Source organism: Microcoleus sp. CAWBG640, from assembly GCF_020883015.1.
Lineage (GTDB): Bacteria > Cyanobacteriota > Cyanobacteriia > Cyanobacteriales > Microcoleaceae > Microcoleus > Microcoleus anatoxicus.
On the sequence record NZ_JAHRFC010000036.1, the window covers coordinates 1 to 57,671 of the forward strand.

The 57,671-nt window shown below is 46.0% G+C and carries 50 protein-coding genes and 2 pseudogenes (1 of these 52 running past the window's edge); 27 read left to right on the forward strand and 25 right to left on the reverse strand.

Annotation, left to right across the window (positions count from 1 at the left end; all coding sequences use genetic code 11):
- Positions 1-663, reverse strand: a 663-nt coding sequence (locus tag AAFP11_RS18040) for a ferrochelatase (RefSeq protein ID WP_341738331.1), incomplete at its 3' end; no start/stop codon positions are given.
- Positions 664-1,088: 425 nt separating this feature from the next.
- Between AAFP11_RS18040 and AAFP11_RS18045 the strand changes: the two genes are divergently transcribed.
- From AAFP11_RS18045 to AAFP11_RS18060, 4 genes are all read left to right on the forward strand, one after another.
- On the forward strand, positions 1,089-1,673 hold the full coding sequence (locus AAFP11_RS18045) for a hypothetical protein (RefSeq protein ID WP_341738332.1): 585 nt from the start codon (positions 1,089-1,091) through the stop codon (positions 1,671-1,673).
- Positions 1,666-2,394 (forward strand): DUF3120 domain-containing protein, encoded by a 729-nt coding sequence (locus AAFP11_RS18050; protein ID WP_340551159.1) that lies wholly within the window; start codon positions 1,666-1,668, stop codon positions 2,392-2,394. Before AAFP11_RS18045 ends, AAFP11_RS18050 begins: the two co-directional genes overlap by 8 nt.
- Before the next feature lie 280 nt (positions 2,395-2,674).
- The gene (locus AAFP11_RS18055) at positions 2,675-3,523 is read left to right on the forward strand and encodes an alpha/beta hydrolase (protein WP_341738333.1); all 849 of its coding nucleotides are present in this window, start codon (positions 2,675-2,677) and stop codon (positions 3,521-3,523) included.
- A gap of 108 nt (positions 3,524-3,631) precedes the next feature.
- The gene (locus AAFP11_RS18060; RefSeq protein ID WP_341738334.1) at positions 3,632-4,552 is read left to right on the forward strand and encodes a pentapeptide repeat-containing protein; all 921 of its coding nucleotides are present in this window, start codon (positions 3,632-3,634) and stop codon (positions 4,550-4,552) included.
- Between the two features lie 117 nt (positions 4,553-4,669).
- Here AAFP11_RS18060 and AAFP11_RS18065 read toward each other — a convergent pair whose 3' ends face one another.
- Both AAFP11_RS18065 and ggt read right to left on the reverse strand, forming a co-directional pair.
- Entirely contained in the window at positions 4,670-5,539 is an 870-nt protein-coding gene (locus AAFP11_RS18065) for a choice-of-anchor L domain-containing protein (RefSeq protein WP_341738335.1), read from the reverse strand.
- A gap of 247 nt (positions 5,540-5,786) precedes the next feature.
- Positions 5,787-7,460, reverse strand: coding sequence for a gamma-glutamyltransferase (ggt, locus tag AAFP11_RS18070; protein ID WP_340525072.1), 1,674 nt, complete (start codon positions 7,458-7,460; stop codon positions 5,787-5,789).
- 251 nt (positions 7,461-7,711) lie between these two features.
- Between ggt and AAFP11_RS18075 the strand changes: the two genes are divergently transcribed.
- Both AAFP11_RS18075 and AAFP11_RS18080 read left to right on the forward strand, forming a co-directional pair.
- Positions 7,712-8,677 carry a glycosyltransferase family A protein gene (locus AAFP11_RS18075; RefSeq protein ID WP_341738336.1) on the forward strand — a complete coding sequence of 322 codons (966 nt, stop codon included), beginning with the start codon at positions 7,712-7,714 and terminating at the stop codon, positions 8,675-8,677.
- A 12-nt stretch (positions 8,678-8,689) separates the two neighbouring features.
- Positions 8,690-9,460, forward strand: a complete 771-nt coding sequence (locus tag AAFP11_RS18080; RefSeq protein WP_341738337.1) for a DUF1350 family protein — start codon at positions 8,690-8,692, stop codon at positions 9,458-9,460.
- Between the two features lie 317 nt (positions 9,461-9,777).
- Here AAFP11_RS18080 and AAFP11_RS18085 read toward each other — a convergent pair whose 3' ends face one another.
- The 3 genes and pseudogenes from AAFP11_RS18085 to AAFP11_RS18095 form a co-directional block, all read right to left on the reverse strand.
- Positions 9,778-11,070, reverse strand: a complete 1,293-nt coding sequence (locus tag AAFP11_RS18085) for a pentapeptide repeat-containing protein (RefSeq protein WP_341738338.1) — start codon at positions 11,068-11,070, stop codon at positions 9,778-9,780.
- 389 nt (positions 11,071-11,459) lie between these two features.
- Positions 11,460-12,428, reverse strand: a pseudogene (locus AAFP11_RS18090) (RNA-guided endonuclease TnpB family protein); the annotation flags it as partial.
- Positions 12,429-12,572: 144 nt separating this feature from the next.
- On the reverse strand, positions 12,573-12,854 hold the full coding sequence (locus tag AAFP11_RS18095; RefSeq protein WP_341738339.1) for a DUF1648 domain-containing protein: 282 nt from the start codon (positions 12,852-12,854) through the stop codon (positions 12,573-12,575).
- Between the two features lie 76 nt (positions 12,855-12,930).
- Between AAFP11_RS18095 and def the strand changes: the two genes are divergently transcribed.
- The gene (gene def, locus AAFP11_RS18100) at positions 12,931-13,491 is read left to right on the forward strand and encodes a peptide deformylase (protein WP_340523748.1); all 561 of its coding nucleotides are present in this window, start codon (positions 12,931-12,933) and stop codon (positions 13,489-13,491) included.
- Positions 13,491-13,691 carry a hypothetical protein gene (locus AAFP11_RS18105; protein WP_340523764.1) on the forward strand — a complete coding sequence of 67 codons (201 nt, stop codon included), beginning with the start codon at positions 13,491-13,493 and terminating at the stop codon, positions 13,689-13,691. Before def ends, AAFP11_RS18105 begins: the two co-directional genes overlap by 1 nt.
- 152 nt (positions 13,692-13,843) lie before the next feature.
- On the opposite strand, the pseudogene AAFP11_RS18110 reads toward AAFP11_RS18105, so the two are convergent.
- Positions 13,844-13,906: pseudogene (locus AAFP11_RS18110) on the reverse strand (D-galactonate transporter); the annotation flags it as partial.
- Here AAFP11_RS18110 and AAFP11_RS18115 point away from each other — a divergent pair.
- The 3 genes from AAFP11_RS18115 (at position 13,905) to AAFP11_RS18125 (ending at position 17,510) form a co-directional block, all read left to right on the forward strand.
- Positions 13,905-15,230 (forward strand): PrsW family glutamic-type intramembrane protease, encoded by a 1,326-nt coding sequence (locus AAFP11_RS18115; protein ID WP_341738340.1) that lies wholly within the window; start codon positions 13,905-13,907, stop codon positions 15,228-15,230. The pseudogene AAFP11_RS18110 and the gene AAFP11_RS18115 sit on opposite strands and share 2 nt — an antisense overlap.
- Positions 15,231-15,336: 106 nt before the next feature.
- Positions 15,337-16,188 carry a hypothetical protein gene (locus tag AAFP11_RS18120; protein WP_341738341.1) on the forward strand — a complete coding sequence of 284 codons (852 nt, stop codon included), beginning with the start codon at positions 15,337-15,339 and terminating at the stop codon, positions 16,186-16,188.
- 269 nt (positions 16,189-16,457) lie between these two features.
- Entirely contained in the window at positions 16,458-17,510 is a 1,053-nt protein-coding gene (locus tag AAFP11_RS18125; RefSeq protein ID WP_341738342.1) for a Gfo/Idh/MocA family oxidoreductase, read from the forward strand.
- A 172-nt stretch (positions 17,511-17,682) separates the two neighbouring features.
- Here AAFP11_RS18125 and AAFP11_RS18130 read toward each other — a convergent pair whose 3' ends face one another.
- On the reverse strand, positions 17,683-18,672 hold the full coding sequence (locus AAFP11_RS18130; RefSeq protein WP_341738343.1) for an SGNH/GDSL hydrolase family protein: 990 nt from the start codon (positions 18,670-18,672) through the stop codon (positions 17,683-17,685).
- Between the two features lie 166 nt (positions 18,673-18,838).
- Here AAFP11_RS18130 and AAFP11_RS18135 point away from each other — a divergent pair, with 166 nt between their 5' ends.
- The 4 genes from AAFP11_RS18135 to AAFP11_RS18150 all read left to right on the forward strand — a co-directional run bounded on the left by AAFP11_RS18135 (position 18,839) and on the right by AAFP11_RS18150 (position 23,795).
- The gene (locus AAFP11_RS18135) at positions 18,839-19,717 is read left to right on the forward strand and encodes a BtpA/SgcQ family protein (protein ID WP_341738378.1); all 879 of its coding nucleotides are present in this window, start codon (positions 18,839-18,841) and stop codon (positions 19,715-19,717) included.
- Between the two features lie 162 nt (positions 19,718-19,879).
- On the forward strand, positions 19,880-20,809 hold the full coding sequence (locus AAFP11_RS18140; protein WP_341738344.1) for a vitamin K epoxide reductase family protein: 930 nt from the start codon (positions 19,880-19,882) through the stop codon (positions 20,807-20,809).
- A 98-nt stretch (positions 20,810-20,907) separates the two neighbouring features.
- Positions 20,908-23,010: a CHASE2 domain-containing protein gene (locus AAFP11_RS18145; protein WP_341738345.1), complete on the forward strand. Its 2,103-nt coding sequence runs from the start codon at positions 20,908-20,910 to the stop codon at positions 23,008-23,010.
- A gap of 557 nt (positions 23,011-23,567) precedes the next feature.
- Positions 23,568-23,795: a hypothetical protein gene (locus AAFP11_RS18150; RefSeq protein ID WP_341738346.1), complete on the forward strand. Its 228-nt coding sequence runs from the start codon at positions 23,568-23,570 to the stop codon at positions 23,793-23,795.
- A gap of 75 nt (positions 23,796-23,870) precedes the next feature.
- Here the strand turns inward: AAFP11_RS18150 and nadB are convergent, their stop codons facing one another.
- From nadB to AAFP11_RS18165, 3 genes are all read right to left on the reverse strand, one after another.
- The gene (nadB, locus tag AAFP11_RS18155) at positions 23,871-25,535 is read right to left on the reverse strand and encodes an L-aspartate oxidase (RefSeq protein WP_341738347.1); all 1,665 of its coding nucleotides are present in this window, start codon (positions 25,533-25,535) and stop codon (positions 23,871-23,873) included.
- Positions 25,536-26,058: 523 nt separating this feature from the next.
- Positions 26,059-26,493: a photosystem II complex extrinsic protein PsbU gene (gene psbU / locus AAFP11_RS18160; RefSeq protein WP_341738348.1), complete on the reverse strand. Its 435-nt coding sequence runs from the start codon at positions 26,491-26,493 to the stop codon at positions 26,059-26,061.
- Between the two features lie 107 nt (positions 26,494-26,600).
- The gene (locus AAFP11_RS18165) at positions 26,601-27,554 is read right to left on the reverse strand and encodes an adenylate/guanylate cyclase domain-containing protein (RefSeq protein ID WP_341738349.1); all 954 of its coding nucleotides are present in this window, start codon (positions 27,552-27,554) and stop codon (positions 26,601-26,603) included.
- 292 nt (positions 27,555-27,846) lie between these two features.
- Between AAFP11_RS18165 and hisF the strand changes: the two genes are divergently transcribed.
- Positions 27,847-28,614, forward strand: a complete 768-nt coding sequence (hisF, locus tag AAFP11_RS18170; RefSeq protein WP_341738350.1) for an imidazole glycerol phosphate synthase subunit HisF — start codon at positions 27,847-27,849, stop codon at positions 28,612-28,614.
- A gap of 729 nt (positions 28,615-29,343) precedes the next feature.
- Complete coding sequence (locus tag AAFP11_RS18175) at positions 29,344-29,685, forward strand: low temperature-induced protein (protein WP_341738351.1); 342 nt, start codon at positions 29,344-29,346, stop codon at positions 29,683-29,685.
- Between the two features lie 150 nt (positions 29,686-29,835).
- On the opposite strand, the gene AAFP11_RS18180 is transcribed toward AAFP11_RS18175, so the two are convergent.
- A complete protein-coding gene (locus AAFP11_RS18180) occupies positions 29,836-30,852 on the reverse strand; it encodes a sulfate/molybdate ABC transporter ATP-binding protein (protein ID WP_341738352.1) in 1,017 nt (338 codons plus the stop codon).
- A gap of 315 nt (positions 30,853-31,167) precedes the next feature.
- Here AAFP11_RS18180 and argC point away from each other — a divergent pair, with 315 nt between their 5' ends.
- Positions 31,168-32,226, forward strand: a complete 1,059-nt coding sequence (gene argC / locus AAFP11_RS18185) for an N-acetyl-gamma-glutamyl-phosphate reductase (RefSeq protein ID WP_341738353.1) — start codon at positions 31,168-31,170, stop codon at positions 32,224-32,226.
- Between the two features lie 185 nt (positions 32,227-32,411).
- Here argC and eno read toward each other — a convergent pair whose 3' ends face one another.
- Positions 32,412-33,692 (reverse strand): phosphopyruvate hydratase, encoded by a 1,281-nt coding sequence (gene eno / locus AAFP11_RS18190; RefSeq protein ID WP_341738354.1) that lies wholly within the window; start codon positions 33,690-33,692, stop codon positions 32,412-32,414.
- Between the two features lie 335 nt (positions 33,693-34,027).
- Between eno and AAFP11_RS18195 the strand changes: the two genes are divergently transcribed.
- Complete coding sequence (locus tag AAFP11_RS18195) at positions 34,028-34,150, forward strand: hypothetical protein (RefSeq protein WP_341738379.1); 123 nt, start codon at positions 34,028-34,030, stop codon at positions 34,148-34,150.
- 97 nt (positions 34,151-34,247) lie between these two features.
- Here the strand turns inward: AAFP11_RS18195 and AAFP11_RS18200 are convergent, their stop codons facing one another.
- A complete protein-coding gene (locus AAFP11_RS18200; RefSeq protein ID WP_341738355.1) occupies positions 34,248-35,153 on the reverse strand; it encodes an NF038130 family PEP-CTERM protein in 906 nt (301 codons plus the stop codon).
- Positions 35,154-35,436: 283 nt separating this feature from the next.
- Here AAFP11_RS18200 and AAFP11_RS18205 point away from each other — a divergent pair, with 283 nt between their 5' ends.
- From AAFP11_RS18205 to AAFP11_RS18215, 3 genes are all read left to right on the forward strand, one after another.
- Positions 35,437-36,354, forward strand: coding sequence for a calcium-binding protein (locus AAFP11_RS18205; RefSeq protein WP_341738356.1), 918 nt, complete (start codon positions 35,437-35,439; stop codon positions 36,352-36,354).
- A 314-nt stretch (positions 36,355-36,668) separates the two neighbouring features.
- Positions 36,669-37,088, forward strand: coding sequence for an element excision factor XisH family protein (locus tag AAFP11_RS18210; RefSeq protein ID WP_341738357.1), 420 nt, complete (start codon positions 36,669-36,671; stop codon positions 37,086-37,088).
- Positions 37,076-37,411 (forward strand): XisI protein, encoded by a 336-nt coding sequence (locus AAFP11_RS18215; protein WP_341738358.1) that lies wholly within the window; start codon positions 37,076-37,078, stop codon positions 37,409-37,411. Before AAFP11_RS18210 ends, AAFP11_RS18215 begins: the two co-directional genes overlap by 13 nt.
- Positions 37,412-37,575: 164 nt before the next feature.
- On the opposite strand, the gene AAFP11_RS18220 is transcribed toward AAFP11_RS18215, so the two are convergent.
- The 3 genes from AAFP11_RS18220 to AAFP11_RS18230 all read right to left on the reverse strand — a co-directional run bounded on the left by AAFP11_RS18220 (position 37,576) and on the right by AAFP11_RS18230 (position 39,244).
- Positions 37,576-38,220: a nucleoside triphosphate pyrophosphatase gene (locus tag AAFP11_RS18220; RefSeq protein ID WP_341738359.1), complete on the reverse strand. Its 645-nt coding sequence runs from the start codon at positions 38,218-38,220 to the stop codon at positions 37,576-37,578.
- 128 nt (positions 38,221-38,348) lie between these two features.
- Positions 38,349-38,888: a photosystem II reaction center PsbP gene (gene psbP / locus AAFP11_RS18225; RefSeq protein WP_341738360.1), complete on the reverse strand. Its 540-nt coding sequence runs from the start codon at positions 38,886-38,888 to the stop codon at positions 38,349-38,351.
- Between the two features lie 143 nt (positions 38,889-39,031).
- Positions 39,032-39,244 carry a chlorophyll a/b-binding protein gene (locus tag AAFP11_RS18230; RefSeq protein WP_341738361.1) on the reverse strand — a complete coding sequence of 71 codons (213 nt, stop codon included), beginning with the start codon at positions 39,242-39,244 and terminating at the stop codon, positions 39,032-39,034.
- A 222-nt stretch (positions 39,245-39,466) separates the two neighbouring features.
- On the opposite strand from AAFP11_RS18230, the gene AAFP11_RS18235 reads away from it, so the two are divergent.
- From AAFP11_RS18235 to AAFP11_RS18245, 3 genes are all read left to right on the forward strand, one after another.
- On the forward strand, positions 39,467-40,090 hold the full coding sequence (locus AAFP11_RS18235; RefSeq protein ID WP_341738362.1) for a hypothetical protein: 624 nt from the start codon (positions 39,467-39,469) through the stop codon (positions 40,088-40,090).
- A 463-nt stretch (positions 40,091-40,553) separates the two neighbouring features.
- On the forward strand, positions 40,554-41,375 hold the full coding sequence (locus tag AAFP11_RS18240) for a sulfotransferase (protein WP_341738363.1): 822 nt from the start codon (positions 40,554-40,556) through the stop codon (positions 41,373-41,375).
- Between the two features lie 403 nt (positions 41,376-41,778).
- A complete protein-coding gene (locus AAFP11_RS18245; protein ID WP_341738364.1) occupies positions 41,779-47,637 on the forward strand; it encodes a DUF4347 domain-containing protein in 5,859 nt (1,952 codons plus the stop codon).
- Between the two features lie 155 nt (positions 47,638-47,792).
- Here AAFP11_RS18245 and larB read toward each other — a convergent pair whose 3' ends face one another.
- The 7 genes from larB to trmD all read right to left on the reverse strand — a co-directional run bounded on the left by larB (position 47,793) and on the right by trmD (position 54,116).
- Entirely contained in the window at positions 47,793-48,566 is a 774-nt protein-coding gene (larB, locus tag AAFP11_RS18250) for a nickel pincer cofactor biosynthesis protein LarB (RefSeq protein WP_341738365.1), read from the reverse strand.
- A 256-nt stretch (positions 48,567-48,822) separates the two neighbouring features.
- Complete coding sequence (locus tag AAFP11_RS18255; RefSeq protein WP_341738366.1) at positions 48,823-50,583, reverse strand: ABC transporter substrate-binding protein; 1,761 nt, start codon at positions 50,581-50,583, stop codon at positions 48,823-48,825.
- A gap of 110 nt (positions 50,584-50,693) precedes the next feature.
- On the reverse strand, positions 50,694-51,284 hold the full coding sequence (locus AAFP11_RS18260; RefSeq protein WP_341738367.1) for a PIN domain-containing protein: 591 nt from the start codon (positions 51,282-51,284) through the stop codon (positions 50,694-50,696).
- Positions 51,262-51,807, reverse strand: coding sequence for a hypothetical protein (locus tag AAFP11_RS18265; RefSeq protein ID WP_341738368.1), 546 nt, complete (start codon positions 51,805-51,807; stop codon positions 51,262-51,264). The genes AAFP11_RS18260 and AAFP11_RS18265 overlap by 23 nt, the downstream gene beginning before the upstream one ends.
- Before the next feature lie 44 nt (positions 51,808-51,851).
- Positions 51,852-52,331 (reverse strand): 2-C-methyl-D-erythritol 2,4-cyclodiphosphate synthase, encoded by a 480-nt coding sequence (gene ispF, locus AAFP11_RS18270; RefSeq protein ID WP_341738369.1) that lies wholly within the window; start codon positions 52,329-52,331, stop codon positions 51,852-51,854.
- A gap of 301 nt (positions 52,332-52,632) precedes the next feature.
- On the reverse strand, positions 52,633-53,364 hold the full coding sequence (locus tag AAFP11_RS18275) for a Uma2 family endonuclease (RefSeq protein WP_341738370.1): 732 nt from the start codon (positions 53,362-53,364) through the stop codon (positions 52,633-52,635).
- 56 nt (positions 53,365-53,420) lie between these two features.
- Positions 53,421-54,116 (reverse strand): tRNA (guanosine(37)-N1)-methyltransferase TrmD, encoded by a 696-nt coding sequence (gene trmD, locus AAFP11_RS18280; RefSeq protein ID WP_341738371.1) that lies wholly within the window; start codon positions 54,114-54,116, stop codon positions 53,421-53,423.
- Between the two features lie 309 nt (positions 54,117-54,425).
- On the opposite strand from trmD, the gene AAFP11_RS18285 reads away from it, so the two are divergent.
- Positions 54,426-55,319 (forward strand): cyanophycinase, encoded by an 894-nt coding sequence (locus tag AAFP11_RS18285; RefSeq protein ID WP_341738372.1) that lies wholly within the window; start codon positions 54,426-54,428, stop codon positions 55,317-55,319.
- A gap of 317 nt (positions 55,320-55,636) precedes the next feature.
- Here the strand turns inward: AAFP11_RS18285 and AAFP11_RS18290 are convergent, their stop codons facing one another.
- Positions 55,637-55,927: a hypothetical protein gene (locus AAFP11_RS18290; RefSeq protein ID WP_341738373.1), complete on the reverse strand. Its 291-nt coding sequence runs from the start codon at positions 55,925-55,927 to the stop codon at positions 55,637-55,639.
- A gap of 202 nt (positions 55,928-56,129) precedes the next feature.
- Between AAFP11_RS18290 and cphA the strand changes: the two genes are divergently transcribed.
- A protein-coding gene (gene cphA / locus AAFP11_RS18295; RefSeq protein WP_341738374.1) for a cyanophycin synthetase crosses the window boundary here: on the forward strand, positions 56,130-57,671 show its 5' portion. The gene runs 1,176 nt beyond the window's last position; the window shows 1,542 of its 2,718 coding nt (coding positions 1-1,542); the start codon lies at positions 56,130-56,132; its stop codon lies off the right edge, out of view.

Here is a 57,671-nt window from a genome sequence, read left to right on the forward strand (position 1 = left end):
ATTCATCAGCACAATTCCAATCTGAGAAGGCAAATGTGCTACTGCTAAATCATTCTTAATTTCCTCTTCCACCAAATCTGCCATTAGCTGAATGTAAGCAGGTTCATCGTAAAAAGAAGGAATGTAACGCTGTCCTGTTACCCAATGTTCTTTACCATCAAAGGTTTGTGCTAAAGCATTGTTTACCTGTTCCACCGCAATCCCACTGGTGAAAACAGAATCAACAACCAACAGCGGATAAATCAGAATTTTATCAAATCCTTCAGCCTTAATTTGCGGAATTACTTGTTCCGGCAAAAAGGGCGCGCAAAAGTTAAAAGCTTTGAACACTTTTACTTTGTCGCCCCATTTTTCCTGCAAATTCTTTTCGATCCCAGCGCGCTGCTGTTCAAAAATTGCATTGTGCGGCGACACGAATTGACCGTGTTGATGACTCCACTCGTGCAAGTCGAAAATCGCTAAAATCTTCGCCAGCGGTGGATAGATCCAAGTCGGTACCGGTGCAAACTTTGCCGTAAGTAAGTTTAAAGCTTGCTCGTTGTAGTTGGCAAAATCATCGTAGCTTTCAACTTCGCCGTAACCCATCAGCAAGACAGCTACGCGATCGCTGTTTGCCGGTGCAGCAGATGTTTTGAACTCAATTTTTTCGGGAGAAGCAACCACTTTGTATTCCTCAATTAGAATGATTTTGATCGTCGCAGAAAGGATGAATAATAATTGCGAACAGAAACCCGGTTTTTAGACTCCCCGGAGATCCCCCTAAATCCCCCTTAAGAAGGGGGACTTTGAGACTCTTTCTCCCCCCTTCTTAAGGGGGGCTGGGGGGGATCGGAATCTGATGGGAAAGGTAAGAGAATACGCCGCAGGGTCTGAAGGATCGTTAAGTTTTATGTTTTCTTAAGACTTCCTGACTTTGCCTCTGCTTTCGGTGTCTCGGAGCGTTCCCAGCGTTTATTTTGGGGGGATACCCTTCAAACAAAACTCTGTTATCAGTTTAACATCCTATCCCCCTGCATGGCATATAATTAATTAAGCTATACAATAAAGTAAAGTTATGTTAAGCTCATAATTAATTTTCTTGAAGCAAGATGAGACTGGTAATTTGCCCCGGAATTCACGACCCAAAACTGACTGATGCTTTCCTGGCGGGAATTTCAGAGGTTTGGCGAGATGCACAACCCAGGCAAAATACCCAAACATTCTACCCTGTCAAGATTTTTCCGGCTCATAAACATCCACCTTTCTCGGCTATTGACATATTCCACTTTTTGTGCAGGGAGGAGTTAGCTGGAGAAAGTCTAGTATTTGTCAGCTTTTCGGCTGGGGTAGTTGGGGCGATCGGGGGGGCGTGGATGTGGCAACAAATCGGTGGCAAAGTCGCTGCCTTCATTGCTGTAGACGGTTGGGGAGTACCCCTGGGGGGCACTTTTCCCATCCACCGCATCAGCCACGATCGCTTTACACACTGGAGTTCGGCTATTCTCGGTGGCGGTGGAGATAGTTTTTATGCCGATCCACCCATCCCCCATTTAGATTTGTGGGGCCAACCCCAAACCGCCCTAGGCTGGCAAACCAGTCACACAGCCGAGGGTAGCGAAACTTTTAAACCCGCCACCGCAGCAACATTTTTAGTCCACTTATTGAAACGTTACGGAGTCCAATCAGTTGTTTAACTTTAATTTATTATCCTCAGCGATCGCGCCTATTTTCAATCTCACCGCCCTCGAAAATTCTGTATCTTCTTCAGACAGAAAAAACAGCCTCCAGCAGTGGTTGATATTTGGTGCCTCAGCTTTTTTAGTATCAATTCCAGTTTTTGTCCAAGCACCATTAGTGCGTTTGTATCCAACCATCAGTTTGCTCTCAACCATCCCGTGGTTCGTACTTAGTTTGATTTTTATTTTTCGCCCAAAAACCCAACTTTGGGGAGACTTATTGTTGGGATTTGCCGGATGTTGGCTGGCAGGCTCGATCTATTGGGGCTGGTTTAGGTGGGAACCAATTTTACATCTACCTATAGAAGCAATTGGCTTGCCGTTTGCGATTTGGTGCTTGGGCAAATCTTGGGGAAAAGTGGGAGCATATTTTTATTTAGGTTCGCTATTTGGCACTGCTATTACTGATTTATATTTTTACTTAACCGGTTTGATGCCTTACTGGCGGCAAGTCATGCACGCGGAACCGGAATTGGCGATGCCGATTTTTCAAAGTGCGATCGGACAAATTGAAACTCCTTGGGGCATAGGTTGGGCTCTGGTTTTAATTGCTGTGCTTTTAAGTGTGGGTTTGGTGAGTTTGCGCGATCGCACTTTGCACTGGCGGGCATTCAGTGGAGCAGTTTTGAGCACGCTTTTAGTAGATGGCTTATTTTGGCTAGCTGCATCCGCTGCTTAAGACTTATGATTTCTTTCCACTCGTTTCCAGGCAGAGCCTGGAAACGCCGATCGGTCGGCTCTGCCTCCATTTTTGTTCGGAAACCAGGCAGTTTTACTCGTTTCCAGGCAGAGCCTGGAAACGCCGATCGGTCGGCTCTGCCTCCAATTTTTGTTCGGAAACGAGGCAGTTTTTTCAGATTTTCGGCAACCACGCAGAGCCTCTAGATATTGTTTCCCAGGCAGAGCCTGGGAACCAGTTATGAGTTAAAATCTAATATCTAACATCTAACATCGAGATCATGGCTTTTATTTCAATTGGCGGTGTAGAACACTATTACGAGTGGATAACAGCAGACGGAAGCGCCCAACCCAGCGGCAAACCTGTGATGGTATTTTTGCACGGATGGGCAGGCTCGGCTCGCTACTGGGAAAGTACCGCGCGCGCTATTGCTGGTGAGTTTGATTGTCTGCTTTATGATATGAGAGGTTTTGGACGTTCTCCACTGCCAAAAAATCCTCCTGAGTCTAGCTACGAACTCGAAACCTATGCCCATGACTTAGCCGAATTACTAGCAGCTTTGAATTTAAGTCGCGTCTATCTAAATGCTCATTCCACAGGTGCATCAATTGCTACTTTATTCCTTAACCTTTATCCCGAAAAAGTAGAAAAAGCGATTCTGACTTGCAGTGGCATTTTTGAATACGAGGAAAAAGCCTTTACAACTTTTCACAAATTCGGTGGCTATGTGGTTAAATTCCGGCCACCTTGGTTGGCTTCTATTCCGTTTGTCGATCGCCTATTTATGGCACGGTTTTTGCACCGCTCCCTGCCGACAGAGGTCAGTTTGGCATTTCTAAAGGATTTCTTAATGGCAGATGAGGAAGCGGCTATAGGTACAATGGTGACAGCAGTCAGCAAAAAAGCTGCGGAGGAAATGCCCCAAGAATTTGCGCGCCTAAGTGTTCCCACACTGCTGGTAGCTGGAGAATTCGATCAAATTATTCCGGCAATCATGGGCAAACGAGCCGCTTCCCTCAGCGACAAAGTAGAATTTGTTATAATCCCAAATACATCTCACTTTCCGATGCTGGAAGATGCCACAACATATTTGCAGCGAATCCGGGATTTTTTGCCAGCAGTGGCATAACTGAGCTAATGTTCATCCAATGTACGATCGGGGAAGCCAGCTTTGAGAGCAGCCTTTACTCCGATCTTAGTTTTTAATTACTAATTTCTGAAAGCGAAAGGTGGTAACATGAACGACCTCGACCAATACTATAGAGTGCTGGAAATATTGCCGGGAGCAACTCCTGAAGAAATTACCCAAGCCTACAAGGATTTAGCGTTCATTTGGCACCCCGATCGCATTCCCAAAGATCGGCCCAGATTGCTAGAAAAAGCTGAAGCAAAGATTAAGGAAATTAATCAAGCTCGCGAAAAATTGCGATCGATTCAACCCAGGGATCAGAATCAACATAGTCAACACAAAAACACCCAGCACCACCAAAACACCCAGCACCACCAAAACACCCAGCACCACCAAAACACCCAGCACAGAAGCACCCAGCACCAAAGCTCTCAGTACCAAAGCTCTCAGTACCGAAACTCTCCATACCAAAACTCTCCATACCAAAATACTCAGCCACCACCGGCAAGCTCAAAAGAAACCCGTTATGCTTCAGAGGCTTATCGTGGAAAATATGCTGGAAACTCTTCTGCAAATCCTTCAGGGCCCTATTCAACTACCCCCCGTTACCAATCATCCTCATCCTCATCCTCATCTTCATCTTACCGCCCCGCTACCCCACAAAGTCCCGATTTGAGCGGTTCCAACTTCAAAGGAGCTTCCTTAAAAGAAAAGGATTTTGCCGGCAGAAACTTGAGCAATGCTAACTTGAGTCAAGCCGACTTAAGCGATGCTTTTCTACATAACGTTAACCTCACAGGCGCAAATTTGCATAAAGCCAATTTGTTCAGAGCTAACCTATTAGGAGCTTGTTTAATCAATGCCAACTTGAGAGAAACTAACTTAATCGGAGCTGATTTGAGTGGCGCTGACTTGAGTGGTGCAGATTTAACAGGAGCTAAAATCGGTTATGGCGATCGAGTAATGGTAAAACTTACCGGAGCCAGATTATCGGGAACTATCTTACCCGATGGTACTGTTCACAGTTAATCACTGTTGATTAGTTATATGTTATTTGTTATTTGTAATTTTTGGGTTGCAGGTGGTGGCATCAGGACTAATGCCCTAGGCCCTAGGCCCGATTCCCCATGCTCGTACAGGAGATTCCTAGAGTTTAGCGCGAAATTTTCTGCCTGTAGCCAGCATCGCAACTCCGGCTATCAAACCGCCCAGAGTCATAGGTTCGGGAACCGGTTCGGCTTTTTGGGTGCCCAAAGAACCGCCTTTAATAAATACAGCAGAATCTAAATTACCATCCCCCACATCTTTAATGCGGATGCTGAGAACATTCGTCTGATTTTTATTGAGCAAACCCTCAAAACCTAAAACTTTAGTAAAGCCATCCAGCTTAATAATATTAGCAGCCAGGCCTGTCACGACTGGATTATTGATATAGTCGGAGTGATCTTGAGAGCGATTATTTGGATCGGGAACCAGATTATTAATGGTAACAGCTTTGCCATCGCTCAACTTGGCCAAATTATTGCCATTCAACAGTAGTTCAAAATCGTCATTAAATGGAGAACCACCAAACTCAGGAAACTCCTCGGAACCAAATACATATTCAAAGAACAACTTTTCCGCGGTAGAGTCAGCAAAAAAACTGAGGTTGAGCTGAGTTAAATCTCCAGCTTCACCCTTGGGCCCAAAGTCAGTGTTTAAATCAGTGCCATTGAAGAAGAGATTATCTTTGTTATTCCTGCCGGCTATGTCAGCTACTCTACCAGTGCTGAGAACAACACCTGAGTGCAAACCGAAGGGGTCATTGCTAAAAGTACCAAAAGCAGCACTATTTCCAGTCACTGACACAGAGAAATTACTCAATCCCGCTGTCTGAGTTCCTAACAACTGGTTTTTTAAAGTTTCGGTATTATTGGTTGCACCTACAGAAAATGCCATCGCGGGTGCGGTCAACAAGCTGAAAGCAGCAGCGGTGAAGGTAGCAGTTAAGGCAGCAATTTTATGAGGGCTGAGCATATTTTTTTTGCTAAAATCACAGGTATAAATTCAATCTACAATTAGATCATGGCATTAAATATAGGTAATATATATTACCTTTATCAACTCTTTAATTCTAAGTATTTATACTGAAACATTTAGAGATTTAAACTCGGTAATTATGGGCTGTGACGCGATCGCAGCAGCCACAAGTCAGAAGCAAAAATCAGACATGATTATCCTATTCGATGGCTGGAAAATCAAATCCCATAGAGGGCGGGCTTGGTCAAAAACCCCTTGCTACTCCCTCAGAGCGTGGATCGGCCGCCCCCTCCAACCAATCATCGGGTGTTACGACGATCGCATTAGCATTTCCCCAACTTTCCCGTTGCTGAATCTGGTGTCCCCGCCGTCGCAACTGATCCAGCGTCGCACCATCAAAACCTCCCCGTTCCAGCATTAGGCGATCGGGCAGCCACTGATGGTGAATCCTCGGTGCGGATACAGCCTCACCGACATTCATGTCGTAAACCAACACATTAAGTAAAATTTGCAGCACAGTGGTAATAATCGTACTACCTCCGGGAGACCCCACCGCGAGGCGAAATTTGCCATTTTCTGTCACAATCACCGGCGTCATGCTGGATAAAGGAGTTTTGCCGCTGGCGATCGCATTTGCATCCCCACCCACCAAACCAAACAAATTCGGCACTCCCGGTGCCGCAGCAAAATCGTCCATCTCATTGTTGAGCAAAATTCCTGTACCCGCAGCCACAGCCCCAGCCCCAAAACCACCATTCACAGTAAACGTCAAACTGACCACATTGCGCTCTGTGTCAACTACCGTTAGGTGCGTAGTCTCCGGCGACTCCGACACCAAGCGACTCAAAGTTTGAGCATCCACAGCTTTTACTTCCCTCGAAGGTTTGGCTTGACTCTGGATTTGCGATCGCCTCCATCTGCCATAATTTTTGCTAGTCAGAGCTTTGACGGGGACACTCACAAAATCTGGATCGCCCAAATACTCAGCTCGATCGGCATAAGCAATCTTCATTGATTCGGCCAACAAGTGCAAAGTATCTGGATTTTTCCTTCCCATAGTCTTTAAATCTGTATCGCCAATCATATTCAAAATTTGCAGCAAATGAACGCCACCGGAAGCAGGAGGCGACATTGCGCAAATTCGGTAAGTCCGAAAGTTGCCACAAACTGGATTGCGCCAAATCGGTGTATAGTTTTTCAGGTCTTCGAGAGTAATCAACCCACCGTTTTTCGCCATGTCAGAGGCGATCGCCCTAGCAATTTTCCCTCGATAAAAACTTTGCGGCTCTGTCGCAATCTGGCGTAAAGTCCGCCCCAAATCCCGCTGCACCAGCAGTTCCCCTGGTTGGTATAAAACACCACTGCGGGTAAAAACTTCCCGTGCCGCCTGGTTGTTGTTAATCGCATTCTGTCGCAACTTCACAGCCTGGGTAAACCGCGAACTCACCGGAAAACCATTTTCTGCCAAGGCAATCGCCGGTGCCACCAAAGTAGCCCAAGGCAACTTCCCGTACTCGCGGTGCACCGTATAAAGTCCCCCCACAGTACCAGGAATCCCCGCGGCCAAATGCCCATCTAGACTTGCTCTGGGACGCACTTTTCCTTGCTTGTCCAAATACATATCCCGCGTCGCCCCTTTGGGAGCCCGTTCCCGAAAATCCAAGGCTTGCACAGTCCCTGCTTGGGCCCGTCGCAGCAGCAAAAAACCCCCACCGCCGATACCCGCCGCAAAAGGCTCCACCACCGAAATTGCCAAAGCCGTAGCCACGGCTGCATCCACTGCATTGCCTCCCTGTTGCAGCACCCACAGCCCCGCATCGCTGGCCAGGGGGTGAGCAGACACTGCTATGCCTTGTTTGCTATGCTGTTGCTGAAACTTGGGTGGTTGCTGTAGCTGCTGCTGGCAACCACATACCATAACTGTTAGAAATAAAGTATAAATTGGTACTTTTTTAGATAAACTTAAAAACATGGTTGACAGAAGACTAAACTTGTTTAATTCTAAATTACATGACATCCTCCTTCAGACATAAATCTAATGTTGATTATCAAAAATATCACTGCCCACCATATACCTCAAGTAGATGATTTAAAATACCAACAGCTTATCGCTCTAAGCTCCTGCTTATCAAATCTCCATCACACCTGAGCTACTGTAATAGTCTATTTATGAACAGCACAAAAGTCAGTGTCATCATTCCTGCCTTCAATGCAGCCGAAACCCTGGTGGCGGCAGTTTCTTCCGCACTCAATGGCAGCCACCAGCATCTAGAAATCTTAATTGTTGATGACTGCTCTACTGATGATACTAGGAAAATAGCAGCTCAACTTGCGGAGTCTAATCCGCGAATTCAGTTATTTGTAAATCCCGAAAATTATGGGGTTTCTAAGTCGAGAAATTTAATGATCGAGCGCGCCACAGGTGAGTATGTAGCGTTTCTCGACAGCGACGATACTTGGGAACCAAACAAGCTGGAATTTTGTTTGCAAATGCTGGCAGAACATTCAGAAGTTAAAGCTGTTGCTCACGCTTTGCGGTACTTAGATAAAAGTGGTAACAAGTTGAGTTATATTCCTACCTATCCTACAACTAAAGCCGAAATGCAGGGGATTAAGTTGACAGGGGATAGTCCTTGGGTTTTTCCGTCTTCTGTGGTAATTGAGCGAGAAATTCTCCTCAAAGAAGGTGGCTTCGCTGAAGATTGGTTGGTAGGGGAAGATACAGAGTTATTTACCAGAATTTCTCACAAGTACGGCTTGTTGGCGACGAAACAGCCTTTGGGCAATTACCGGATTAGAGGGAATTCTCTCACAGATAAGCACTGGTTGAAAAAACGCATAGCTTCTGATTGTATCAAGGAAAATCAACGGCGACGTCTGCGGGGAGAGCCGGAGTTATCTTTAAGTCATTACGAACAGTTATGTTTTCAGAATTTGCCACTTTGGCAAAAGCTCAACAAATTTAGACAATTTTTGGCACTGCACTACATGAGAAAGCTAGGACAAAGTTGGTTGAACCGGGAGTTTTTGCAGACTCTTGTTTACGGGATTGCTACTACAGTTCTCAATCCTCAAGCTAGTTTAAATAAGTTGAAATGGATGAAGTATCATGAAGAAAGGTTTGACACTCCCTAGTTGATTGAATTTATGGACTGGCAGGAAATTTCTGGGAATTGGGTATTGATTCCTTCAACTAGACCGATCGCGATCGTACATTTTCTCGGTGGTGCCTTTGTGGCGACAGCACCACACTTGACCTATCGCTGGCTATTGGAGGCCTTGGGAAATCAAGGATATGTTGTAGTAGCGACACCTTTTGTCAATACTTTGGATCATATTGCGATCGCCCGTGATGTCCTCAATAAATTTGAAAATGCTCTGGGACGATTGCAGGCGATGAAGTTGCTGCGATCGCGATATCTCCCCATCTACGGAATGGGACACAGCATGGGGTGCAAACTCCATCTGCTGATTGGTGCTGTCTTTGACGTAGAAAGGTCAGGCAATATTCTGATCTCTTTCAACAATTATGCAGCTTCTGAAGCAATCCCGATCGTCGAGCAAATTTCCCCTGTCTTTAACGTCGAATTTACTCCTTCTCCCCAGGATACCAATCGCTTGGTGAAAGATAACTATCAAATTCGGCGCAATCTGTTAATTAAATTTAAGGATGACAACATCGACCAAACTTTGCTGTTAACAGACTTGCTAAAAGTGAAATATTCCGACATGATTACTGTTCAGATCCTGGCCGGCAACCATCAAACACCCTTGGGTCAAGATGTTAGCTGGCCGATGGGTCAAATTTTTACACCCTTCGATGCGATCGGACAGTGGGTGAAACAAGAAGTGTATCGGGAATTAAATCAATTAAAAAAGACTGTTTTGCTGTGGCTCAATCCTGTTTCAAAAATTTAAACTTTCCATCCAGATATGTCACATGATCGGAATTTTTCCGTGTTTTTTTGTGCACCCGCTATACCTGGTACTCCAGGTTAGCGGTGATATCGTTTACGGTTGGATCGGAATGATTTAACCGCAGAGAGCGCAGAGGGCACAGAGGAGAAGAAGAAAGATGAATACAGGACGGTGCTACCGGATTTGAGAGGAGTATTTGAAATACTCACCGTCGTGAACGAGCGGTGATTCTTGACACTTCATCGGATGAAGCTACCGGAGTAGTCTTACTCTTCCTCTGTGTCCGTTTAGAGTCGTGGCGATTCCCCATCCCGACGTCAACGCCCTAGTTTATTAGGAATACCTTCGCAGCCACCGGGAATAGTCTCTCTCGATTTCGAGCCACACCAAGCGCAGCAGTATTGACGTTGCTCCTCTGACATTCGCTTGACACCAGTGAAATCAGCACGTTCAACCACAGCCCCGGTATATTCCCCCGTGGTGTAGTTAGGAAATTCAGTCCGACTGCGAGGGGAAGCGCTTTCGCCCGAACCATAAAATAATGTCGTACCCCTGATATCAGCGCGGGTGAGATTGGCATCATACAACACAGCGCGGGAGAGGTTGGCTTTCACTAAATCGCACTTGCTGAGATTGGCCCGGACGAGATTAGCTTCACTTAAATCTGTCCACCGCAAATCAGTGTTCGCCAAGTCGGCCCCTGCTAACATGACATTGAGATCGATGACGCGGATACCGTGGTCTCTGTCTTCCGCGTAGCCACCATCACCGTCTAGAATGGGGCGGCCTAAGAGTCGATCGCGCTTCAGAGGAGTAACCAACCTTGACTGCGACAAAAACCGGAGAATTTTAGCTTTACCTTCGGCATCTACACTGCTCATAATCGCAGCAGTGCGACCTTCGGCGATCGCCCTTTCCTGCGGCCAATCTTCCAAAAATCCTTGTTCATCCAGGGCCAAATCCGAAACCCCTTGAAAATAAGCATCGATGGTTTGCTGCTGAGTAATTCGATTTTGCTGAATAGTCAAATCTTTTGAAATCACGTACTGTCGCCAAGCCACGTAAACACCCAAAATTGCGATCAAAATTTGACCCAAAGCGCCAATTAACTCACCCAGAGCTCCGACAGCATCCCAGTTAATTTGAATATTGCGGGTTCCCGGTTCAGTGTTAGAGCCGCTTAGCATCAGCAAGCCAGCGATTCCTGCCAAAAGTCCAAAGCTAGCCACGATTAGGGTGCGCCAAGTGGGGGGGATGACTTGCATCCAGATTTTGCCCCAGTTGGGCCACATCAGTCGCAGAGCAATCCCGATCGCTCCGATCGCACCCAACAAGCCAATCCACACATTATCGATCGCCAGTCCGATAATCATCCCAGCGATCGACCCCAAAATCAGCACCGAACCCGACATTTCCCCAGTCGTTTGTTTGGGATACTCTGGCAAGATAATTTTACGGGTTGGAGGTGGCGGTAACGGTTTTTCCGGTTCAGCAGTAGGGACGATATTGGTTTCCCCAGCAGGTACTGACGGGGTAGCACCATTAAGATTTTCTAAAGTCGCGATCGACTCAGGGGAGTTGGATGGAGAAGGATTGGGTTCTGGTGTCATGCGTTGAGATAACTTCTAACTGTGGCTGCTCACCTTGATTTTACCGAAGCCCGACAATTCTAGATAGCATATCGATTTTAGTTTTGAGATTGAGCGAAGTGAACCATTGACAAATCCGGTTTGAGCATATTTTCGACTACGCGAGCGTACAAGTTACCCATTACACGCTCACCTCACCTAATTGAGAAAGGCTATATGTGAGATAGGCATCCTAGCTGTTAATTAACAGAGTTTTTGAGAAAATATCTAAGTGCTGGATTTTCCACAAAATTATTTATAAAAACCACCCACCTAAGGATCCAAATAAGCCTTTAGGAAATAAACACCAACCGTCCCCAATATCAAAACCATCATCCCCAACACTAACTCCATACTCAACCTTGATTATCAACTCGATTTAAGCAAACATGGCAAGTCTTAGAGCTAGGGAACCATCGATCAATTTCGATATATTGCCTTCCTTGACTTTCAGCCTTGTACTTGAGCATTGTGCAGAACATACCCCAGCCGACATCGCTAATCGCTTTGGCTAAATTATGATTCTTGACCATACCCTTGATGTTGAGGTTTTCTACTGCAATAACTTGGTTTTCGTTTACTATCTTGCGGGATAGTTTGTGCAGAAAATCTTCACGACATCTCGCAATTTTGGAGTGAACTTTTGCCACTGCCAATCTGGCTTTTTTACGATTTTGGCTACCTTTCTTTTTCTTGGATAGCTTTTGCTGTTTACGCTTTAAGTTGCGTTGATGTTTGATAAAAAATCTAGGATTATCAAACTTAGAGCCGTCACTGGTAATCGCAAAATGAGTCAACCCAACATCAATACCGATAGCTTTATCTACTGGCATTAATTCAGGATTAGCTTTGCCATCGTCAACCAAGACAGATACAAAGTATTTACCGTCTGGATTGCGAGAAACCGTTACGGTTTTGACATCACCTTCAAAATCACGATGACGCTGACAGTGAACTAAGCCAATCTTAGGTAGATTGATTTTGTCTCCGTCAAACTTGACGTTTTGGGGATAACTAATTGACTGCCTACCATGCTTTGATTTGAACTTAGGCAACAGGGCGCGTTTATCAAAGAAGTTTTTGTAGGCAGTTGATAGATTCAAAGCTACAACTTGCAAGCATTGAGAATATGGCTCTTTTAGCCATTCGTACTCTTTCTTGAGCGCAGGAAGCAAGCCTTGTATGTATCCCCTACTCAGTCCTTTACCAGTATTTTTGTAGGTTTCTTGACACAAATTCAAGGCGTAGTTCCAGAACCATCGCGCACAGCCAAAAGACTTTGCAAGCAAGGTTTCTTGCTCACTTGTGGGATAGATTCTGTACTTATACGCTTGATACATTTATCAAGAATATCTAATGCTGATCAGATTATTCTAACACATAGAATGATATTGATTCGCTGTCGCTCAATTTATTTACGGGCTGCGCTTTCATCCCGTCACTCATCCTTGTAAACGGATAGAGTGCGGGACTTCCCGTTCGCGTTAGTTAAAAGTATGGGGATAGGGAGACACCGCAGCCAAAACGATAAATATCATCGCAGCCACAGCCGGTAGTAACCAAATCATCACCTTGTCGCCCCAAGCATCAGGCTGGCCATAAAAACCGAAATGAATCGGAATGCGCGAGGGCAGAACAGCCCAAAACTGTAGAATTATCAAAATAGCCAGTAAAATCGCGATCGCAGCAGCGAACTCTCCGGCTATCAACAGTGGCGATCGCCCCAGAGAAATCACAGGTCGTAGGTTTGGCTTGTTTCCACTCATAGGTACGTTAATTTAGATTAAGATTAAATATCATAGTATTGGTTCCAATTTAGCCCAGATATTAAGTAAGAATGCCATGACAGCTCAGGTTTTGGTTGAAAAGAAAAAGTTAGAAAAACCGCCCCTAACCATACACACATTGGGCGATCGCGTGCTGCGCCAGCCAGCAAAGCGAGTCAAAAGCGTTGACGCAGAAATTCGGCAGCTAGTCCGAGAAATGCTGCAAACCATGTACAGTGCTGAGGGCATCGGTTTAGCAGCCCCTCAAGTCGGAGTCAACAAACAAGTCATCGTGCTCGACTGCGAACCGGATAACCCAGCTAAACCGCCACTGGTTTTGATCAACCCCACCATCAAAAATACCAGTGGCGAAGTCTCCCCTTTCCAAGAAGGCTGTTTAAGCATTCCGGGAGTTTATTTAGAAGTCAAGCGCCCAGAAATGATTGAAGTCTCCTATCGCGACGAATACGGCCGCCCGCAAACTCTGAAAGCGACAGAATTACTATCGAGGGCTATTCAGCACGAAATGGATCACCTCAACGGAGTGCTATTTGTAGACAGAGTAGAAAACAAACTCGCACTAAATGAAGAATTGGTCAAGCATAAATTTTCACCAAAGGCGGTAAAATCGGTATGATGGCAGGAACTCCTAAAAGTAGTTTATTTTTGGCTCTTTCGTGCATTGCTGCGATCGCCGCCGTCGGGTCAGTCTTTGAGCTATCTTCGGGAGAAGCTCAACTAGGCACTTTAGTCACAGGAATCATTCTCGCCCTCAGCATACCCCTCACCGGACTATTCTTTTATGCAGCAGTTAGGGATGCTAGGGCAAATCTATGATTAGTTAGTTGACAGTTGACAGTTGACAGTTGACAGTTGACAGTTGATAGTTGATAGTTGATAGTTGACAGTTGACAGTTGTTATTAGTTATTGGTTAAACGAATAACCAATAACGAATAACCAATAACGAATAACCAATAACCAATAACTAATAACTAATAACAACCAACCAATAACTAATAACTAATGACCAATAACCAATAACTAATAAGATGGGATTTCTGCGACAAGTGCCAGCTCAAGGTGCTGTGGCTGCGACAGCATCCAAGTACCAACTTTCTGAAATTATGGAAGTGGCGATCGGACGCGATCGCAGTTGTCAAATAGCCTTGGAATCGATGGCCTATGGCATGGTTTCCCGCCGCCACGCCACAGTCCGTCCCCTCACTACAGGCAATATTCTGACCTGGGAAATTTGCGACCTCAACAGCGCCAACGGTACTTATGTCAATGGTCAAAGGCTACAAGCCAGCCAAACTTTAGAAACAGGCGATCGCATCAGTCTCGGTATTGACGGCCCTCAATTTATATTTGAAACTACCCTACAAAACACCCAAAATTCGCCACGATTCCCGACAGTAAATCCCACCTTGTCTAACGGTGGCGAAAAGGAAAATCTCACTTTCACTCAATTATTTCCCATCGCCTCCACCGGAAAACAACTAAGTCAAAAAGCTTACTTATATCCCGGCATTGCTACAGTTGGTTTTGTAGTTTCGATGTTTGTAGCAGTGGGAAATTCAGCAGCTTTCAATTTTCTGCTGGCCGCTTATCTTTCCGGTGCAGCTTACTATTTCATATATCAACTGTGTGGCAAACACAAGCCTTGGTGGATATTATTTTGTTCTGCCCTAGGTACTATCTTAATTTTACTGAGCCCTTTATTGATTGGATTTATAGTAGTATTTAGAGAAATTTTGCCCGGAAGACTACCAGCCGAAGGCGAACAAATAAGTTTTTTTCCTTTCTTAATCCGAATGTTTTTCGGTGCAGGTCTGATGGAAGAATTGCTGAAAGCTTTACCAGTTTTGGCAGCGATGGTGCTGGGGAATTTGTTGCGAAATCCCTGGCGGGAGCGCGTCGGTGTTTGGGAACCCTTAGACGGAATTTTGTTGGGAAGCGCCTCGGCAGTTGGCTTTACACTATTAGAAACTCTGGGACAGTATGTTCCGAATATCATTCAAAATGTCACTCTACAAGCAGGGCCAGATGCCGGAGAATTAGTAGGTTTACAGTTGCTAATTCCCCGAATTTTGGGCTCCGTCGCCGGACACATGGCTTACAGTGGCTATCTGGGATATTTTATCGGTTTGAGTGCCCTTAAACCTAAAAAGCGCTGGCAAATTTTGGGCGTAGGCTATCTCAGCGCTGCGGCACTTCACGCTTTGTGGAATGCGTCGGGAAGCGCCAGCGTACTTTTTCTCGCGGTGGTGGGAGTTTTGTCCTATGCGTTTTTGGTGGCGGCGATTTTGAAAGCTAGGGCGTTGTCTCCAAATCGATCGCAAAATTTTGCAACTCGCATATTTTCTGAAAAGTGAAGTTCGGCAACGGATTTTGTAACGGATGTAACGGATGTAACGGATGGAAAGAAGAAGGAAAAAAAGAAACTATGCCCCATGCCCCATGCCCCATGCCCAATTCCCAATGATGATTCAAGTCAAACGGGGTTATCGTCCCCAGGCATCTGATAATAGTATTGAAGCCGATATCTATTTATTTGACAAACTGCGGCAGTTGTCTCTCAAACAGCGCTTAGAACAAGCAGCTACCCTCGATCGCACAGTCAAAAAACTTTCCCTGATCGGCATCAAATTGAGATTAAAAAAAGCAGCCATTGCTGAAATTAGAGAACATTTTTGCCGTGCAGTCTTGGCGGAAAAGTTTTATTCAGACTTTCAACCTATTGGGACTGATGAAATGATGTGGATTCAAGACTCTATTGCTTTGGCTCAACAACTTCACGCCCTCCTAGAATCAATTAATATCCCCTACTATGTTGGCGGAGGTGTTGCTAGTTCTATTCACGGAGAAGCTCGATCGACTCGCGATTTAGATTTGGCAATTCAGATTCCCAGACAAGAAATTGATTTGTTAGTAACAACGCTAGAAAACGCTGGATTTTATTGTCCGGCTGGGGCAGTAGAAGAGTTGAAACAATCTCGGACTCAGCTCCTCAATATAACTCATACTGAGACCATAGCTAATGCAGATATCTATATCGCAGACAACACTCCTTTTGCTCTGTCTCAAATGTCTCGCCGACAATTGATAGAGGTTGAAGGAACAGCTAATTTTTGGGTTGCATCCCCGGAAGATACGATCGTCCAAAAGTTATTTTGGGCAAAAAATAGTCGGTCTGAAAAACAGTGGCGCGACGTTTTGGGGATCTTGAAGCTGCAAGGCGCTAATCTCGATCGCGACTATTTGCAAGAGTGGGCCCACCGTTTGGAAGTTCTGGATGCCTTAACTCAAGCTATGACTGAGGCGGGGATATGACTGTTGACTGTTGACTGTTGACTGTTGACTTGGGGCATGGGGCATGGGGCATGGGGCATGGGAAACTGTCAACTGCCAACTACCAACTGCCAACTGCCAACTGCCAACTACCGACTGCCAACTGCCAACAGTCAACTGACTTCTTCCTTCTCTTAGAATTTCTTCACAAATAGATCTGCTGTGGTACTATCTGGATGGCTGTGAGTAACTGAGGGAAGCCAAAAGGCTTGATTCCTGTGGTGGAGGAGAATCCAGGAGTGCTAGATAGGATGTCATTAGGATACGCAAACGTTTTCGGGCACCGAGGTCAACCTGAACCCCTTCGCATTGGGGTGATTGGGGTTGGCAATATGGGCCAACATCACACGCGAGTCTTGAGCCTGCTCAAAGATATCGAGCTCGTGGGTATTGCAGATATAAATGTAGAGCGGGGAATTGATGTAGCAAGTAAATACCGGGTTCGCTTCTTTGAAGACTACCGAGATTTGCTCGCCCACGTAGATGCAGTTTGCGTCGCCGTTCCAACTCGCCTACACCACCCTGTGGGGATGTCTTGTCTCCAAGCGGGTGTTCACGTTTTAATTGAAAAGCCGATCGCGGCTAGTATTACTGAAGCTGAATCTTTGGTCAACGCGGCTGCGGAATCCCACCGGATTTTGCAAGTGGGGCACATCGAGCGCTTCAATCCAGCTTTTCAGGAACTCGGCAAAGTGCTGAAAACTGAGGAGTTACTGGCGTTGGAAGCTCACCGGATGAGTCCCTATTCCGATCGGGCCAATGATGTATCGGTAGTTTTGGATTTAATGATCCACGACATCGACTTGCTGTTGGAATTGGCATCTTCCCCAGTGGTGAAGTTGACCGCTAGCGGCAGTAGAGCATCGAATTCTGGTTATTTAGACTATGTAACAGCTACTTTAAACTTTGCGAACGGCATTGTAGCTACCCTGACTGCTAGTAAGGTGACGCACCGCAAACTCCGTTCCATAGTTGCTCATTGTAAGAATTCTCTGACAGAGGCCGATTTTCTCAACAACGAAATCTTGATTCACCGACAAACAACCGCCAATTATGTGACGGATTATGGTCAGGTGCTTTACCGTCAAGATGGGTTGATTGAGAAAGTTTACACCAGCAATATTGAACCGCTCCATGCAGAATTGGAGCATTTTATTAATTGCGTGCGGGGTGGAAATCAGCCTTCTGTCGGGGGAGAACAAGCTCTGAAAGCTCTGCGGCTCGCAAGTTCGATCGAGCAAATGGCGCTCGATGGTCAAGCTTGGTATCCGAAAGAGCTAGAGTCTACTTTGCAAATAAGTTAGAGCCAAAACAAATCGAGTCGTTTCCGGGTGCTTCTACAGTTTGGGTTTGTTGTTTGTTAATGGGGTTTTCAACTGTATTTTTGCAACCGGATTCGATGTCGGTCGATTTGAGTTTTGAGATTTTCAATTTGAGATTTACCCGATGAATCTAAAGCTATTAGTCAAAATTAGCTCAGGATTTATGGTCAAAAAAAGCGACTATTTGACGAGAGATAGTTTGGCTAACTAGCTGATTTCCTTGAGGACTTAGGTGAATGCTGTCTCGATACAAACTGGTAAGTTCCGTCGCCCAATTGAAAATGGGCAGAAAATCGATGTAAGTAATTTTCTCGGTGGTGACGAGTTCGGCAAGACGCGATCGAGCTTTGACTTCCCAGTCGTGAGGACCACTCTCGCCTAATTCGTGCCGTTTTGGTGTCAAGGCTAGTACAAACTTGATGTTGGCAAGGTTTGCTGCTGTTTTGATTTGGCGAATAGCTTCTAAGTTGCAGCCAACTTTGTCCTCATTTGGGGCTACAGGTGTTGTCAATTTTTCCCTAGGTACTGTGGGTATTAGGTAGCGATTTAATAGTTGGACGATCGCCATCACTGGTTTACGATCGGGGTAAGCTGGATCGCGCCCCACTACGGCAGAGCAAGGAGCAGATGCAAACAAATCGTCCGTATTCAGCAACAAAACCACCACCAAAGCCCCAAATAGACCAAAACGATTGGCGTAAGCCAGTTGATTCCTCGGTCCCCAAGAATTGGCTGAACAGTTGAGAACTTCAAAGTTACAATAATAGTTGACTTTTGAATGTAATTGTGCATTGGTGCTGAGAGGGGAAATTTGCAGCCTCAACTGCCGAGCGATGATTTCCGATATGGTATCTGTTCGATCGGTCCACCAGCCACCGTTAGCGACAGAATCTCCTAACAATAAAACTCGCAGAGTGTCTGGAGCCGGCAGTGGGGCGATGGCACCTGTACGCATGGAATACTCATTAATCTCAATCCGGTTTCCCCAGCGACGCACCCTCTGGTTGGGAGCGAGGAAATAGCCACACTCCGCATCGGGAATGTAAATCAAAGCATTGCCAAAACCCAGAAGTACCCGCAGCAGCACTTCTATTCCTAACAACAATCCTGCGGTGACAGCCAAAATAATCAGAGCTACTTTCACATTTTTAACCTCGATCGACCACCAAAAGCCGCCGATCGCCAGACGGATCTACAGATATAACCAGATTTCGAGTCATTCGATCGCCCTTGTGGATATAGAATTCTAAAATATGCCGTCAAAATCCGCCGTCAGCCGTAGCGTCAACTTGGTGGTTTCAGGAAAGCCCGTGGACTTAAAACAAATATTCAAAACGCCGAATCCCATAATCGGTGTCGTACATTTACAGCCTCTACCAACTTCCCCCCGCTGGGGTGGGAATCTCAAAGCAATTATCGGGAGAGCCGAACAAGAGGCTACAGCACTGGCTTCTGGCGGCGCAAACGGTATCATAGTCGAGAACTTTTTCGATGCTCCTTTTGCCAAAAATAGTGTAGATCCAGCCGTGGTGAGTGCCATGACGCTGATCGTCGAGAGACTAACCAATCTGGTGACATTGCCCATCGGCATCAATGTGCTGCGAAACGATGCCCACAGCGCGATCGCCATCGCCTCCTGTACGGGAGCTCAATTCATCCGCGTCAACGTCCTCAACGGCACGATGGCTACAGACCAAGGCTTAATCGAAGGTCAAGCTCACCAGCTACTGCGCTACCGACGGGAATTGGGTAGCGATGTCAAAATATTAGCAGACGTGTTAGTCAAGCACGGGCAACCCCTTGGTAGCCCTAACTTGACCACAGCCATCCAAGAGACGATCGGACGCGCCTTAGCAGACGCGGTAATCCTCTCCGGGCCTAGGACTGGTAGCCCTCCTAATCTCGAAGAATTAGAAATGGCCACTTTAGCAGCAGCCGGAATTCCAGTTTTCATCGGTAGCGGTGCCTCCTGGGAAAACATTTCCACACTCATGCAAGCTGCTGATGGCGTCATCGTCTCTAGTTCCTTGAAACGAAACGGGCGCATCGATAATCCCATCGATCCGATTCGCGTCAGTCAGTTTGTAGAAGCAGCCCGCCGCAGCTTGTCTCACAAAGAGCACCAGAGCGAGGCTAATGGCTCTGGCGGGCTGATGCCGGAACTGGGTAAAGTCAAAAGTAAAATCTAAAATTAGCCATGGGTAATAGGGAATGAGGTCATCGGTGATGGGTAATTGGTAGCGGGCAATAACTGAAAACTCAGAATTCACAGTGACAAAAGCACCAATTCCCCATTCCCCATTCCCCATTCCCAATTACCCATTGCCAATTATCCATTACAAAATCGAACAATGATTCGCCGACGTTCAACCCCTTGGATTCATCGCTCGTCTAGGACTGTGATGGCCGCGATCGCAGTTATCGGTGTTCTAGAAACCGCCTATCTGACGATCGCTAAATTCACCACAGGCTCAGTAGTTTGTCCCACCAGCGGCTGCGACAAAGTTCTCAACAGTCCCTACGCTACAGTCTTTGGCGTAGTGCCTTTAAGTTTGTTAGGTTGTTTAGCTTATCTGAGCATAGCAATCCTCGCCTACGCTCCCAAAACCGTCAATCCTGACACCAATAAAGGACTGCACACTCAACTAGAAAATTGGACCTGGCAAGGGCTATTCATCATCAGTGCTGCGATGGTAATTTTCAGCAGTTACTTGATGTATTTGATGGCTTTTGAAATTCAGGAACTGTGCATTTATTGTGTCAGTTCTGCGGTGTTTTCCCTCTCCCTCTTTGTGTTGACCTTAGTCGGCCGCGAGTGGGAAGATATTGGTCAACTCGTGTTTACAGGCATGGTGGTGGCCATGGTGAGTGCGATCTCTGTATTGGGACTTTACAACAGCGTCAAAGCACCTCCTGTGAAGGTCTATAAGCCGGGTATAGCGGCTCCTCTGGTCACTACCACATCGGGACCGGCGGAAATGGCTTTAGCCCGACATCTGACACAACTTGGTGCAAAGGAATACGGTGCTTACTGGTGTCCTCACTGCTACGATCAAAAAATGCTGTTTGGCAGAGAAGCAGCAAAATTAATTGATTATGTCGAATGCGATCCCAAAGGAGAAAATTCTCGCGCCGAAATTTGCCAAGCTGCTGCTGCTAACGTCAAAGGTTTCCCTACTTGGGAGATTAAAGGTCAGTTTTATTCTGGGACTAAATCTTTAGAACAACTTGCAGAATTGTCTGGTTACAGCGGTCCGCGCAATTTTCTCAAAGTACCGTAAGGGCAATCCCCGTGTTTACATCTACATTTGGATAGGATGGGTCAAACAATTTTGGATTAAAATTTTGGATTGTTCCGATCGAGCTTCTACCTGAACCTATGCGGGCAATTCTCAAAAAATGGCTTTACCAAGAACGCCGGGTATTGATTACTGCAACTGTGGCCACCAGTACGGTCATCTTAGTTCGCTGTAGCGGACTTTTGCAGGTATGGGAATGGGCAGCTTTTGACCAATTTATGCGCTGGCGCCCGGCAGAAGCAACGGACAATCGCATCGTCATTGTCGAAATTGGGGAACGTGACTTGCAAAAGTACGGCTACCCCATTTCTGATGGTGTGATGGCCCAATTGCTGCAAAAATTAAATGCTGGTAAACCGCGGGCGATCGGTCTTGACATCTACCGAGATTTGCCAACTGCACCCGGTAATCCCCAATTACTCAAAACTTTTACAACTATTCCTAACTTAGTCGGGATTGAGTTGATGGCCGACGAAACGCGCTTGGGAGTTCGGCCACCTCCGTTACTGAACAAGTTCGATCGAGTTGGTTTCAACAATGTAGTCATCGATGCTGACAGTAAGGTGCGTAGAATGTTGCTTTACGCTTGGCCTGGAGATGGCAAAACTCGCCAAAGTTTCGCACTCAAATTGGCTTTGCTTTATCTCGACTGCGAAGGGGTTTCCCCTCAGCCAGCCTCCGTGAATCCTAAATACTTGCAGTTAGGTAAGGGGGTTTTTCAGCCTTTTCAACAAAATGATGGTGCTTATGTGCGATCGGATAGCCGCGGTTATCAAATTTTGGCTTCCCTGCGCGGCCGATTAGGCAGTTTTAAGTCTGTGTCGATGAGTGACGTGCTTTCTGACAAAGTACCAGCCGATTTTGTGCGATCGCGCGTTGTCTTGATCGGCTCAACAGCAACTAGCCTCAAAGACTTTCATCAAACTGCTTACAGCCACAGCTTGTTCTCATCTCCCCAGGAAGTATCGGGAGTGGAACTTCAGGCTCATTTCTTGAGTCAAATTTTGAGTGCATCCGTTGATGGGCGTGGGAGTATTCATGTTTGGTCAGACTCTGCGGAGTGGCTATGGATTTTACTATGGTCTTGGGTAGGAGCAAGTGTGAGCTGGAAGTTGCGATCGCTTAGTCGATCGGCTTGGTGCTTATTGACTATCAGCACCTTTCTCACTACCACTGTATACTTAGCTTTCTTAGCTGGTTGGTGGCTACCATTAATTCCCCCAATCCTCAGTCTTTTAGGTTCCGGAGTCGCAGTTGTCGGTTATCTAGCTCACTTGCAAGAAGAATTGAAACGGTCTAAAGAATTTTTACAATCCTTAATGGATACAATTCCCGATCCGATATTTGTCAAAGATAAAAATCACAGACTGGTGGTTTTAAATCAGGCCTATTGTCGATTTATTGGTGCTGCTTTGGAGCAGCTTATTTCTCAAACCGATTATGATTTATTTGCCAAATCCGAAGCAGATATATTTTGGGAACAAGACGAATTAGTATTAACCACTAATTTACAGCTAGAAAATGAAGAAAAATTTACCGATACTCACGGCATCACCCATCTCACTGCTACTAAAAGGTCACTCCATAAAGATGCCGCCGGCAATGTATTTTTGGTGGGAATTATCAGAGATATTACTGAACGCAAGCGCTTGGAAGAAGCACTCCTGCAAAAAAATGCTGAACTTAGTCACCAAGCAGATCATGATGCTCTCACGGGTTTGCCCAACCGTAAATTTTTCTATGAACGATTGAATCAATCTCTAGAAAAAGCATTGATTAATAATGAATTGGTAGCTTTACTATTTTTAGATTTAGATGGATTTAAGTTAATTAATGACACTCTCGGACACAACATTGGCGATTTGCTTTTAAAAGCAGTTGCCGATCGCCTCAAACGTTGCTTGCGTGGCAGCGATACTATCAGCAGATTGGGTGGCGATGAGTTCACAGTCATTTTGCCGGGAATTCCCGGTCGCGAGGAAACTGCAACAGTAGCTGAAAAAATACGCGACACAATTCAGCAACCTTTTATATTAGAAGAACATACAGTTTCTGTAAGTACAAGTATTGGTATTAGTTTGTATCCCGTGGATACTCAAGATCGAGATGTGTTGGTGAACAATGCTGATACTGCAATGTATCGTGCTAAGAAACTTGGTAAAAATCAATATCAGTTTGATTGAAGTAGGCGATCGGCCATCAGAAGGAAGAGAAATGCAATTGGGTGCATCTCAATTTTGTAAATATATTCGTAGGGGCGAAGCATGACCGCTGTAAATCTCTGGTTATCACTAATGAATTGTCTGCGGTCATGCTTCGCCTATGCAAAATCGGGATGCACCCAATGCAATTCCCCTATGTTAAGACACTTTAAGTTTTATTTCTGAATGTTAAGCAGTGTCTAAAAAAATATTTTAGTCTTCAACCCTACTGACAAGATGCTACCCGATGTATGACACCCTCTACGGTGGTAGTACACCCCCTTGGTGCAACACCCCCTGATGTATTTTTAATGATAGTGAAACTTATTCAACAATTTTGATTCTTAATTTCAAGTAATATTAAAATTTGCCAAAATCCCAATTCAACACAAAATTTAAATAACTGAACAAGCGTTTATTTCAAAGGGTTTCAGCATTTTTACTAGGTTCGTTTACAAAAAAGTCAAGACATCAGTGAATTTACTTAATTTACTAGATATAATAGTTTTCAGGGAAGTGCATCAACGGGAATAAACACTATGGGTACTTTGATTCGGCTCACAACCATGGCAACGCTAGCTACGTGTCTGCAAGTGAATATGGACAGACCAGCGCTTACTGCTGGACAAGTCTGCAACTCGACTGGTAACTTCACAGCAGGTCGATCGACCTGGACAACTTCCAATAACTTTAGGTTTGAAAATTACTCACAATACGAACCAGACCCGAATGGGAACCCGAAAAGTGACGGTACGGGCACCCGCTAAACAGCTCCCCATCTCTCCCTCTGTGTCCTCTGTGTTCTCTGCGGTTAAATCATTCCAATACAACCGGAAACGCTGTCAATTGTCCTGTGGTTGGGAAACAGGGCCAGATTTATACCAATGGCAATCATGAATTAAAGTGTGCCTGCACCAATCAGGGTGACTGAGGGGATAATCAAGTCGGTAGTGACCACCTCTACTTTCAGTACGGAAAGCAGCACTTTTGAGAATTAAGTAGCCAATATCCAATAAATTGCCAACTTCTCCCCAATTTCGTAACACTACGCTGTTTTCTGCATCAGCCGGGGAAAAATTGAGAATTTGTCCATGTTGTAAATAATTAAGGGTTTGACTCAAAGACAAAGAGGCAAATTCTTGTCGCCAAATTTCCACTTGAGCGATCGCACTTTCCAAATCCCTTTGGCCGCGACAAATTCCCGCACTCTGCCACACTAAATTCGGCAGATCGATCCGTAACTTTTCGATCGCCTCAATGTCAGAAACATGAATCGATTTTGCGATAATTTCCGGTGAATCTTCCTCATCCTCAACAGCCTTGTCGCTGATACTTTCTACCTTCAACAGCGCCATTTGCGAGCCAAAAACTAGACATTCTAACAGGGAATTACTCGCCAATCGGTTAGCACCATGTACCCCCGTGCTGGCAGTTTCTCCCACGGCGTACAAACCCGGAATCGAAGTTTCGTTGAACCTATCGGCGATAATCCCTCCCATCCAATAATGGGCGGCTGGGGTGACAGGCACCGATTCGGAAAACAGGTCAATTCCCCAATCAGCACATACTTGAATGATATTCGGAAACCGATAGCGCAGTCGATCGACCGCAATCGGGCGCAAATCCAGCCAAACATGAGGTTCCCCTGTCTTCTGCAAGTGGCGGAAAATAGCACGACTGACAACATCCCTAGGAGCGAGTTCACCCGAAGGGTGATAGTCAAAAGCAAACCGATATCCTTTACTATCGACCAAGTGAGCCCCTTCTCCCCGCACCGCTTCGCTAATCAGAAACCGAGGCGCGCCCGGTTTAGTCAAGGCTGTAGGATGAAACTGCACAAATTCTAAATCTCGCAGCAGGGCTCCGGCGCGCCATGCAATTGCTACCCCGTCTCCGGTACTTACTGACGGATTGGTGGTTTGAGCAAATACCTGTCCGCCACCCCCAGTTGCTAGCACCACGGCCTGAGCCCGCAACCACTTGACAGTAGAGCCACAAATGGCGCTAATCCCCTGACAGCGCCCGGTGTCGTCTAGCCACAGACTGAGTGCAAATGCAGGAGAAAGCAGTTGAATATTTTGGCGGCTCAATACTTTTGCTGTCAGGGTACTCACCACTGCTTTGCCGGTGGTGTCTGCTGAGTGGAGTACGCGGCGGCGGGAGTGGGCTGCTTCTAGGGTGAGTGCTAAATCTGTCCCGGTGCGATCGAATGCAACGCCCATTTTTACCAAAGCATCAATACACTCAGGCGCTTCTGCTACTAAAAATTTCACCGCTTCCGAGTCGCAAAGGCCAGCCCCAGCTACGAGTGTATCCTGAACGTGGAGTGCCGCAGAATCTTCCGGGGCGATCGCCGCAGCAATCCCTCCTTGGGCCCAATCGCTAGCAGAAACAGGCAGAGTGTTTTTATTAATCAAACCCACCTGCAAGTGTTCTGGGAGGCAAAGTGCCGTGTACAGACCGGCCGCCCCGGCACCTACAACCAATACGTCAAATTTGTCAGTCATTACTCCGCAGTGGTTAGACTTTTCAAGTCCGCCTGCGCGGATGAAAGTTTGTATAGCTTCTTACTTAACTATAGCAATGTTTATGAGAGAGTTCTCCTACAGTCCTGGACGCAATTGTCACCATTGCTAAGGTGCTCTACTTTGCCTAAGCCCTAAAAATTGTTCAAAAAACCTACCTGACGCACCGGAAAATTCGATCTTACCTAGGTCGGTTGCATCCCGGAATAACAATCAATAAAACGGAGTTAATTTACTCAAACAATCTCATTTTGAGCCCTTGATTTTTGATGAAATAATGCTCATGATTGAGGGGATATTATTGCTTATTATTGCTGCTTTCTACTTGCTTTTTAGTGAAGTGGGACATCAAGTAGAAAGCAGAAGTCATCAGCCTCAAGATTTTTTTTATTTTCAGCTTTTGGCATTCTGACTTCTGCTTGATGACTCAGCCGTCTTGCGACTGACGGGGTTTGTATCCCAAAGTTTCGTTCAATCCAAAATCCTTGCGGGTGACTTTGGCTTTCTAGTCGTAGAGACCATTGTTCAATCTGTTGTCTCCTTCAATAAAGACTGATTCAACATCGGTAACTGTAAATTTGTCCAGGTTAGCTTGCAACAACTTTTTCTGAGCTTCTGTCAAGTCGGAGATTTTGAGTACATCTTCAACTTTTTCGTAAGGAGCATTCTTAATAATTAGTCGAGCTAAAGTGGGATACAGCCCTGGATATTCCCGAAAGTATCGGACACCGCTGTTGTTCAAATCCAGTTTTTTGCCAAATTCTGTGGCCAGCTTTTCGTCGGCGCGATTGGTTCTCGTCGGCGCTTCCACGGCGATCAGCGATGATGATGGCAATACCAGACGGCTCAAAGAAGCCGCGATCGCGCTTTGGTCCCCAGCCCAGGCGAAGCAGCCCAGCACTAAGCCCAATACTGCCAATAGACGACCTAATCGTTTCATGAAGTTATGTCTCCCAATTTAATACACAGCATTTATGTAGAGATTACCATTTTGCTTATGCAGTTTTCGCAAGAAATCGGGCACGGGCGCGGAGTCCGAATTCTTGGCTAACTCTTGCCCATGGATTTCAAAAAAGTGTCCAAGTCTCGATAGGTACTCCCGTAAGTCACTGTCGGAGTGTCGTAACCTTTCAAATCCACGACGTGGCGATCGAAAGCGCTCTCTGCCCCCAATTCCCGCAGGTATTTGTAGGTAGTTTGTCCTACGGCGATGTCTTTACCCAGTTCCTTCGTGCAAGATTCCAAGCGAAACGCAGCATTGACAGTATCTCCCAAGGCTGTGTAGTCCGATCGATCGCTGCTACCAGAATTTCCTACCATTGCATAACCAGTGTTAATACCCACACCGACTCGCAAAGGAAAAGGCAGGGGGTAACGAGTGCTCAGTTCATCCGTTGCCTTGTGCAGTTCGCTCAAAGCTTGACAAATTAGCATCATGTCCTCATTACTCACACCATCGGTTTTGTGGAACCAGACTGCCATGATCGCATCGCCAATGTATTTGTCTACCCAACTACCGTGTTTGCGAATGATGTGTCCTGAAGAACGGAACCAACTCCCAATCACTTCTGACAGGATAGTTTCGTCTAGCTGCCGAGTCAGCACCGTGAAGTCTCTAATATCCATTACCATGACACTAATCAGGCTGCGGACTGTTAAAGTTGCTGTAAAATCATCGGAGTCTGTGTCGTAGGTCTGAGGCAGTTGGCGACTAGCGGTTGGGTCATAGAAGTCTAATTCGGTTTGACCAAACATCAGCCGATCGCCATTTTTGAGTGTCACCGGAATACTTACCCGCCGCCCGTTGACAAAAGAACCATTGCGGCTTCCCAAGTCGATCAGGTAAAATTCTCCAGTTTCCATTTGCTGTAACATCGCATGATTCCGGGAAATCCAGCGATCGACTAACACAAAATTATTGTCATCACTCCGCCCTACTGTCCAGCAATTGCTGCCAGCCAGGGGCAAGTAGCGATTGCCACCTTCTGTGCGAAGTACCATATGTGGGTTCGTTTGCAAAGTCACCACAGTCTTAGAAACGACATCAATTCGACCGATTTAAAGTTCTACACTTGCAATTTTAGATTGACCGGGAGTTTTATAATTGATAGTTTGGCTAAAAAAACTCAAATCCCCTATTCTAAAATTTTAGATTGTTTAGTCGATTTACGATGCACCGGACTGACTTAGTATGACCGAATTCTAGGGCACCCACAAGCGAGCTTATCTATTGTTGCTGCCAAAAGTTACGCCCATGCAGCAACCCTTGTTCAAATAGAAACCAAATAATTTTATGTTGTCGAAAAGAATTTTGCCCTGTCTGGATGTAAAAGCTGGCCGCGTCGTCAAAGGTGTCAATTTTGTTAACCTTAAAGATGCTGGCGATCCGGTAGAAATGGCACAGGTTTACAATGATGCTGGTGCTGACGAGTTGGTGTTTCTGGATATTACTGCCACTCATGAAGACCGGGACATTATTATTGATGTAGTGTACCGGACTGCCGATCGAGTTTTTATCCCTTTGACAGTCGGTGGTGGTATCCAATCCTTGGATACAATTAAAAGTTTATTGAGGGCTGGTGCCGATAAGGTGAGTATTAATTCAGCGGCGGTGCGCGATCCAAGTTTGATCGACAAAGCTAGCGATCGATTTGGCAATCAGTGTATTGTAGTGGCGATCGACGCGCGCCAACGACAAGACGCAGATCATCCCGGTTGGGATGTGTACGTGCGCGGAGGGCGAGAAAATACGGGCAAAGATGCCGTCGCCTGGGCAAAGGAAGCCGAAAAACGTGGCGCGGGCGAATTGCTGGTGACAAGTATGGACTCTGATGGCACTCAAGCTGGCTACGACTTGGATTTAACCAGAAGCATCGCTGAAACAGTCGAAATTCCAGTCATTGCTTCCGGTGGTGCGGGCAACTGCCACCACATCTACCAAGCAGTGACTGAAGGCAAAGCCGAAGCAGCCCTGCTAGCTTCGCTGCTGCATTACGGCCAACTCAACGTCGGACAAATTAAGACTTATCTAGCAGAATGCCAAATTCCCGTGCGCCAGTAACGTCAATTTAAGCCGAAGATAGAAGGGAAGATGGGGCAGGGCATTAGTGTCAACAACCAGGTAAAACCAATAGTCCGGCAGGGGTTGAAACCCCTGCCTCAAAGCGAAAGTCCTCGCTATGAGGACTCATGATTTCTTCAGTCCTCTTCAGAGGACTTTAGCTATTAGACAGGGGTTTCAACCCCTGTTGGACTCGCGGGATGACCAACGAACTTGGCGGACTGACAGCTTAAGTTGACACCAATGGGGGCAGGGCTGTTTCATTCTCAAGAAAACGATGATTGTGTAGAGGTAGTGTCAAGAATGCCTACCCCCCTCACAGACGATTTTGGATGTGTTTGGTGAGATTGGGGCAACCACGGGGGGTTTGCCCCTACAAGAGAATGAAATAGCCCTGGGAGATGGGGAGAGTGCTCACAACTATCACCTGACGCTGCAACCGGAATTGAGATAAATTCATCCTCTCGGTGTGTCCCCATCACTGTCTTGTCCCTGTTTCTTGTTCCCTCTTCCCTATTCCTTGTGCTTTTTTCAAAATATTCCCTGAGAAGGATTTCAAGCGCCTGTTCTTTTAGTTAAATATATATTAGTTCAATTTGAAAGACGGCAACTGCTCAATGCTATTGCTGCTCTCAAAATTCAACTCAATATTGTCCAAAGTTTGATTAATCATCAACCTGTTGACAATTGTCGCAGCGAAAAAAAATCTAGAAAAGGAAACTTGTTGGTATGTCTTTTATGAATTTTAATCTATCTGTCAAGGGTTTAGTTCGCAGTTTTGTAGCAATTTGTTTTTGTACATTGTTGTTTGTTTCTAACGTTTTTCCTGCCTTTGCAGTTACTAGCAAACTTACAGAAGCTACCGACCAACTTTTAGGCATTGAAAAAGAAGCTCAAAAAGCAGTTTTAAAAGACCCGATGTCTATGGAAGAAACTCAGAAAAAAGCCAACGAAGGGATTAATGAAGTTCAGGGATCTGCGGACAGCGAAAAGATGCTGAATCCTGGCAACACCAGTGCTACATCTTTTGAGCAACAAGTCAAAAAGGCTGTTAGCAAGATCAAAGACTAATTTGTTTGTCAGTTTTCAATTGTTAGTCTCAAATTACTATTAAATCCCTGGCTTATTAAAGAAGTCGGGGATTTTGTCATGATGAATCAGGCGAATTACTCTTGGTTTAATTCCACACTTCCTATCCCAAATCCCAAATCGGTATGGGGATTAAATTGAATAAAAAAGCGGAAAAGATTTAGCATCTTTCGGTTTAACAAAAACTCTTTGTTGTGGCTGCAACTGTAAATTGTCAAACCTTTCTCTAGTCAAATTAGCATTGACTACTTGACCGTCATCTAAAGTTAATTCTACCTGAATTTCCCACCCTAAATGAATCAAGCGACTGATTCTGGCTGGTACTGTGGCACTGTTTTCTGTGGTTTCAATTACCACGTCGTGAGGGCGCAAGAACATCTCCGGGTTGGCTGAGTCAAAGCCGTTGTCTTGAAACATCCTGGAACTGCTGGGCAATACATTCACAGGCCCGATAAAACTCATGACAAAAGCACTGGCTGGATGGTCGTAAATTTCTGCGGGTGTTCCTACTTGTTCGATTTTACCTTTACTCATGACTGTAATTCGATCGGCAACTTCCATCGCTTCTTCTTGGTCGTGGGTAACAAAGACTGTGGTAACGTGAACCTCGTCGTGCAATCGTCGCAACCAAGCACGCAAATCTTTCCGAACTTTGGCATCCAGTGCTCCAAAAGGTTCGTCTAACAGTAGCACTTTTGGTTCCACAGCCAAAGCTCTAGCTAGGGCTACCCGCTGTCGCTGGCCACCTGAGAGTTGCGACGGGTATCTATCCCCCAATCCTCCCAACTGCACCAAATTCAACAATTCCTCTACCCGCGATTTGACTTTCGCAGGTGCTGTTTTCTGAATTTCCAGCCCAAAAGCGATATTTTTCCGCACTGTCATGTGTTTGAATAGGGCGTAGTGCTGAAACACAAACCCAATTTTGCGGTCTTGGACGCTGGTATTGGTGGCATCTTGGCCTGTGAGCCAGATTTTGCCGGAGTCGGGCATTTCTAAGCCGGCAATCAGTCGCAGCAGGGTAGACTTGCCTGAACCGGATGGGCCTAGTAATGCGACTAGGGAACCGGATTCAATTTCTAAGCTGACTCGATCGAGTGCTTGGAAACTGCCAAACTGTTTTGATACGTTTTCGACAACTATGCCCATAGGAAGTTCGGCAGCGGATTATATAACGGATTTAACGGATTTAACGGATGGATGTTGACGCAATAGGTTCGAGGCAAGAGCTTTGAGCCAACGGGCATGAGTGAACAATGTTAATCTCCGGTTTTGAGGTCGGGGATTAGTAGTTTTATAACACGATCGCACACCCGTTTGTCAATTCTAGGGTTTCTCAGCATCGCCACCGCACCTCCATAACAAAAAAAAACAATTCTTGACCGCCAAAGTTGCCATTTGGTAGTACAATGCAGCAAAAGTTAAAGCGTTTTTTAGATTTCAAGGGCTGAGGGATAAAAGAAAATGGGAAATGTTGGACGTGTGCCTGTAGGCATTATCGGCGCTTCAGGGTACGGCGGCGTGCAACTTGTGCGATTGCTAGCGGATCATCCAGCGGCCGAAGTCGTGTATTTGGGCGGGGATAGCAGTGCGGGAAAACCTTATTCCAGCCTGTATCCGCATCTGACTAACTGCATTGATTTGACTGTCGAGGCGATCGACTTAGACAAAATAGCGGCTAAATGTGAAGTTGTGTTTCTGTCGCTACCCAACGGTTTGGCTTATCAAATGGCACCAAAGCTGATTGAAGCCGGCTGCAAAGTCTTGGATTTGTCGGCTGACTACAGGTTTGAAAATCTTGACACTTACAAAGCTTGGTACGGTGGCGATCGATCGGACTCTGCTCTAGCAGCCACCGCTGTTTACGGTTTACCAGAATTGTATCGCGATCGCATTAAAGACGCTCAATTAGTCGGCTGTGCTGGCTGCTACGTCACCGCTAGTTTATTAGCGCTGGCACCCTTGCTCAAGCAAGGTATCATCGTTCCAGAAACCGCAATTATCGATGCCAAGTCTGGATCTTCGGGAGGAGGCCGCAAAGCCGAAATTAATCTATTGTTGGCAGAAGCTGACAATTCTATAGGCGCTTACGGCGTGGGCCGCCACCGCCACACCCCCGAAATTGAGCAAATTTGTAGCGATTTAGCCGGACACGATATTAAAGTCCAATTTACTCCTCACCTGATGCCGATGGTGCGGGGAATTCTGGCAACTGTTTACGCAAATTTGCGCGATCCGGGATTGGTGCGGGAAGATTTAATCACCATTTTCAGTGCTTTTTACCGCAATTCTCCTTTAGTGAAAGTGTTGCCGGCTGGGGTTTATCCGCAGTCAAAATGGGCTTGTGGCACGAATCTTTGTTATATCGGTGTGGAAGTAGATCCGCGTACTGACAGAGTAATTGTGATGTCGGCGATCGATAATCTAATTAAAGGTCAAGCCGGACAAGGCATCCAGTGCATGAACTTGATGATGGGCTGGGAAGAAACTTTGGGTTTACCTCAATTGGCTTTCTATCCGTGAACAAACCTGATTAACTGGTTCCCAGGCTCTGCCTGGGAACCGATATCCAGAGGCTCTGCCTCGCAAAATCTAGGAAAATAATCACTTTTGTTAATCCTCACAAAGCCTAGGAAAATTGGAGGCAGAGCCTCTGGATCTGTGTTCCCAGGCAGAGCCTGGGAACGAGGATTCCCAATTGCCAAATTTTACTTTGGCCCGTAACCGATCGCACCAGCATAAATTGCCCGATCGCCCAATTGAGCCTCAATCCGCAATAAACGGTTATATTTAGCCACCCGTTCGCTGCGACACAGAGAACCAGTCTTAATTTGACCAGCGCGAGTCGCTACTGCTAAATCAGCAATGGTGGTATCCTCAGTTTCACCGGAACGGTGGCTGATAATCGAGCGATAACTGTTACGTTTACCCAAGTCGATCGTATCCAAAGTCTCCGACAAAGAACCAATTTGATTCAGCTTAATCAAAATCGAATTACTCGCTTTCAAATCAATCCCTTTTTGGAGGCGTGTACGATTAGTCACAAACAAATCGTCACCCACTAATTGAACTTTGCTGCCCAATTTTTCAGTCAGCGCTACCCAACTATCCCAATCGTCTTCATGCAAACCATCTTCAATGGAAACGATCGGATATTGACCAACCAAACCATCCAAATAATCGATTAATTCTGCTGGCGAATGAGCAACACCGTCATAGGTGTACTTCCCATCTTTGTAAAACTCGCTAGCAGCAACATCCAAAGCCAAAGCAACTTCTTCACCCGGTTTATAACCAGCTTTTTCAATTGCCATCATCAACAAATCCAAAGCTTCTTGATTTGAACCTAAATTAGGAGCAAAACCGCCTTCATCACCAACACCAGTCAGCAAATTCTTGTCTTTCAAAACTTTGGCGAGACTAGCAAATACTTCTGCACCCCAGCGCAAAGCTTCCTTAAAAGATGGCGCTCCGACCGGTACAATCATAAACTCTTGAATGTCTACATTATTGTCCGCGTGGGAACCGCCGTTGATCACATTCATCAGAGGCACTGGCAGAACGTTCGCCAAAGTGCCACCCAAGTAGCGGTAAAGGGGGAGTCCTAAAGTCTCGGCCGCCGCCTTTGCTGTGGCTAAGGAGACTCCGAGAATGGCATTTGCGCCCAGGTTGGACTTGTTGGGGGAACCATCTAAGTCAATCATGGTTCGATCGATTAATTCTTGGTCGATCGCATCTAAATCAATCAAAGCAGGCGCAATTTTGTGTTCAACATTGTCAACAGCCTTGAGAACTCCTTTACCACCGTAACGTTTTTTGTCATCGTCGCGGAGCTCGTGGGCTTCAAAGGAGCCTGTAGACGCGCCGCTGGGGACTTGGGCGAGTCCGACAACACCGTTGGCTAGGTAAACTTCCGCTTCAATCGTGGGGCGGCCACGGGAGTCGAGGATTTCTCTGGCCTGAATAGATTCGATCGCAGTATCTAGCATATTAACGATTCCTGACTTAACTCAAGGTTCCATGACAATTAGCATTCAGTTGGTGCTTGGTCACTGAATGCCGATCGCTAATAGATTACGCTATCCTCAGAATTATTGCTTCATAATTCAAAATATTTGCAGATTTGGGCGATGCGCCGATGGGGACAAGATTTATTCAAAGTCCCCCTTCTTAAGGGGGATTTAGGGGGATCGGGATATGTGGACAGAACAACTATTAGAAAGATTGCCGATAGGGGGACTGCTAATTTTTGACTTAGGATTTTTTAATTTTGTGTGGTTTGACGCTTTTACTGATAGCGGAAAGTTTTTTGTTAAGGGGGAAAATGAAAGATGCAGTCACCTACTTAGTCGAGCATCATAAAATGTTGGGTTTGATTAAACAAGAGCGAAAGCGGCATAGAGAGAATGCCACTTTTGAGCAAGAAATTTGGGGGTCAACTGCTTAAGTTGACACCAATGGGCACTGCCGTGTCCTAATTTTGGCTAAGAATTCCCATGCTACCGGAAACGATATCACAACAAAAAGGAGCTTAGTAGAAAAATTTAGGCGGTTTTGCTCCGCTTGCGCTTAGCCGCCAACAAACCACTCGCGCCAAGAGCAAGTCCTAACATCGTGGTGGGTTCTGGTACTGGTTGGACTGTGAGTTCGTAGTTGCCGTTGTGAGAAATTCCGTCGTCTGAGGCTGTCAGTCCCGACCCCGTGGCGCTAAAGCTGTACTTGTATTGAGTCACGCCGCCGTAGGTTAGTTTGATAACTTCGCTCGCTTGTAGCGGTGTGGTGCCAAAGTTCGCCACGACACTAGACGGTAGGGCTTTTAGTAATAGTGTTTTTGCATCGAAGTGACCGGCTAAGCCAATCTTAATATCACTGGTAGCGGTGTCCTGATTCACATAAGAAACGTTGGGGTCACTGAATCGTTGGAAGAGGCCTGCATTTAAACCTGTATTATAGATGGTTGAACCGAATATATTAATCACGCTGCTGAACCCGTTAGCAGCAAAGACATCCTTAAACCATCTGTTAGCGAGGTTATCTGCCCCATAACTGGTGTCATAGGTCCCTGTTTTGGTTGTAAACCAGTCTGCCCCATTCAGGCTGCTGAGGATAAGATTCATGCCGAAGAGGGAGCCAGTCAAGCTCGTAATGGGAGCTGTCTTGAAATTGGTAAGACCGACAGGACTCGTGTACAAGCTCGTTTCGCTATTGGCAAACAGTTCGACGTTGCCACCAGGGCTCGCCGCGGAACCATCTAATACAGTGGATAAAGAGGCGGAGTCGTCGCGAACCGTTTGATTACCAACTTGTTTGTAGAGCAAGTAGTCAGTGCCGGCGGTTCCAGAGACAGTAGGGTTTGTTAAAGATGCGGCAAAAGATGAGGCCGCTGTGATTGCGCTCATGCTAGCCACTAATGAAGTGCTGATTAAAAATTTCCAAGCTGCCTTCGCCATAATAATGCCTCCGAGGGATGACTGTTTGTCTGTTGCTATGTTTATAACTCTCTTTTAGGTGTAATGCTGTAAAGGTTCGGCTAATTTTTGGTTGGGTAAATGTAAAGATTAGGTAAATCTAGGACTTACGCATTGACAAAAAACATTATCTATGTATTATAGATCATGCCATCACTGCTAAGGTTAGCCAAAATATACTCACGGACAACTAAGAGGCCTCCACTTGGAACCTTTCCATAAATCAAAGTGTCAACAAAATAAATCAAAATAGAATAAATCTAAGATGTTAGAAACAAATCTCAGAGAAATTAGAGCATTAGCTGAAATATCCAGCCCAATTATTCCCGATCCCTCCAACATCAAATTATTAACAGGCCCCTTGCCAAATCAAGGCGACCCCAACTTTTTTGACCTCACCGCCAATGACGATGTAGTTCAATTAGCCAACGGAATTCTCCGCAATACTCCAGGAGGTTTGCGGGCTTTGAGTGGCAACGATTTTGTCCGAGGTTCCGGTGCTGCGGAATTAATTAATGGTAACAGCGGCGGAGATACTTTAATCGGAGGTTGCGGTAACGACACTATTCGCGGCGGTCAAGATTCAGACATTATTTATGGAGAATGTGGCAATGATATTATCAGTGGAGATCAAGGCGATGATTACGCTTACGGAGGCACGGGAAATGATTTTTTGAGAGGCGGCAAAGGCAATGATGCTTTAGTAGGAGAAAGTGGCAACGATACTCTAACTGGTGATGCTGGAATTGATCGACTTTGGGGAGGAGAAGGCTCAGATTTGTTTGTAATTAGAAGAGAATCTGGAGCAACTTCGAGAGAATTTGGTTCTGAGCAACCTCGTCCAGTTGGGACTTTTCCTTCTAATGTAGAACAAGTGCCAGCAGATTTTATTCTCGATTACAATCCATCTCAAGGAGATGTAATTGGATTGGCGGGAGGATTGACGCGAAATGATCTTGTTTTGACTGAACGGTTTTTGACTATTGGTGATGCGAGAGATTACGACAGCAGCGGGCCGATTCCTCCAGGAAGCATTATAACTACTGAATTTAGATTTTTAAACACTAAGGCGACGGTGATTCGGGAAGCTAGCACCGGCAATATCTTGGGTTTGGTGAAAGATGTTTCGCCCAGTCAACTTCAGTTTACCTCTGTGTCTGATAGTGCGATCGCCCTTGGATAGAATTTGTGAAAAAACCCCGGTTTCTTTGGGTTTAGATGCGTAGGCCAGAAACCGGGTTTTTACGAGAATACTTGGTTACAGTTTAGAAACTCCAAAAAACCCGGTTTCTTAGATGACGCGCGGGTGGCCAGAAACCGGGTTTTTACGAGAATACTTTATTAGACGTTAGTAAAAATACTGCTATAGCGGTTCTCAAGCGTGGTGAGGTATGCCCTATGCCCTATGCCCATGAGTACCTCATCTTTCAGAGAAAGGCTATAATTGGTTATCAAAGGAGATATGATAGTAATAAATAAGTTAGTTATCAATCGATTATGTCTGCCAAAGATGTTTTTCATGAAGTTGTTAAAACAGCGTTACAAAAGGATGGTTGGCGCATCACCCACGATCCGTTTATGATTAGTGTGGGCGGTGTGGATATGTTGATCGACCTGGGAGCCGAAAAGCTGATTGCGGCAGAACGGCAAGGCTATAAAATTGCTGTTGAGGTGAAAAGTTTTTTGGCAAAGTCGTCACCAATCTCGGAATTCCATAGAGCATTGGGACAGTTCATCAATTATCGAGCAGCACTGAAGCAAAAAGAACGTGACCGCATTTTGTATTTAGCTGTACCTTTAATAACTTATGAAGATTTTTTTCAACTGGAGTTTCCGAAGGCAAGGGTTGAAGAAAATGAAATTAAAATGATAGTTTACGATATAGCAAGTGAGGCAATTGTAGAATGGATAAATTAATAAAATATCGACAAATCGTGCAGCAGATGTTGGGGGAGCATGGCAATCGCAAGCCGGCTCACGGAGACATTGAAGTCGAGACAATATTTGATACAGAACGAGATCACTACCAAGTCTTCCTGGTGGGTTGGGATGACCAAAAGAGGGTACATCACTGTAGCATTCACATTGATATCAAGCGTGGAAAAATTTGGCTTCAGTGGAATGCGACTGAAGATGATATTGCTGAGGATTTAGTAATAGCAGGAATTCCAAAGGAAGATATAGTTTGGGGATTTCAGCCACCTTTTATGCGGAAATATACGGGTTATGCAGTGGAATAGACAGCAAATCGGCGAAAGAACTCGGTTTCTTTTGTTTTGATGCGTAGGCCAGAAACCGGGTTTTTGCGACAACATTCGTTACAGTCGTAGAAACCCCAAAAAACCCGGTTTCTGGAGTTAGATGCGTAGACCAATTCGTGACATAAATCCAGCAAACATTAAGATTACCAAAAATCCGACACATCATATCCCGTCTCCCGGAGCATTTGCCGCAACAAAGGCAAACTCAAACCAATCACATTCGTGTGACAGCCTTCGATTTTTTCAATAAAAAAACCGCCTTTACCTTCCAGTGCAAAACAGCCAGCACAGGCGAGAGGTTCCCCCGTAGCAACGTAAGCCGCGATTTGGTGAGAGGTAACTTCGGCAAAATAAACTTTTGTAACTTGACAACGAACGATCGATCGATCCATTGCCTCATTGAAATCATCAAATCTATTATCAATTAAAGCATGGCCAGTATACAATTCACCTACTTTACCCCGCATTTTCTGCCAACGGGAAATTGCCTCTTCGGCATCTTGCGGTTTACCGTGAATTTCCCCATCAATCACCAAAATTGAATCACATCCTAACACCAAACAGGAATTAGGATGAGGAATTTGGGGATGAGAATTAGCCCGCAAAAACTCAGCTACAGCATTAGCTTTTCCCTCAGCTAAAACCTGGACTAATTTAGCAGCATCCCTCATTTCAATTTGCCCTTCATCAAAATCGCTTGGGCAAATTACAGCTTGAATTCCAGCATTTTTAAGCAGTTGGCGGCGTGCTGGGGAAGCTGAGGCTAATACAAAAGTTGGTTTTTTCATAAGTTAAGAAGTCAGTTGACTGTTGACAGTTGTCAGTTGACAGTTGTCAGTTGACAGTTGCCATCGCAAGCCCAATGCCCAATTCCCAATGCCCAATTCCCAATGCCCAATTCCCAATTCCCAATTTCCTAATAAACAGAAAAAGACTTAACTACTTTCTCGAAAGCTTCTTTAACTTTCGGCCAACGTTCTTCGGTAGTGGAAATATTTAGTGTAAAAAGCTTACCACGACTGACGGCTACGCTTGCTAAGTTATGCCGTTGTTGGTTTGGAAGCTTGACGGCGTATTCTAAAATGTAATAGTTTTTCGATCGCGATTCGCGAGATCCAGCATTGACTAACTCAGCTTCTCGGCCGGAATCTGGTGGCGCGATCGCATTTTTGCTAAGCTTGTAACCAACCTCCGATGGCGTTCCCAAATCCGCCAGAGTTTTATCTCCCGTCACAGGACTGATGACCACGCTCACATTCTCAGTTTGCTGAATCAAATCGCGAAATACCACATCCGGGCCATTAGCAACCGCAATCGGTAGCCAGCCGTTGGGATAGAGAAACTGATAGCCATCGCCAGTATCAACATGGCTTTTGAGTCCGACAACGTTAGATACACAACTGGTCAAGCTGAGGCTGAACACCACCAGAAGCATGGTTACAATTCGTTTGATCATTATTTTTGCGATCGAATGACAGTTAAATATTTGTTTCTAAATTATCCCACCAAACCTTGCCCCTAAAAACAGTTAAGCTATGGATTGTAATTTGCGTAGCGCTTACAAGCCATAGCTTAACTGTTTAATTTTTAACCACATCATTAAATATGGGTAAACCAGGTAATCAGTCCATGCTTGGTGGAAACTTCCAAAGCCAGCAGTGAGACAAAACCAATCATGGCGAGGCGACCGTTTAAGCGTTCGGCGTAGGGAGTAAAGCCGGTGCGCGGTTCGTCATCGACGTATACTGTTGGTTCGATCGCAAAATTGTTCATTTTTCCTTGGTCATCCAGCATTAAGCCTCTGTTAGTCATGTCAGTTTCCTAAATTTGTTTTGTGTACTGTAAATAAATGTAACAGACTTATGAAGATATGTAAAGGAATGTGAGAAAGTTTTTTTTAGATAGTCGATCGAAACAGGAGGTAGTAGACTCTCGGCCCCCGACAGGGGAGGATAGAGTCAGCGAGGTTAAAGAGTGCAAGGTATATAGCAAATCCAGTCTGGGTTTGAAAATTTGGGAACAGAGGAAACAATTATGCGTACCAGTCTGGAAATGCGGTGGTTTTGTAACGGAATGTTACCAAAGGCGATCGGGCAATGGTTTGGAAGCGAAAGTCTGGGTGGGTATCTGTCACCACCAGAAGAACGAGAAGACTTATATTTACTGATACCGGGCTGCGACTACTTGGGAGTGAAACTGCGCGGGAAAAACCTACAAGTAAAGTGGCGACAGGCAGAATTCGGGGCGATGCAGTTCGGAAATCGTTGGGAAGGGAAAGCCGAGAAGTGGCTGAAGTGGATTTGTGCCGACACAATGGGCCCACTACCAGCGGATTTAATCGCCACAGGAAAATGGGTGAAAGTCAAGAAAAAACGAGCACAGCGTCTTTACCAAGTTTCTGCCCCTGGTGCGCTGATGTCTGTCCCCGTAGAAGCACCCATACCCCAAGGCTGCATAGTAGAAATCAACCAATTGAATATTAATGGTACTCCGTCGTGGACTTTGGGATTTGAAGCCTTTGGAAGCGAAAGTTTTTTGACAGAAAGTCTGCAAACAGTCGCTAATTGGACTAGCAAAAATTATCAGGCGCAAAGGTTGACAACAGAGGATTCTTCTAGTTATCCAATTTGGCTGGCAAGTCTCTCTACACCAAAATAAACAGAGGAGACGGCAATGCCCAAAGCGTGTCAACTTAAGGTCAAACCCAGTCAGAGACTACGGTTTGACTGTTAAGCCTAGATCCCCCCTAGCCCCCCTTAAGAAGGGGGGAACCGGAAATGGATCAAAGTCCCCCTTCTTAAGGGGGATTTAGGGGGATCTAGACTTGGCTATGAACGAGAGATACCAAGGCTTTCAGGCTTAAGTTGACACCAATGGGCTCTTGGAGTGTCCTGGCTATGAGTAATATTAATTCCTTTCCATCCTGAATTTTGTCTTTTTTAACTGTTACACAATCTAGAAATCCCAAGTAAACTCACCATCTCTAAATTATAAAGATATCGTAAACCTTGAATTTGTGTAACCAAATATTACATAAACATATAATTTCAAAAAATCTTCCCTTAGTATGATACACTCGAATCGCACATGATTTAGACAAACCCATTGCAACACCAGGCCAGTGAAAGCCCACTTCATCTCAGGACTACCACGCTCAGGCTCTACCTTGCTCGCAGCTTTGTTGCGCCAAAATCCCCGTTTTCACGCGGCCATGACTAGCCCAGTGGGGGGTTTAGTAGAGCGAATGTTAGAAGCGATGAGCGAAGATAATGAGTTTTCCATATTTATTTCACCGGAACAAAAACGGGCACTGATTCTCAGCATTTTTTTTGCCTATTACCACCCGCAAGCTGACAAAGAAATCATCTTTGATACTAATCGTCTTTGGTGTAGCAAATTACCCTTAATTCGGGAACTATTTCCTGAAGCAAAAGTCATCTGCTGTGTGAGAAATGTTGCCTGGATTATGGACAGCATCGAGCTACTGATTCGGCGCAATGCCTTTGATGTTTCCCGGTTATTTAATAATCCAGCGGAACGGGCCACAGTCTACAGCCGCACCGAGGCATTAAGCCAAGGGACACGCTTAGTTGGTTATGCTTACAACGCTTTGAAAGAAGCATTTTATAGCGAACAAAGTGCATCTATTCTACTGGTAGATTACGAACTGTTAACCATAAACCCGACTAAAACAATGTCGCTAATTTATCAATTTCTGGGCGAAGAACCTTTCGAGCATGACTTCGAGAATGTTCAATATCAAGAGCCAGAATTCGATAATCGACTCAACACGAAAGGATTGCATCAAGTGCGTCAAATAGTCGAATTTAAACCGAGACAAACGGTTTTACCACCCGACTTATTCGATCGATTTGATAGCTTATCTTTCTGGATAGATTCAACAAATAGTCGTGCCAGCGCTATAGTCGCGAAAGCTAAATAAACCTCTAACATGATTATTTTGGTGTAGGGAAACGGCATCGCCCATTGGTGTCAACTTAAGCCTGAAAGCCTTGATAAATCTCGTTTTTACCTGAGTCTAGATCCCCCTAAATCCCCACCCCCCCCTAGCCCCCCCCAAGGGGGGAAGGGGGACTTTGAGAAGACTCCTGTTCCCCCCTTCTTAAGGGGGGCTAGGGGGGATCTAGATTTAAAAGTCAAACAGCAATCTCTGACTGGGTTCTACTCGTTACCAGGCTCCAGCCTGGTAATGCTGATCGGGAGGCTCTGCCGACCTTTCCCTTTTCTCTCTTCGAGGCAGAGCAAGAGTGATATGGGTTCCCAGGCTGGAGTCTGGGAACCAGTTAAAACCACTTAAACACTAAATCCCCAAAATATCACCAACTATGAACTCATCAACCCCGAACCAGCAAATCATTTTCGTAGACTCCTCACTACAGAACTATCAAAGCCTGATTCACAACGTCGATGCCGCTCAAATTTTCATTTTAAATGAAAATTTGAGCGGCATCGAACAAATTACTAATGCCTTAGCCAATCAAAAAGATATTGAAGCTATACACATCCTTTCACACGGCAACCAAGGCAGTCTAAAACTCGGTGCTGATGTACTGAATGGGAATGAGATAGAAGATTTTAATACTCAGCTAAAACAGTGGGGAAATGCCCTCACAGAAAATGGAGATATCCTATTATATGGATGCGACGTAGCAGCCGGAGAAACTGGCAAGAATTTTGTCAAGCGATTGAGCGAAATAACTGGCGCAGATATTGCAGCTTCTGACAATTTGACGGGAAATGCTGCTAAAGGTGGCGACTGGGATTTAGAAATAGCAATGGGCAAGATAGAAGCAGCCGTGCCGTTTAATCAAGAGGCGATGAAAGCTTATGACGGTGTGTTGCTCAATTATAATGTCACGGTGGCAACCGATGATGGGACAGGCGGGACAGCAAATACCCTGAGTTGGGCAATTTTGCAGGCGAATAATTCCGTGGGGGTAGATGACACTATTACCCTCGCCACAAATGTCAGGCTGACGGGGACTCCGAATCAGCTAATTAACAGCAATATCGCCTTTATTGGAGGCGGTTTCACCGTCAGTGGGGATGTCAATAACAACGGCACCAATGACGTTGGTGATGTTCGTCCCTTCTTTGTGCTGTCTGGAACCGTCAGTTTTTCCGATATGAGCATAGCCGGAGGACGAGCCCAAGGAGGAAATGGCAGCACTGCTACCAGCGGTGGCGGCGGCGGCGCGGCTGGCATGGGTGGCGCGTTATTTGTCTATAACGGTAATGTGACAATTAATAATGTCACTTTTTCGACCAACCAGGCGATCGGCGGGAGCAGCGCCAATAATAATCAATTCTTAGCCGGCGGTGGCGGTCTTGGCGGTAACAGCGGAGGTGGCACCGGCGGGTTTGGCGGCAACGGCGGCGGCGGGTTTGGCGGCAGCGGCGGGAACAACAACTCCAACAACGGTGGAAATGGCGGCTCTGGCGGGGCTTTCGGCGGTGCTGGCGGTGCTGGCGCGGCGGTACCTGGATCGGTTGGCGGTAATGGTACTGGTGGTGGCGGTGGTGGTGGCGGTTTTAACGGTACCAACGGAGGCAACGGTGGATTCGGTGGTGGCGGCGGTTCTGCTGGCGACCAAGGCTTTTTGAATGGTGGCTGGGGTGGCTTTGGCGGCGGCGGCGGTGCTGCTGCTGGCTCAGGTGGCAGAGGTGGCTTTGGCGGTGGCGGCGGTGTGAGTATTAACACTAACAACCCAGGCGCAGGTGGCTTTGGCGGTGGCGCAGGTGGCGGTACTACAGGCTATTCTGCGGCTCTTCCTGGTGGTGGCGGTGCCGGATTGGGTGGCGCGATTTTTGTCAGAGAAGGCTCTTTAACGCTACAGAATAATACCTTCAACAACAACAACACAACAGGCGGCACTGGAGCGAATAACGGCCAAGCTTTGGGAGGCGCAATTTTTGTGTTGGATGCAGCCGCAAAAACCGCACAAACCACCCAAGGCAACACTCAGGGAATGCCAGCGGCTCTTCCCACTGTCAGCGTCGTCGGTTATCTCCGCACCACGGGCAATACTGCTGCTAATAACGCAAACACCACCCCCAATAACAACGATATCTACGGCAGCATCAACACTGCACCCGTCCTTAACAATACCCCTGTTACCCTCAATTCTGTCCTAGAAAACGCACCCGCGCCGGTGGGTGCTGTCGGTACCCTAATTTCCAGCCTTGTGGCGATAGGTACAAACATCACCGATCCCGACACTGGGGCATTGGCCGGCATCGCCCTCACTACCGCTGACACGACTAACGGCAGTTGGTTTTACACCACAGATGGCGGTACAACCTGGAACGCCTTGGGCGCAGTAACCAATGCCAACTCCCGCTTATTGGCAGCAGATGCCAGTACCCGCATCTACTTTCAACCAACAACCGCCAACTACAACGGCACTATCACCAACGCCCTCACCTTCCGTGCTTGGGATCAAGTCGTCGGTACTAATGGTGCCACCGCCAATACCAGCATCAACGTTGGTATCAGCACAGCCGCTAACACCGCAGCCATCACCGTTACCGTACCGAAAGTTAACCTCACTGCCAGCACAAATACTGCTAGTGAAGCCGGGACAACAGCTATTACCTTTACCGCCACTGCTGAAGGTAATGTCGTCGGCGCTCAAACAGTCAATTTAGCATTAACTGGTACTGCTAGTCCTGCTGACTTCACAGGCACTATTCCTACTAGCATTACCATTCCTAACGGTCAAACCACAGGTTCATTTACCATCAATATTAATGATGATGTACTGGTAGAAGGAACCGAAACAGGCACTTTCACAATTTCCAATCCTTCGGCTGGCTTGACATTAGGAACTACCACCATTGGTAGCGTCGCAATTACCGACAACGACTTCCCCACAGTCAACCTCTCTGTCACCCCCACCGCAGGTACAGAAGCCGGCACCACAGCAATTACCGTCACTGCTACAGCATCTCAAGCAGTTGTCGGCCCTCAAACCGTTAATGTGGCTCTTTCCGGTACGGCACTTCCTGCTGACTTCACAGGCACTATTCCCACTAGCATTACCATTGCCAACGGTCAAACCACAGGTTCATTTACCGTCAATATCAATGATGATGCCTTAATTGAAGGAACCGAAACAGGCACTTTCACAATTTCTAATCCTTCTGCTGGCTTGACATTAGGAACTACCACTCAGGGTAACGTCACAATTACCGATAACGACTTCCCCACAGTCAACCTCTCAGTTAGCCCCACCATCGGCACCGAAACAGGAACCACAGCAATCACCGTCACCGCCACAGCATCTCAAGCAGTTGTCGGCCCTCAAACCGTTAATGTGGCTCTTTCCGGTACGGCACTTCCTGCTGACTTCACAGGCGCAATTCCCACTCTTATTACCATTCCTAACGGTCAAACCACAGGTTCATTTACCGTCAATATCAATGATGATGCCTTAATTGAAGGAACCGAAACAGGCACTTTCACAATTTCCAATCCTTCTGCTGGCTTGACATTAGGAACTACCACTCAGGGTAACGTCACAATTACCGACAACGACTTCCCCACAGTCAACCTCTCAGTTACTCCCAGCACCGGCACCGAAGCAGGAACAACCAGCATCACAGTCACTGCTACTGCCAGCGCACCTGTAGTCGGCAACCAAACCGTTAACCTCGGCTTAGCAGGCACTGCCACGGCTGCTGATTTCACCGGCACTATTCCCACCCAAATCACCATCGGCAACGGGGCCACCAGGGGACAAGTCACTTTCACCATTGCCGACGACCAAATCGCCGAAATTAACGAAACTGCCAACCTCAGTATTAGCAATCCATCGGCAGGCATTGTGTTAGGAACCACCACCACAGGTAGTTTCACCATCACCGACAACGACACTGCCGGATTTGACATCCTCCCGATTAGTGGCAATACCAGCGAATCTGGGGGTCAAGCTACTTTTGACATCCGCCTGAAAAGCCAACCAACAGCTAATGTCACCATTGGCTTAACCAGCAGCAACACCGCAGAAGGAACGGTTTTACCCGCTAGCCTCACCTTTAATTCGACTAATTGGAACGCTTACCAAACAGTCACCGTTACGGGAGTAGATGATAGCGTAGTTGATGGGAATATTGCCTACAACATAGTCACTGCTGCGGCCACCAGTACCGATACCAATTACAGTGGTTTTAATGCCGCTGATGTCGCTGTCACTAACACCGACAACGACACCAAAGGCATCACTGTCACACCCACCACCGGATTAACTACCACTGAAGCCGGAGGTAAGGCTACATTTACAGTCAAGTTAAACACTCAACCAACAGCCGATGTCACTATTCCATTAACTAGCAGTAACATCGCTGAAGGTACTGTAGATAAATCCAGTTTAACTTTCACGCCAGCTAACTGGAATGTAGCACAAACTGTCACCGTTACCGGTGTAGATGATAGCGTAGTTGATGGGAATATTGCCTACAACATTGTCACTGCTGCGGCCACCAGTACCGATACCAATTACAATGGTTTTAATGCTGCTGATGTTGCAGTTACTAATACTGATAACGAAACTGCTGGAATCACAGTCAGCCCAACCACCGGATTAATCACAACTGAAGCGGGGGGAACTGCTACATTTACAGTAGTTTTAAACACTCAACCAACAGCCGATGTCACTATTCCATTAACTAGCAGTAACACCGCTGAAGGTACTGTCGATAAAAACAGTGTCACCTTCACCTCTGCTAACTGGAATGTAGCACAAACTGTCACCGTTACAGGCGTAGATGATACCCTAGTTGATGGAAATATTGCCTACAACATAGTCACCGCTGTGGCTACCAGTACCGATGCCAATTACAGTGGTGTTAATGCTACCGATGTCGCAGTTACTAATACTGATAACGACACTGCGCCTACACCAACACCAACACCAACTCCTACGCCTACGCCTACACCAACTCCTACGCCTACACCAACTCCTGCGCCTACACCAACTCCTGCGCCTACACCTACTCCTGCGCCTACACCTACTCCCACACCTGCGCCTACACCAACTCCTGCGCCTACACCTACTCCTGCGCCTACACCTACTCCTGCGCCTACACCTACTCCCACACCTGCGCCTACACCAACTCCTGCGCCTACACCAACTCCTGCGCCTACACCAACTCCTGCGCCTACACCTGTACCAATACCAATATCAACACCCACACCCACACCCACACCCGCACCGACACCCACGCCAACACCGACACCAACTCCATCGGAAACACCCGCGCCAATAATTAGCAACATCCCCAATGATGAGTGCATCTGCGACACAATTGCCTATCCCAATTTAAACCAACCTAACTCAGTTGAAAACACCATACTCGGTGGCATAGTAATTCAAATAGGCGCTGCGAAAAATGATGAATTTCTCGGTAGCAACAGGGGCAATATATTCGATGCTAAATCGGGGGATGACAACTTATCTGGTGGCGATGGAAACGACATATTCAACGGCAACGAAGGCAATGATTTTATCACTGGTGGTAATGGGGATGATCTTTTATTTGGAGATGAAGGAAACGACATCATCCTTGGTGACTTGGGCAGCGATTTAATCTTTGGAGGTAAAGGCAATGACTCCCTAAATGGCCGCGAAGGTGATGACATCGTTTTTGGTAACAGAAATGATGATTTCATTGATGGTGGCAAGGGAAATGACACTTTATATGGAGGTAAAGGTGATGACATCATCCTTGGTAGTGATGGTGATGACTACCTGTTTGGAAATGAGGGAAATGATACTATCTGTGGTGGCGAATCCAATGATTTAATCAGAGGTAACGAAGGAACAGATATCCTGGGAGGCTGCGAAGGAAATGATACTCTTTATGGAGGTGAAGATAACGATACTCTCATGGGCGGGAAAGGCAATGATATCCTTTACGGAGATTTGGGCAATGATAGTTTGATTGGCGGTAGTGGGAATGATATATTTGTCTTACAAGCTGGTCAAGGATTTGATATCATTGCTGATTTTACTCTGGGTCAAGATTTGATTGGATTGAGTGGAGGTTTGAGCTTTGGTCAGTTAGCGATAGTTCAAAATACTCAGGGAACTCTCATCAAAAATGTCTTGACAGGAGAAGAGTTAGCTGTAATGATTGGAGTGAGTACCAATGCGATTACATCTGCTAGTTTTCGGTTGATTTAGGGAAAGAATGAAAAGTGCGATCGCCCTTGGTAGTGAATTAAGGGCGATCGTAATAATCTACCGGGATAGGGGCTTTTCATTAGACCTTTCCAAAAAAGCAGGTCTTGAACAGGCAGGATGCCTGTTCCACAATGAATATGATCGAGGTCTATTTGTTAATTTTTCCCAACTCTGCCAGCGGTTCTGAGAATTTGACAAGCTAAAATTGCCGCACCAAACCCATTATCAATATTCACCACCCCAACACCAGCCGCACAAGAATTCAGCATAGTTAAAAGAGGCGCAATCCCGCCAAAACTCGCCCCATAACCCACACTTGTCGGCACAGCAATCACCGGACAATCTGCCAAACCAGCAACCACACTCGCCAACGCACCTTCCATACCCGCAACTGCAATCAATACATCAGCATCATCAATAACGTGGCGATTACTCAGTAAACGGTGAATGCCAGCAACTCCCACATCCCACAAACGCTGTACCTGAAAACCGCAAAGTTCGGCAGTCACAGCCGCCTCTTCCGCTACAGCCAAATCTGCTGTTCCTGCACTAATAATTGTTACTTTACCTGGATGTTGCGAAGTTGGAGAACTATCAGAAATTGCACAAATTCGAGCTTTTTCATAATAGCACAAATCGGGTATTTTTTGTTGTAATTGCTCGAAAACTTCCGGCTCAATTCGTGTGGCCATCACCGCAGGGTTTCGCCCGCGCATCGCCTGGATAATCTCCACAATTTGGTCTGGTGTTTTACCTGGGCCCCAGATTACTTCTGGGAAACCGGTTCTTAATTTGCGGTGGTGGTCAATTTTTGCAAAATCGCCCACTTGTTCAAAGTCGAAATGCTTTAATTTGTCTAAAGCGGTGGCGGGACTGATATCACCAGCGGCCACAGATTCGAGTAATTTTTGTAAGATTTCTGGTTCCATAAATATTGTGAATTGGGAATGGGGAATTGGGAATGGGGAATTGGGCATTGGGCATTGGGCATTGGTAATAGCAATTTTTTATGAGGCTGCATAGCATCTGATCCCCCCTAACCCCCCTTAATAAGGGGGGGACAAGATTTTTATCAAAGTCCCCCTTCTTAAGGGGGATTTAGGGGGATCGAGATATGTGCAACTTCACATTAAATTGGTATAAAAGCTAACAAATAACTAATCACCAATAACTAATAACTAATGACTATTCGGTAATTTTTAGTTCGTACAAATTCCAGAAAGCGCCTCCTATAGCACTATACCGAACTCCTGAAATGCGATCGCGCACCGCCTCAAAAGTCAAGGGATTCACCATGTAGATAAACGGTGCTTGTTCTGCTATAATCCGTTGGGTTTCTGCATAAATTTCCTTGCGCTTCGGCTCATTCAGTTCCTGGGAAGCTTTCACATAGAGGTCATCAATTTTCTGCTCCCAGTCAGCCACTTTCCAGCCCTTAATCGGCGGTTCCCCAGCCTGCGGTCCCTGGTTAAAACTGTGTAAAGTGCCGTTTACTGACCAGATATTGTAGCCACTGTGCGGTTCCAGACCGCCCGTAAAACCACCGAGGTAGGTATCCCAATTTTTAGTCAAACGCAGTTTTTCTACATAAGTGTTAAAACTGAGAAATTGTGTATCAATCTGTATCCCTAACTTGCCTAAATCTTGTTTAATTTGTGTTCCCATTTGTTCCCGGACTTTTTTGCCTGCCGCCATTAATAAAGTAAATCGCACTTTGTTCCCCTCCCGATCCAATAAATCCCCTGCATCATTATACTTGAAGCCAGCAGTTAACAATAATTCTTTGGCTTTTTTGGGGTCGTAGTTGTAAGTTTTTAATCCTTCTTTTGGCGATAGGTAGAACGGGCTTTGGGCTGGAATTGGGGAATGCAGGGGCGCGCCAAGTCCGCGATAGATATTGTTAGTCATGGCGTCGCGGTTGATACCATAGGCGATCGCCTGCCGAAACTCCTTAGTTGCGAACCACCGAGATTTAATCGGGTCTACAAAGGGCTGATTTTGAGCATTACGACCCTGATTCAGATTGAAACACATAAATACACTGCCAGTGTCGGGGCCACCGTTAAATACCGTATATTTACCGCGTTTTTCCTCCCTTTTCAGCAGCGGAAACACTTCGGGCTGCACGTCCAGACTATCCAAATCACCAGAGCGAAAATTCAACAGTTGAGTATCAGTATTTTCGATAATTTGCCAGACTATTTGCTGGATGTAGGGCTGAGCTGTTCCCTGAGTATCTTTACGCCAAAAATAGGGATTTCTTTCTAACACAACTCGCTGATTAGGAGTATAGCTTAACATTCGATATTGGCCATTACCGACAATTTTTTTGGGGTCAGTATCTGTCCCCCAAGTAGTCAGGAACTTCGGCTTACCTTCACTATCTGTATTGTCTACAGATTCCTGTAAAATATGAGCTGGTAAAATCGGTATGCCGCCAGCGTATCTAATAAATGGAGCAAAGGGTTCTGCTACGGAAAATTCAACCCGACGACTATCAATTTTTTTGAGTTTGGGGAATTGGCGACTCATCCCAACTCTGAGAGTATCTTTTAAACCGCTAGGGATTTTATCATTGAAATAAATCTTGTCATAGCTGAAGATAATGTCATCAGTAGTCATCGGTTCGCCATCAGACCATTTCAATCCCTCTCGCAGGGTGAAGACAATCTTTTTGCCATCTTTGGAGACTTCCCACGACTCGGCTAAACCGGGTTCTAGTTCTGATGTCAGACCGTTTTCGTTGATCAATCCTTCGTTGAGATAGCCAAAAACGCTGTAGGCTGACTGATTTAGCGGATAGTTAAAGGTGGCTGGGCCGCTGGGGGTGGGGACGATGAGTCTGTTTGTTAATTGCGATCGCACCGGAGTACACGCAGACAAGGCTATGGTAACAATTGCTGCCAGTAAAATTATGAGTGATCGCAGTTTTGAATGTAACATCATAGAAATTTTCATAATTTTCAACTATACCATTTCCGTGCAACTATGACCAATAATTTCTTGATGGTAGAAGCCCCCGGATTTATCCGTGGAATCAATCTAAAATCCAAAATCTAAAATCCAAAATCGAATGACTGAGATTGTAGCCAACCGAGAAAGTCTTCAGTACGCGAAAAATACTTTTCCACTCCAGCCTGTTGCAAAGCATCTTGAACTTCGGGAAGTTGGCGAAATTCTTTGATGTTGCCGCTTAGAAATGCTTTGGTTTCTGTGGGGTGCAAGCGGGCATGATTCAGGATACAGTGCAGAATCAAATTGTCTGTTGGGTCTTTTTTGATGATAATTGTGTTTAAGCTTTCTTGAATCATATTAGCAGTTAAGGCAATCATCTCAGCATTTTGAGACAACTGCTCAATAGATTCGCGCAGACGCAAATCTATATCGTCGAGTCGTCTTTCATAGTCGGTTCTAGACTGACCTAAGTTGAAAAATAGAGACTGGGCGTGCTGTGAGGTCAAATCTCGGTTAGCCTCGCTGATTTGATTGTCAAGTTGCTGTTTGAAATAGTTGTGTCGCTTCACTTCGTCCTCTAAAGCAGAGAAAGATTCCATGTAGCAAATGCTTGGTATTGTTAACTTTACAGATGTTGGCGTTTGCCTCAGCAACGTACTTGCTTGAGGGTCACGCCCTGTGGCAATACTCATCAAGAAGTTTGTCTCTATATACAAAATGACCAAGTTGTACTCCTGCTTTTGTTGTTCCACCAGCCAGTCTTTGTAACAAGCCAATGATTGCTATCTGTTCTGATGCTGGCGGCATTTCCGATTTCCAGTTATATGATAAGTCTCGCAGCCACGATTCGATTAGACTCTCTAAGTAACGCTCAGATATCCATTTTTTACCAAATTCAGGCTCATAATGGCGAAGTATCTCACCAGTGTTTAGAGAACAAACAGGTTCAGATAAATTTACTCCGTCCCATTTGAAAATCAGAATTTGTTCGGTGTCAACAAACATAGCATAGGGAATTATGGTGCGTTGCTCGGATATCTTCGCTAACACAGCTTTCATCCAAGATATCATGTAATCAGCAATCCTCTGTTTTGCTGCTGGTTCTTGAGCTTGAATGATTTTGACTTCAATGAGCACGACTACCCGATCGTCTTTATCTAAGGCGATAATATCAACATCGATCGGGGTTTCGATTTCTAAGTTTTCGTCAAGCATAGATTTCCATCCTAAATTAGCTGAAAATTGTCATAACCTGACAACTATTTTAGCATTAACAAAACTACAGCGTAAGCTGCGATGCCTTCTTCTCTTCCCACCGGGCCTAATTTTTCGTTGGTGGTGGCTTTGATGCCGATTTGGTCTGGGTTGAGCTTGAGGACGCTAGAAAGGCGATCGCGCATTTTTTCAATATGCGGTTTCAGCTTCGGACGTTCTGCTACAATTACAGAATCAATATTGCCAATTTCCCAGCCTTTATCTAATATCAACTGGTTGACTTGTTCTAGCAAAACTAAACTATCAGCACCTTTCCATTTGGGGTCAGTCGGTGGGAAATAAAGGCCAATATCTCCTAAGCTGAGGGCTCCTAGCATCGCGTCCATGATGGCGTGAGTGAGCACGTCGGCGTCGCTGTGACCTAATAATCCTAATTCGTGGGGAATGTTGATGCCGCCCAGGATGAGGGGGCGATCGGTCACTAAGCAGTGAATGTCGTAGCCGTTGCCGATGCGAATGTTCATTTGGGAATGGGGAATGGGGAATGGGGAATGGGGAATGGGGAATTGGTGTCAACTTAAGCCTGAAAGCCCGCCAAGTCCGTCTGTGGGCCCGCGAGTCCGACAGGGGTTGAAACCCCTGTCTCAAAGCTAAAGTCCTCTCAAGAGGACTGAAGAGAAGAATGTTCAACTCATTAGTCCTCTTTTAGAGGACTTTAGCTATTAGACAGGGGTTTCAACCCCTGTCGGACTATCGGTTTGACGTTAAGTTGACACCTATGGGGAATGGGGAATGGGGAAAATCCAACTTCAAATATCCAAGCAATCAAATTTCATCTGGGTCAATACCCAACTCTCTTAACTTGGCAGCTAACCGTTCTTTCTGTTGCTTTTCAATTTCTAATTGTTGTATTGCCTCCTCTTTCTGTTGTCGCTCTAATTCGGCTCTTTGAGTTTCAGCTTCATCTCTCATTAATACTAAATTTCCATCGTTATCAAAGAACCTCAACCAATTACCTTGAGAGTTTTCTATTTGACATTCCCATATGCCCAGCCATAGCCCTAATGATTCACAATATAATCTCCCTTGTTGATTAGGAGATAAGGATTGGTATCGACGATTAATTAATTCCCAACCTCTTAGAGAACTGGGATTTTTGGGATTGTAGACAAAATAATCTTGGGTTTTTAATTTACGTTCGTAGATATCTTTTTTAGTGGTTAAATCTACTTCGGCAGTTGAGGGAGACATTAATTCAATTACCACATCTGGGAGGCGGCTATCTTCTTCCCAAGCAATCCAAGCATCTCTATTTGTGGTTCCATCTACATCTAAGACAACAAAGAAATCTGGGCCTTTGAAGTCTTGATTTTTGACTTGGTTTGCACTGTAGTAGACAAACATATTGCCGCCTACAAAAAAGTCTTGTCGATCGCGCCAGTAATATTTGAGGGATTGGATGAGTACATTCATCGAAACTCTATGGTTATTGCTTTCCATCGGTTCGCCATCATCGGTAATTAGATCTATTGGTAACTTTTCTACGGCTAGTGACATAAGTTATAGCTGGTAAAATTGAGTTATTTATGTGTTTCTTTAGGATAGCAGACGATCTATTTTCCCCCTTCGTGCAACCAGCGTTCATACAAATCAGGGCGGCGCGATCGCGTTTTTTCAATTTGCTGTTCCCGACGCCAGCGCGCAATTTCCGCGTGATTCCCAGATAGCAACACATCAGGAACCTTCAAACCCCGAAAATCTGCGGGTCGAGTATACTGTGGATAATCCAAAAGCCCGTCCTCAAAACTCTCAAACTTCAGCGAATCTTCCTTCCCCACAGTTCCCCGCAGCAAGCGCAAAACCCCATTAATCAAAGCCAAAGCGGGGATTTCGCCCCCGGTGAGCACAAAATCGCCCAAGGATACCTCGCGAGTCACCAAATCCAAAACGCGATCGTCCACACCTTCATAATGACCGCAAATCAACACCAACTGGTCGCACTCAGCAGCCAACCCCCGAAACATCCCCTGCTGCATTGGTTCCCCCTGGGGAGTCAGTAAAATCACCTCTCGCCTGGGCAAAATTGGCAGGGACTCCACCGCAGCAAAAATCGGTTCCGGCTTCATCAACATCCCCACTCCACCACCGTAGGGTTCGTCGTCCACTCGGTGGTGCTTGTCTGTGGTAAAATCACGAGGATTGACAAAATTCACCTCAGCAATATTTTTAGCTAAGGCTTTGCCCATCAGTCCCGACCCTAGGGGAGCCAAGAAAAATTCTGGAAATAGGGTAACAACGTCAAATCGCACAATACTTTAAATTTATTGACACACTCTAGTTTCACCTCTAGATGGCGATCAATTTTCGGTAATTGCATTATTCTTCATAATTTCTTAAAATTTTTGCAACTCAAATTTTATGTTTTGGTGTATGGGCTACGTTTTGTATGAAAATTATCTGTTTTCAGGACAGTGCCTTTTCTAAACTAGCTTCCCAAGGACTGCGGGCGATCGCGATTCTCCATCGAACCTCACGCTAAATTATTCAGTCTTCAAAACGCCGATCGTAGCCACAACACGGCAAAATTTAATTTCACACCTAACTGAGGAAGACACACCATGCAGCAATTGACATCTCCAGCCCTTGAACAAAACATCTCCCAGCGCACAAAAACCTCGATTATGGTGATCGGGGGGGCCGAAGACAAAGTTCACGGTCGCGAGATTCTGAACACATTTTTTCACCGTTCTGGGGGTACAGAGGCGAGGCTGGCGATCGTTCCCTCAGCTTCGCGAGATCCAGAAGGGATTAGCAACCGCTACCGCACCATTTTTGACGAAATGGGTGTCAGTGCTGTCAAAGTAGTTGACATCCGGGAACGCGAACAGGCCGAAAACCCCGTGTGGAAGGATTACTTAGAAGACTGTACGGGCGTATTTATCACAGGTGGCGACCAACTGCGGCTGTGCGGGTTGCTGGCGGACACACCAGTAATGGACAAAATTCGCAAAGAAGCCAGAGAAGGCAAAATTACTCTAGCTGGAACCAGTGCTGGGGCTGCGGTGATGGGCTATCACATGATTGCAGGCGGTGGCAGTGGGGCTTCTCCCAATCGCTCTTTAGTAGATTTGGCAAACGGTCTGGACATTATACCAGAAGTGATTGTAGATCAGCATTTTCACAACCGAAATCGCATGGCTCGCTTGCTGTCGGCGATTTCCTCCCACCCGGATCTGCTGGCTCTAGGTATTGACGAAGACACCTGCGCCCTCTTTGAAGGAGACGACACGATTAAAATTCTCGGTAAAGGAACTGTGACTATTGTCGATTCTAGGGAAATGCTTTACACCAACGAGCCTCACGTAGGAGCGACAGAACCTTTGAGCCTGTTCAATCTGCGCCTGCACGTACTTTGCCACGGAGATTGTTACAATATTGCCCTAGGCAAAGCGATGCCCTCTTCGGCTTGTGCCGAGTCTGGATGGCCTCCTGAATGTCGCACCTCGAACTAAGAAAGCAAATAATAGTCATCCGCGCTCGTCAATCATGAATTAGTAGCCAAAGATTGAGGACGGAGGATAAGCTATGGGAACATCAGAAACCCACGCCAGATTGCCAGATTGCCCGATCGATGTGTATCTGCCCATCTCACAGCTCAAATCTCCAATTCCGTGGGCCATAACTGAAAAATTAGTACAAAAATGTTCTTAGCGAACAGTTTATCGGAGACTCAGGCTTGAAATTGAATAAATGATCCAATAAAGTCAAAGATACCTTGCAATAGGAATGTGAACTTCGTGGTCAGCATCTTACAGAAATTGAGGAAAACTCAACTCCTAGAAGCCTTTTTTTGGGAGGGTAATTGTCTGCCATTGCTCAGTAACCAGCCACAGGGTGAGAAACCTTCGGAAACAAAAATTAAGGGTGGATTCGATCGCACCGCCAAAATGTGTTTAATTAATGCCGATGGTAACTGCCCCGCGAAGCTCATCCTTCCCGTGCAATACTCAACAGCCACAAACTCAATTTGAATCACCCTCAGAAGTGAGTTGGTGGCGAACACAAAAAATTTTGAAGAATTAAACTGATTGGCGATGGCTACCAAAAAGTTCTTTCTCAATAATTGTTGTATCTGGAAACTGGGAATTTAAACTATCAGATTTCCGCCTAGAAACTGGCAAAAAATTGACCCAAAAGGCTCAGGGACTTGATATAAAGTTTCTCTCCTACAAATGCAGTCGAGTCATGGCGATGAAAATCCCCTGAGTAGTTTTTCATCACCAAACTCAAAATTTAGGCTTTCCAAACATCTACGAGGCTTTATGAAAATACTAAAAATCCAGACCTTGCGCGGCCCTAATTATTGGAGTATCCGACGCCAAAAACTGATCGTCATGCGTCTAGATTTAGAAGATTTAGCCGACAAAACCACAGCTCAAATTCCGGGATTCTACGAGGGCTTACTGGCGGTGCTGCCGAGTTTGTACGAGCATTTTTGTTCCCCAGGTCGTCAGGGAGGCTTCCTGCAACGTGTGAAAGAAGGCACGATGATGGGACACGTCATCGAACACGTCGCCCTAGAACTTCAGGAAATGGCAGGGATGCCTGCGGGATTCGGTCGCACCCGCGAGACTTCGACCCCAGGCATTTACCAAGTGGTACTTGAGTATCAAAACGAACAAGCAGGTCGCTACGCGGCAAGGGCTGGGGTCCGCTTGTGCCAGAGCATTGTCAGTACCGGCACTTACTCATCTACAGAGTTGGCCCAAGATTTAAGAGACCTCACAGATTTTGCAGCGTCGGCGGCCTTGGGACCGAGTACCGAAACACTGGTCAAGGAAGCGGAATCTCGTGGCATTCCCTGGATGCAATTGAGTGCGAGGTTTATGATCCAGTTAGGCTACGGGGTTCATCAAAAGCGGATTCAAGCAACTTTGAGCAACCGCACAGGAGTTTTGGGAGTAGAACTAGCCTGCGACAAGGAAGGTACTAAAAATATCCTGGGTAGTGCTGGTGTGCCAGTGCCTAGAGGTACGGTAATTAATTATTTAGATGAACTCGAAAGTGCGATCGAAGAAGTGGGCGGCTATCCCATTGTGATTAAACCCCTAGACGGCAATCACGGACGCGGCATCACCATCGACATCAATTCCTGGGAAGTAGCAGAAGAAGCCTACGACCTCGCCAGTGCAGCCTCAAAAACCAAAAGCATCATTATTGAACGCTATTACACAGGTAGGGACCACAGAGTCTTGGTAGTCAACGGTCAAGTCGTAGCCGTAGCAGAACGAGTCCCAGCTAACGTGGTGGGTAACGGCAAACAAACCGTAGAACAGTTAATTGAAGAAGTCAACAGCGACCCGCAGCGGGGAGACGGACACGACAATGTTCTGACCCGGATTACGATCGATAAATTGTCTTTAGATTTGCTGCAAAAACAAGGATACAGCCTCGACTCCGTAGTACCAGCGGGGGAAAGAGTATTTTTGCGGGCAACAGCCAACTTGAGTACGGGGGGAATTGCAGTCGATCGCACCGACGAAATTCACCCCGAAAATGTCTGGTTATTTTCCAGAGTTGCCAAAATTATCGGTTTGGACATCGCCGGCATTGACGTCGTAACCGCCGATATCTCAAAACCCCTGCGCGATGTCGATGGTGTCATCGTCGAAGTCAACGCAGCACCAGGTTTCAGAATGCACGTTGCACCGAGTCAAGGTTTGCCCCGCAACGTCGCCGGGGCAGTGATGGATATGCTGTTCCCCTCTCCGGGAGTGAGTCGGGTGCCGATTTTAGCGGTAACGGGGACAAACGGCAAAACTACCACCACTCGCCTCCTGGCCCACATTGTCAAGCAGACTGGC

Bases quoted from the DNA above. Each gene is read 5' to 3' on its own strand.
- AAFP11_RS18265 (WP_341738368.1), bottom strand. From the start codon at position 51,807: ATGCTTGACGAAAACTTAGAAATCGAAACCCCGATCGATGTTGATATT.
- AAFP11_RS18060 (WP_341738334.1), top strand. From the start codon at position 3,632: ATGAACGACCTCGACCAATACTATAGAGTGCTGGAAATATTGCCGGGA.
- AAFP11_RS18125 (WP_341738342.1), top strand. From the start codon at position 16,458: ATGTCATTAGGATACGCAAACGTTTTCGGGCACCGAGGTCAACCTGAA.
- AAFP11_RS18245 (WP_341738364.1), top strand. From the start codon at position 41,779: ATGAACTCATCAACCCCGAACCAGCAAATCATTTTCGTAGACTCCTCA.
- AAFP11_RS18260 (WP_341738367.1), bottom strand. From the start codon at position 51,284: ATGAGTATTGCCACAGGGCGTGACCCTCAAGCAAGTACGTTGCTGAGG.
- AAFP11_RS18145 (WP_341738345.1), top strand. From the start codon at position 20,908: ATGCGGGCAATTCTCAAAAAATGGCTTTACCAAGAACGCCGGGTATTG.
- ggt (WP_340525072.1), bottom strand. From the start codon at position 7,460: ATGGTATGTGGTTGCCAGCAGCAGCTACAGCAACCACCCAAGTTTCAG.
- AAFP11_RS18205 (WP_341738356.1), top strand. From the start codon at position 35,437: ATGTTAGAAACAAATCTCAGAGAAATTAGAGCATTAGCTGAAATATCC.
- hisF (WP_341738350.1), top strand. From the start codon at position 27,847: ATGTTGTCGAAAAGAATTTTGCCCTGTCTGGATGTAAAAGCTGGCCGC.
- AAFP11_RS18165 (WP_341738349.1), bottom strand. From the start codon at position 27,554: ATGGTACTTCGCACAGAAGGTGGCAATCGCTACTTGCCCCTGGCTGGC.
- ispF (WP_341738369.1), bottom strand. From the start codon at position 52,331: ATGAACATTCGCATCGGCAACGGCTACGACATTCACTGCTTAGTGACC.
- AAFP11_RS18045 (WP_341738332.1), top strand. From the start codon at position 1,089: ATGAGACTGGTAATTTGCCCCGGAATTCACGACCCAAAACTGACTGAT.
- AAFP11_RS18120 (WP_341738341.1), top strand. From the start codon at position 15,337: ATGATGATTCAAGTCAAACGGGGTTATCGTCCCCAGGCATCTGATAAT.
- AAFP11_RS18200 (WP_341738355.1), bottom strand. From the start codon at position 35,153: ATGGCGAAGGCAGCTTGGAAATTTTTAATCAGCACTTCATTAGTGGCT.
- AAFP11_RS18235 (WP_341738362.1), top strand. From the start codon at position 39,467: ATGCGTACCAGTCTGGAAATGCGGTGGTTTTGTAACGGAATGTTACCA.
- AAFP11_RS18195 (WP_341738379.1), top strand. From the start codon at position 34,028: ATGAAAGATGCAGTCACCTACTTAGTCGAGCATCATAAAATGTTGGGT.
- AAFP11_RS18085 (WP_341738338.1), bottom strand. From the start codon at position 11,070: ATGACACCAGAACCCAATCCTTCTCCATCCAACTCCCCTGAGTCGATC.
- AAFP11_RS18075 (WP_341738336.1), top strand. From the start codon at position 7,712: ATGAACAGCACAAAAGTCAGTGTCATCATTCCTGCCTTCAATGCAGCC.
- AAFP11_RS18105 (WP_340523764.1), top strand. From the start codon at position 13,491: ATGGCAGGAACTCCTAAAAGTAGTTTATTTTTGGCTCTTTCGTGCATT.
- argC (WP_341738353.1), top strand. From the start codon at position 31,168: ATGGGAAATGTTGGACGTGTGCCTGTAGGCATTATCGGCGCTTCAGGG.
- larB (WP_341738365.1), bottom strand. From the start codon at position 48,566: ATGGAACCAGAAATCTTACAAAAATTACTCGAATCTGTGGCCGCTGGT.
- eno (WP_341738354.1), bottom strand. From the start codon at position 33,692: ATGCTAGATACTGCGATCGAATCTATTCAGGCCAGAGAAATCCTCGAC.
- AAFP11_RS18180 (WP_341738352.1), bottom strand. From the start codon at position 30,852: ATGGGCATAGTTGTCGAAAACGTATCAAAACAGTTTGGCAGTTTCCAA.
- psbP (WP_341738360.1), bottom strand. From the start codon at position 38,888: ATGATCAAACGAATTGTAACCATGCTTCTGGTGGTGTTCAGCCTCAGC.
- AAFP11_RS18150 (WP_341738346.1), top strand. From the start codon at position 23,568: ATGGGTACTTTGATTCGGCTCACAACCATGGCAACGCTAGCTACGTGT.
- psbU (WP_341738348.1), bottom strand. From the start codon at position 26,493: ATGAAACGATTAGGTCGTCTATTGGCAGTATTGGGCTTAGTGCTGGGC.
- AAFP11_RS18275 (WP_341738370.1), bottom strand. From the start codon at position 53,364: ATGTCACTAGCCGTAGAAAAGTTACCAATAGATCTAATTACCGATGAT.
- AAFP11_RS18055 (WP_341738333.1), top strand. From the start codon at position 2,675: ATGGCTTTTATTTCAATTGGCGGTGTAGAACACTATTACGAGTGGATA.
- AAFP11_RS18175 (WP_341738351.1), top strand. From the start codon at position 29,344: ATGTCTTTTATGAATTTTAATCTATCTGTCAAGGGTTTAGTTCGCAGT.
- AAFP11_RS18220 (WP_341738359.1), bottom strand. From the start codon at position 38,220: ATGAAAAAACCAACTTTTGTATTAGCCTCAGCTTCCCCAGCACGCCGC.
- AAFP11_RS18230 (WP_341738361.1), bottom strand. From the start codon at position 39,244: ATGACTAACAGAGGCTTAATGCTGGATGACCAAGGAAAAATGAACAAT.
- def (WP_340523748.1), top strand. From the start codon at position 12,931: ATGACAGCTCAGGTTTTGGTTGAAAAGAAAAAGTTAGAAAAACCGCCC.
- AAFP11_RS18080 (WP_341738337.1), top strand. From the start codon at position 8,690: ATGGACTGGCAGGAAATTTCTGGGAATTGGGTATTGATTCCTTCAACT.
- AAFP11_RS18255 (WP_341738366.1), bottom strand. From the start codon at position 50,583: ATGATGTTACATTCAAAACTGCGATCACTCATAATTTTACTGGCAGCA.
- AAFP11_RS18115 (WP_341738340.1), top strand. From the start codon at position 13,905: ATGGGATTTCTGCGACAAGTGCCAGCTCAAGGTGCTGTGGCTGCGACA.
- AAFP11_RS18215 (WP_341738358.1), top strand. From the start codon at position 37,076: ATGGATAAATTAATAAAATATCGACAAATCGTGCAGCAGATGTTGGGG.
- AAFP11_RS18285 (WP_341738372.1), top strand. From the start codon at position 54,426: ATGCAGCAATTGACATCTCCAGCCCTTGAACAAAACATCTCCCAGCGC.
- AAFP11_RS18140 (WP_341738344.1), top strand. From the start codon at position 19,880: ATGATTCGCCGACGTTCAACCCCTTGGATTCATCGCTCGTCTAGGACT.
- nadB (WP_341738347.1), bottom strand. From the start codon at position 25,535: ATGACTGACAAATTTGACGTATTGGTTGTAGGTGCCGGGGCGGCCGGT.
- AAFP11_RS18210 (WP_341738357.1), top strand. From the start codon at position 36,669: ATGTCTGCCAAAGATGTTTTTCATGAAGTTGTTAAAACAGCGTTACAA.
- AAFP11_RS18095 (WP_341738339.1), bottom strand. From the start codon at position 12,854: ATGAGTGGAAACAAGCCAAACCTACGACCTGTGATTTCTCTGGGGCGA.
- AAFP11_RS18065 (WP_341738335.1), bottom strand. From the start codon at position 5,539: ATGCTCAGCCCTCATAAAATTGCTGCCTTAACTGCTACCTTCACCGCT.